Origin of the sequence: Gordonia sp. DT219 (assembly GCF_049847065.1) — a bacterium.
In the GTDB taxonomy this organism is placed as follows: Bacteria; Actinomycetota; Actinomycetes; order Mycobacteriales; family Mycobacteriaceae; genus Gordonia.
Genome location: NZ_JBNCNR010000003.1, coordinates 345525 through 394784 on the forward strand (window position 1 = coordinate 345525; position 49260 = coordinate 394784).

Annotated in this window: 49 protein-coding genes, 1 tRNA gene and 2 pseudogenes (1 of these 52 cut by a window edge); 24 read left to right on the forward strand and 28 right to left on the reverse strand. The window is 65.9% G+C overall.

The genetic code is table 11. The features are described 5' to 3' along the window. Positions 1-821, forward strand: the 3' portion of a protein-coding gene (locus ACPXB3_RS07260; protein ID WP_425704359.1) for a penicillin-binding protein. 1630 nt of this gene lie to the left of the window's left edge; only the last 821 of its 2451 coding nucleotides appear in the window; the start codon falls outside the window, past its left edge; the stop codon is at positions 819-821. A gap of 42 nt (positions 822-863) precedes the next feature. Next, positions 864-1862 carry a metallophosphoesterase gene (locus ACPXB3_RS07265; RefSeq protein ID WP_425704360.1) on the forward strand — a complete coding sequence of 333 codons (999 nt, stop codon included), beginning with the start codon at positions 864-866 and terminating at the stop codon, positions 1860-1862. A 36-nt stretch (positions 1863-1898) separates the two neighbouring features. Here ACPXB3_RS07265 and ACPXB3_RS07270 read toward each other — a convergent pair whose 3' ends face one another. Next, a complete protein-coding gene (locus ACPXB3_RS07270; RefSeq protein WP_425704361.1) occupies positions 1899-4520 on the reverse strand; it encodes a LuxR C-terminal-related transcriptional regulator in 2622 nt (873 codons plus the stop codon). 132 nt (positions 4521-4652) lie between these two features. On the opposite strand from ACPXB3_RS07270, the gene ACPXB3_RS07275 reads away from it, so the two are divergent. Then, positions 4653-4853 carry a hypothetical protein gene (locus ACPXB3_RS07275; RefSeq protein WP_425704362.1) on the forward strand — a complete coding sequence of 67 codons (201 nt, stop codon included), beginning with the start codon at positions 4653-4655 and terminating at the stop codon, positions 4851-4853. Between the two features lie 91 nt (positions 4854-4944). Here the strand turns inward: ACPXB3_RS07275 and ACPXB3_RS07280 are convergent, their stop codons facing one another. Together ACPXB3_RS07280 and ACPXB3_RS07285 are read right to left on the reverse strand one after the other, a co-directional pair. Then, a complete protein-coding gene (locus ACPXB3_RS07280) occupies positions 4945-5436 on the reverse strand; it encodes a DUF1269 domain-containing protein (protein WP_425704363.1) in 492 nt (163 codons plus the stop codon). A 58-nt stretch (positions 5437-5494) separates the two neighbouring features. Next, entirely contained in the window at positions 5495-5905 is a 411-nt protein-coding gene (locus ACPXB3_RS07285) for a DUF7144 family membrane protein (RefSeq protein ID WP_425704364.1), read from the reverse strand. 364 nt (positions 5906-6269) lie between these two features. Here ACPXB3_RS07285 and ACPXB3_RS07290 point away from each other — a divergent pair, with 364 nt between their 5' ends. The 10 genes from ACPXB3_RS07290 to ACPXB3_RS07335 all read left to right on the forward strand — a co-directional run bounded on the left by ACPXB3_RS07290 (position 6270) and on the right by ACPXB3_RS07335 (position 15881). Beyond that, positions 6270-6494: a hypothetical protein gene (locus ACPXB3_RS07290; protein ID WP_425704365.1), complete on the forward strand. Its 225-nt coding sequence runs from the start codon at positions 6270-6272 to the stop codon at positions 6492-6494. A gap of 45 nt (positions 6495-6539) precedes the next feature. Beyond that, positions 6540-7193 carry a GAP family protein gene (locus ACPXB3_RS07295; protein WP_425704366.1) on the forward strand — a complete coding sequence of 218 codons (654 nt, stop codon included), beginning with the start codon at positions 6540-6542 and terminating at the stop codon, positions 7191-7193. Between the two features lie 74 nt (positions 7194-7267). After that, on the forward strand, positions 7268-8896 hold the full coding sequence (locus tag ACPXB3_RS07300) for a SulP family inorganic anion transporter (RefSeq protein WP_425704454.1): 1629 nt from the start codon (positions 7268-7270) through the stop codon (positions 8894-8896). Positions 8897-8998: 102 nt separating this feature from the next. Further along, positions 8999-9712 carry an MBL fold metallo-hydrolase gene (locus ACPXB3_RS07305; RefSeq protein WP_425704367.1) on the forward strand — a complete coding sequence of 238 codons (714 nt, stop codon included), beginning with the start codon at positions 8999-9001 and terminating at the stop codon, positions 9710-9712. A gap of 49 nt (positions 9713-9761) precedes the next feature. Then, positions 9762-9986: a hypothetical protein gene (locus tag ACPXB3_RS07310; protein WP_425704368.1), complete on the forward strand. Its 225-nt coding sequence runs from the start codon at positions 9762-9764 to the stop codon at positions 9984-9986. A 1-nt stretch (position 9987) separates the two neighbouring features. After that, on the forward strand, positions 9988-10845 hold the full coding sequence (locus tag ACPXB3_RS07315) for an alkyl sulfatase dimerization domain-containing protein (RefSeq protein ID WP_425704369.1): 858 nt from the start codon (positions 9988-9990) through the stop codon (positions 10843-10845). Positions 10846-11001: 156 nt separating this feature from the next. Next, positions 11002-12498 (forward strand): APC family permease, encoded by a 1497-nt coding sequence (locus ACPXB3_RS07320; protein WP_425704370.1) that lies wholly within the window; start codon positions 11002-11004, stop codon positions 12496-12498. Next, on the forward strand, positions 12495-12899 hold the full coding sequence (locus ACPXB3_RS07325) for a hypothetical protein (RefSeq protein WP_425704371.1): 405 nt from the start codon (positions 12495-12497) through the stop codon (positions 12897-12899). The genes ACPXB3_RS07320 and ACPXB3_RS07325 overlap by 4 nt, the downstream gene beginning before the upstream one ends. Beyond that, on the forward strand, positions 12896-14536 hold the full coding sequence (locus ACPXB3_RS07330) for an MFS transporter (protein ID WP_425704372.1): 1641 nt from the start codon (positions 12896-12898) through the stop codon (positions 14534-14536). Before ACPXB3_RS07325 ends, ACPXB3_RS07330 begins: the two co-directional genes overlap by 4 nt. Further along, positions 14529-15881 (forward strand): dipeptidase, encoded by a 1353-nt coding sequence (locus tag ACPXB3_RS07335; protein WP_425727216.1) that lies wholly within the window; start codon positions 14529-14531, stop codon positions 15879-15881. Before ACPXB3_RS07330 ends, ACPXB3_RS07335 begins: the two co-directional genes overlap by 8 nt. Positions 15882-15978: 97 nt before the next feature. Here the strand turns inward: ACPXB3_RS07335 and ACPXB3_RS07340 are convergent, their stop codons facing one another. Further along, the gene (locus ACPXB3_RS07340) at positions 15979-16332 is read right to left on the reverse strand and encodes a hypothetical protein (protein ID WP_425727218.1); all 354 of its coding nucleotides are present in this window, start codon (positions 16330-16332) and stop codon (positions 15979-15981) included. A 57-nt stretch (positions 16333-16389) separates the two neighbouring features. Here ACPXB3_RS07340 and ACPXB3_RS07345 point away from each other — a divergent pair, with 57 nt between their 5' ends. After that, positions 16390-16848 carry a MarR family winged helix-turn-helix transcriptional regulator gene (locus tag ACPXB3_RS07345; RefSeq protein WP_425727220.1) on the forward strand — a complete coding sequence of 153 codons (459 nt, stop codon included), beginning with the start codon at positions 16390-16392 and terminating at the stop codon, positions 16846-16848. Positions 16849-17158: 310 nt separating this feature from the next. Here the strand turns inward: ACPXB3_RS07345 and ACPXB3_RS07350 are convergent. Next, a tRNA-Pro gene (locus ACPXB3_RS07350) sits at positions 17159-17232 on the reverse strand. Between the two features lie 178 nt (positions 17233-17410). Here ACPXB3_RS07350 and ACPXB3_RS07355 point away from each other — a divergent pair. Continuing rightward, positions 17411-17836 carry a DUF7144 family membrane protein gene (locus ACPXB3_RS07355; RefSeq protein WP_425727222.1) on the forward strand — a complete coding sequence of 142 codons (426 nt, stop codon included), beginning with the start codon at positions 17411-17413 and terminating at the stop codon, positions 17834-17836. Between the two features lie 32 nt (positions 17837-17868). On the opposite strand, the gene ACPXB3_RS07360 is transcribed toward ACPXB3_RS07355, so the two are convergent. Then, complete coding sequence (locus ACPXB3_RS07360; RefSeq protein ID WP_425727224.1) at positions 17869-19224, reverse strand: dipeptidase; 1356 nt, start codon at positions 19222-19224, stop codon at positions 17869-17871. 235 nt (positions 19225-19459) lie between these two features. On the opposite strand from ACPXB3_RS07360, the pseudogene ACPXB3_RS07365 reads away from it, so the two are divergent. Further along, positions 19460-19819 (forward strand): annotated as a pseudogene (locus ACPXB3_RS07365) (HNH endonuclease); the annotation flags it as partial. Positions 19820-19913: 94 nt separating this feature from the next. Here the strand turns inward: ACPXB3_RS07365 and ACPXB3_RS07370 are convergent. The 10 genes from ACPXB3_RS07370 to ACPXB3_RS07415 all read right to left on the reverse strand — a co-directional run bounded on the left by ACPXB3_RS07370 (position 19914) and on the right by ACPXB3_RS07415 (position 29718). After that, positions 19914-20993, reverse strand: a complete 1080-nt coding sequence (locus ACPXB3_RS07370) for a helix-turn-helix domain-containing protein (protein ID WP_425727226.1) — start codon at positions 20991-20993, stop codon at positions 19914-19916. Beyond that, positions 20990-22057 carry a helix-turn-helix domain-containing protein gene (locus ACPXB3_RS07375; protein ID WP_425727227.1) on the reverse strand — a complete coding sequence of 356 codons (1068 nt, stop codon included), beginning with the start codon at positions 22055-22057 and terminating at the stop codon, positions 20990-20992. Before ACPXB3_RS07375 ends, ACPXB3_RS07370 begins: the two co-directional genes overlap by 4 nt. A gap of 6 nt (positions 22058-22063) precedes the next feature. Then, a complete protein-coding gene (locus tag ACPXB3_RS07380) occupies positions 22064-22753 on the reverse strand; it encodes a hypothetical protein (RefSeq protein WP_425727229.1) in 690 nt (229 codons plus the stop codon). Between the two features lie 92 nt (positions 22754-22845). After that, on the reverse strand, positions 22846-24255 hold the full coding sequence (locus tag ACPXB3_RS07385) for a glutamate decarboxylase (RefSeq protein WP_425727232.1): 1410 nt from the start codon (positions 24253-24255) through the stop codon (positions 22846-22848). Between the two features lie 86 nt (positions 24256-24341). After that, entirely contained in the window at positions 24342-26300 is a 1959-nt protein-coding gene (locus ACPXB3_RS07390; RefSeq protein WP_425727234.1) for a YhgE/Pip family protein, read from the reverse strand. A gap of 3 nt (positions 26301-26303) precedes the next feature. After that, positions 26304-27041 carry an ATP-binding cassette domain-containing protein gene (locus ACPXB3_RS07395; RefSeq protein ID WP_425704455.1) on the reverse strand — a complete coding sequence of 246 codons (738 nt, stop codon included), beginning with the start codon at positions 27039-27041 and terminating at the stop codon, positions 26304-26306. 607 nt (positions 27042-27648) lie between these two features. Further along, positions 27649-28212, reverse strand: coding sequence for a histidine kinase (locus ACPXB3_RS07400; RefSeq protein WP_425727236.1), 564 nt, complete (start codon positions 28210-28212; stop codon positions 27649-27651). A 100-nt stretch (positions 28213-28312) separates the two neighbouring features. Beyond that, positions 28313-28792 (reverse strand): Dps family protein, encoded by a 480-nt coding sequence (locus tag ACPXB3_RS07405; RefSeq protein WP_425704384.1) that lies wholly within the window; start codon positions 28790-28792, stop codon positions 28313-28315. 46 nt (positions 28793-28838) lie between these two features. Then, positions 28839-29270 carry an organic hydroperoxide resistance protein gene (locus tag ACPXB3_RS07410; RefSeq protein ID WP_425704385.1) on the reverse strand — a complete coding sequence of 144 codons (432 nt, stop codon included), beginning with the start codon at positions 29268-29270 and terminating at the stop codon, positions 28839-28841. A gap of 40 nt (positions 29271-29310) precedes the next feature. Next, entirely contained in the window at positions 29311-29718 is a 408-nt protein-coding gene (locus tag ACPXB3_RS07415) for a Fur family transcriptional regulator (RefSeq protein WP_425704456.1), read from the reverse strand. 311 nt (positions 29719-30029) lie between these two features. Here ACPXB3_RS07415 and ACPXB3_RS07420 point away from each other — a divergent pair, with 311 nt between their 5' ends. Beyond that, on the forward strand, positions 30030-31088 hold the full coding sequence (locus ACPXB3_RS07420; RefSeq protein ID WP_425727238.1) for an isopenicillin N synthase family dioxygenase: 1059 nt from the start codon (positions 30030-30032) through the stop codon (positions 31086-31088). A 17-nt stretch (positions 31089-31105) separates the two neighbouring features. On the opposite strand, the gene ACPXB3_RS07425 is transcribed toward ACPXB3_RS07420, so the two are convergent. From ACPXB3_RS07425 to ACPXB3_RS07460, 8 genes are all read right to left on the reverse strand, one after another. Further along, a complete protein-coding gene (locus tag ACPXB3_RS07425; RefSeq protein ID WP_425704387.1) occupies positions 31106-31762 on the reverse strand; it encodes a hypothetical protein in 657 nt (218 codons plus the stop codon). 72 nt (positions 31763-31834) lie between these two features. Further along, positions 31835-33208, reverse strand: coding sequence for a hypothetical protein (locus tag ACPXB3_RS07430; RefSeq protein ID WP_425727279.1), 1374 nt, complete (start codon positions 33206-33208; stop codon positions 31835-31837). Between the two features lie 83 nt (positions 33209-33291). After that, complete coding sequence (locus ACPXB3_RS07435) at positions 33292-34545, reverse strand: lipase family protein (RefSeq protein ID WP_425727240.1); 1254 nt, start codon at positions 34543-34545, stop codon at positions 33292-33294. 46 nt (positions 34546-34591) lie between these two features. Continuing rightward, positions 34592-35101, reverse strand: coding sequence for a gluconokinase (locus ACPXB3_RS07440; RefSeq protein ID WP_425704389.1), 510 nt, complete (start codon positions 35099-35101; stop codon positions 34592-34594). Positions 35102-35139: 38 nt separating this feature from the next. Next, a complete protein-coding gene (locus ACPXB3_RS07445) occupies positions 35140-35835 on the reverse strand; it encodes a DUF6544 family protein (protein ID WP_425727242.1) in 696 nt (231 codons plus the stop codon). Positions 35836-35859: 24 nt separating this feature from the next. Continuing rightward, complete coding sequence (locus tag ACPXB3_RS07450; RefSeq protein ID WP_425704391.1) at positions 35860-36942, reverse strand: fused (3R)-hydroxyacyl-ACP dehydratase subunits HadA/HadB; 1083 nt, start codon at positions 36940-36942, stop codon at positions 35860-35862. A 49-nt stretch (positions 36943-36991) separates the two neighbouring features. Then, complete coding sequence (locus tag ACPXB3_RS07455; protein WP_425704392.1) at positions 36992-38020, reverse strand: aspartate-semialdehyde dehydrogenase; 1029 nt, start codon at positions 38018-38020, stop codon at positions 36992-36994. Position 38021: 1 nt separating this feature from the next. Beyond that, the gene (locus ACPXB3_RS07460) at positions 38022-39287 is read right to left on the reverse strand and encodes an aspartate kinase (protein ID WP_425704393.1); all 1266 of its coding nucleotides are present in this window, start codon (positions 39285-39287) and stop codon (positions 38022-38024) included. Positions 39288-39442: 155 nt separating this feature from the next. On the opposite strand from ACPXB3_RS07460, the gene ACPXB3_RS07465 reads away from it, so the two are divergent. Then, the gene (locus ACPXB3_RS07465; protein WP_425727280.1) at positions 39443-40690 is read left to right on the forward strand and encodes a hypothetical protein; all 1248 of its coding nucleotides are present in this window, start codon (positions 39443-39445) and stop codon (positions 40688-40690) included. Positions 40691-40706: 16 nt separating this feature from the next. On the opposite strand, the gene ACPXB3_RS07470 is transcribed toward ACPXB3_RS07465, so the two are convergent. Further along, positions 40707-41330 (reverse strand): TetR/AcrR family transcriptional regulator, encoded by a 624-nt coding sequence (locus ACPXB3_RS07470; RefSeq protein WP_425727244.1) that lies wholly within the window; start codon positions 41328-41330, stop codon positions 40707-40709. Between the two features lie 187 nt (positions 41331-41517). Here ACPXB3_RS07470 and ACPXB3_RS07475 point away from each other — a divergent pair, with 187 nt between their 5' ends. After that, positions 41518-43005, forward strand: a complete 1488-nt coding sequence (locus tag ACPXB3_RS07475) for an MFS transporter (protein WP_425727246.1) — start codon at positions 41518-41520, stop codon at positions 43003-43005. Between the two features lie 336 nt (positions 43006-43341). Then, on the forward strand, positions 43342-43614 hold the full coding sequence (locus tag ACPXB3_RS07480) for a hypothetical protein (protein WP_425727248.1): 273 nt from the start codon (positions 43342-43344) through the stop codon (positions 43612-43614). 183 nt (positions 43615-43797) lie between these two features. On the opposite strand, the gene ACPXB3_RS07485 is transcribed toward ACPXB3_RS07480, so the two are convergent. Continuing rightward, positions 43798-44271, reverse strand: a complete 474-nt coding sequence (locus ACPXB3_RS07485; RefSeq protein ID WP_425727250.1) for a MaoC/PaaZ C-terminal domain-containing protein — start codon at positions 44269-44271, stop codon at positions 43798-43800. Positions 44272-44301: 30 nt separating this feature from the next. Then, positions 44302-44922 carry a TetR/AcrR family transcriptional regulator gene (locus ACPXB3_RS07490; protein WP_425727252.1) on the reverse strand — a complete coding sequence of 207 codons (621 nt, stop codon included), beginning with the start codon at positions 44920-44922 and terminating at the stop codon, positions 44302-44304. Positions 44923-45096: 174 nt separating this feature from the next. On the opposite strand from ACPXB3_RS07490, the gene ACPXB3_RS07495 reads away from it, so the two are divergent. From ACPXB3_RS07495 to ACPXB3_RS07510, 4 genes are all read left to right on the forward strand, one after another. Further along, positions 45097-45945 carry an alpha/beta fold hydrolase gene (locus tag ACPXB3_RS07495; protein WP_425727281.1) on the forward strand — a complete coding sequence of 283 codons (849 nt, stop codon included), beginning with the start codon at positions 45097-45099 and terminating at the stop codon, positions 45943-45945. Between the two features lie 64 nt (positions 45946-46009). Continuing rightward, positions 46010-46735: an SDR family oxidoreductase gene (locus ACPXB3_RS07500; RefSeq protein WP_425727254.1), complete on the forward strand. Its 726-nt coding sequence runs from the start codon at positions 46010-46012 to the stop codon at positions 46733-46735. Next, positions 46732-47568 (forward strand): alpha/beta fold hydrolase, encoded by an 837-nt coding sequence (locus ACPXB3_RS07505; protein ID WP_425727256.1) that lies wholly within the window; start codon positions 46732-46734, stop codon positions 47566-47568. Before ACPXB3_RS07500 ends, ACPXB3_RS07505 begins: the two co-directional genes overlap by 4 nt. A 49-nt stretch (positions 47569-47617) precedes the next feature. Beyond that, entirely contained in the window at positions 47618-48616 is a 999-nt protein-coding gene (locus ACPXB3_RS07510; RefSeq protein ID WP_425727258.1) for an NADP-dependent oxidoreductase, read from the forward strand. A 456-nt stretch (positions 48617-49072) separates the two neighbouring features. On the opposite strand, the pseudogene ACPXB3_RS07515 reads toward ACPXB3_RS07510, so the two are convergent. Next, positions 49073-49260: pseudogene (locus ACPXB3_RS07515) on the reverse strand (IS701 family transposase); the annotation flags it as partial.

Sequence of the window (49260 nt, forward strand, 5' to 3'; positions counted from 1 at the left end):
TGTCGAATGTGGCCGCCACCTTGGCTTCCGGCGGGGTCTGGTGCCCGCCGAACCCCATCGGGTCGATCAGCACGATCAAACGCGACGAGAACAGCAACGCCATCCCGGGCCCGGACGGCAAGCCGGTGTTGACCGCCGTTCCGTTCAATGCGACGGGGTGTCAGCGTGTCGTCGAAGAGGGTCTGGCCAACACGTTGGCCAACGCCATGAGTCACGACGATCGGGGTGGCGGCACCTCGGCGGCCGCGGCCGGCTCCACCGGCTGGAATCTGCCGGTCTCGGCGAAGACCGGTACCACCGAGGCCCACCGTTCGGCAGCCTTCCTCGGTTTCACGAACAACATCGCCGGCTCGGTGTACTCCTACAGCGACGGCCCCAATCCGGAGGGCATCTGCACCAGCCCGCTGCGTTCCTGCTACGACGGCAACCTCTATGGCGGAATGGAACCCGCCCGCACCTTCTATTCGGCGGTTCTCCCGGTCGCCAACAAGTTCGGTCCCACGGCGCTGCCCCCACAGGATCCGAGATACGTGGCGGGCAACAGCCGTGGCCGAATCCCGAATGTCACCGGCCTGACGGCCAGTGACGCCACCTCGCGGCTTCAGGGCGCAGGTTTCAAGGTCTCCACGCTCGAGATCGACTCACCGCGTCCGCAGGGCACCGTGGTGTTCACCGCACCGTCGGACTCGGCGCTGCCCGGCAGCACCATCACCATCTATGTGAGCAACGGCCGTCACGACCAGGGTCAGGGCAACGGTCCGACGCAGACCACGGTGCAGGTCCCCGGCGTCGGGCCGGTCGTGATCGATCTCCCCGGCTGATCGCCGGAACCGCCGGTGGGCGTCCACGGGTATTCTGAGGCAATGTCCATCCTCGATTCGACCCTGTCCCAGCGTCTCGCAGGTCACCTCCCCACGTCGACGACTGCACGGACACTGGCCGCCGGCGCGGGGCTGGCCACGGCCGGTCTGCTCTATTCGACGGTGATCGAACGTAACGCGTTCACGTTGCGTCACGCCACGATGGCGGTTCTCGAGCCGGGCGCCACCCCGTTGCGGGTGCTGCACATCAGCGACCTGCACATGATGCCCGATCAGCGGCTGAAGCAGGCGTGGGTATCCGAACTCGAGGCGCTCGAACCGGATCTGGTGATCAACACCGGCGACAATCTCGCAGACCCGCGTGCCGTGCCCGCCGTCATCCAATCCCTCGGCGGACTCCTCTCACGCCCAGGGATCTTCGTCTTCGGATCCAACGACTACTTCGGCCCGAAGCCCAAGAACCCGTTCACGTACTTCCAGACCGAACACAAGCGGACGCATGGGGAGCCACTGCCCTGGCAGGATCTGCGGGCCGCCTTCGTCGAACGCGGCTGGCTCGACGCAACCCACACCGTGCGTGAACTCGAGGTCGGCGGAGTGCGGGTGGTGGCCGCCGGCGTCGACGACCCCCACATCGAACGCGATCGGTATGACACCATCGCCGGCCGTCCCAATCCATTGGCGCAGCTGCGTCTGGGTCTGACCCACTCGCCCGAGCCGCGGGTACTCGATCGGTTCGCCGACGACGGCTACGACCTCGTGCTGGCCGGACACACCCACGGCGGACAGTTGTGCCTGCCGTTCGTGGGTGCACTGGTCACCAACTGTCATCTCGACCGATCTCGCGTGAAGGGCCCCTCCAACTGGGGTTCGACGATGAAGCTGCACGTCAGTGCCGGACTGGGGACGTCGCCCTACGCCCCTGCCCGATTCTGCTGCCGCCCGGAGGCGAACCTGCTCACCCTCACGCCGGTCTCACACGGTGACGCCGAGTTCGACGAGGATCACTCGCTCCCGGAGTTGGCCACCGAGGCTCGTTGAGTGCGCTGGTAGTCGGCTCCGAGACCCTTGCGCGGGTCACACCAGCCCGAGCTTGTGCGCCCGGCGCACCGCGTCACGCCGGGACTTGACGTTGAGCTTGCGATAGATGGCCTTGAGTTGGGTACGGATCGTGTTCTCCGAAACCATTCGTGCACTGGCAATTTCGGCGACCGTCAGATCCGACGGGAGATCACGGAGAATCGCCCGCTCGCGGGGCGTCAACTGTTGGATGACGGGGCCCTCGGCATCATCGACCGGTCCCAGTGCGTCGGCGATCGGTGCGGCGAATGCCTCAGAGGTCCCCAGTCGGCCACCCATGGACGTCAACAACGCGCTCACCTCGACGGGCGCCTGGAGAAAAGGACGTCGTGCGTCGATACGCTCGCCGAGTTCGAGTGCGGCGAGCAACTGTTCGACGGCGGCCGGGGTCCTTCTCATCCGTTGCAATGCCACCACGGCCAGCAGATGGGCCCACAGCTGCAGGTAGTCCTGCGAGGTCGACGAATTCTGCACGATGGTCAAGGTGCCCGCCGCATCCCCGCTGATGAGCCGGTGCGCGGCAGCCACGACCTCGACGTCCCCGGCGGTGAGGATGTGTCGTGATCGATCGGCGATCTCGGCCAACCACTCGGCGTCACACGCGTACACGGCCTCGGCGAGTTCGGAGACGACGAACACGACATAGGCCTGCGGAGCAACCATATCGAGGTCGAATTCGTCCCAGACGCGGGCGGTGGCCGCCCGCATCACGCGGTGATCGCCGGTACCGAGATGTGTACGGTAGGCCGCGAGCAATCCCCGGCCGAGCGCCGCGTGGGGCGCAACATCACCACTGATCCGACGTTCCAAGGCCAGGTAGACGTCGAGTTCGGTGTCGTCGGCTGCGCGCCACGCGGCCCACGCGCCGACGCCGTACGTGGCCGCCATCAGGGGTAGCCGCGTCCATCCGCACGTGGCCGCACTTTCCCTGGCGGCGCGCGCATACTCGCGCAGCCGCACGAAGTCTCCACGGCCGCCCGCCGTCAGCACGAGATGCGAGAGACAGTCGAGGGCGAGCAGCCGGTAGCCGCCGGCCTCCGCGAGTCCACGGGCTCGGGTCAGCACCGCATCGGCCCGGTCGTAATGGTCGTTGAACGCCAGGGCCTTTCCGGCGGCGGCGAGCGCGTAGGTGTGTACCGCGAGGCTCACCTCGTGGGAGGCGACCACGACGTCGAGGAGGCGGTCGATGTCCTGCCGGGGACCATGCCCCAGCACCGAACGCATGAGAAGCACGGTCGCGTGCAGGACCCGATGTGTGGAAGTGGACTCGCGCATCGGGTCGTCGCCGATGACCGCGAGCGCGCCGTCGAGAGTGCGGGCCCTTCCCGCGACGGCGGCGAGGGCGGCCGTCAGCAATACGACGTCGCGTCGGGCACCGAAATCGTCCGGCAACTTGGCCATCGCCTGGTCGACGAGATGCCCACTACCCTGCAAGGCCACCTCGAGACCGTGGTCGGTGATCGCACCGACGAGTCCTTCCCAGTCCTGCGCGCGCACCAGGTACTCGATCGCGGACTCAGGATGCTGGTTCTCTTCGGCCCACCGGGCCGCGGTGACAAAGTGGCGGCGCTGGGCGCTGAGGTCGCGGCGTGCGCCATCGGCGAGCAGATAGCCGCGCAGCAGGGCATGGTATCGGTAGGTCAGCGGGTCCGAACTCTCTTGCATGATGAGCAGATTCATCGCGACGAGCTCGTCGAGCACCCGTCCCGCGTCGTCGCGGCCGGCCAGCCGCACTGCCAGGTCGACGGTCACGTGGCCGGCGACAGCCGTCGCCCGCATGACGTCGAGGACATCGGTGGGCACACACGCGAGGATCTCGGCCACCAGATAGTCCGCGACGGGGCGGGCGTCTCCGGCGAACGACGTGAGGTACTCCCCGTAGCTCGTCGGGTCGTCGATACTCCGCAAAGCGATGGTGGCGAGCTGTAGCCCCGCCGCCCAGCCCTCGGTCCGGGTCAGCAGCACCCTCAGCCCGTCGTCGTCGATATCTAACTCGTTGCGTCCCAGCATTTCCCGTGCTTCGTCCGCGTTCAGCGACAGCGCGTCCGCCCGGAGCTGTGTCGCGGCACCCGCGATCACGAGCCGGCTCCAGCGGATCGGCGGATCCCACCGGCCCGCCAGGACCAGCTGCGCTCCCGGTACCGACTCCGTCATCCGGACGAGCGCCTCGGACTCCGGGCCGGACCGCAATTCATGGGCGTCGTCGATCATCAGCGTGAATTCGGACCCCGACGCGACGAGCATCTCCACGACGTCGTCGACCGCCGTCAGGCTTGCGTCGACCTGTATCTTCCCGAGACGCTCGGCCAGCTCCGGTTGGCCGGCCGATCCATAACCGGTCGACAGCGCCGTGACCACCTGCGTCCACAGACCCATCGCGACCCCGTCATGTGCGGCAAGGGTCATCCATGCCACCGGGCGATGACGGGTCACCAGCAGTCGGTGGCGTTGGGCGAGCAGAACGGTCTTCCCGTAGCCCGCCGGAGCCGACACCAACAGGATCTCTCGGCTCCACGCCGCATCGTCGACGAGGCGTGGACGGTCCACCACCGAGGCCGGAACAGTCGGTGGTGCATAGGTGGACATGAATTCGGCACGTCCGGTCGGCACGTAGATCATCGTGGCACATCTGGTGCGGATTCGCCCCGCTCTGGAAACTCGCGGCCAAAAACGCATTCACCCTCGGCGGGTGACGCCGACCCGGGACCGGTCGGGGATTCTGGAAATATCAGGAAAGGCAGGCGAGTACCGGTGTCCGATTATCGAATCACTCTGTGCGGCCGACTTTCCGGTCTCACTCTCGACGCGTTGACGAATGCCGACTACGTCGGTGTCGACGGCCCGAACACCATCGTCCACGCCGATCTGGGCGACAATGACCAGCTGCGCGAATTCCTCGCCACCCTCAATGATCTCGGCCTGACAATGGTCGAGATGCATGCCGGCGAGTGAATACAGTTCGTCGGCGAAGGTCATTCCCCGAAAACGAGGAAGGGACTGCGAACGATCGCAGTCCCTTCTCGCACCTCGTTTGCCGGGGCGATCAGTCGGCGAAGACCTCGCGCAGTTTCGCCTCCTCCTCATGCGAGAGGTTGGTCGACAGCAGCTCGGGTTTCTGCCCCGCGAATTCTTCGTGAACCCGGTCGAGCGTGGCGTCGGAGGTGAGCACGAACAACGCCGAGGTTCCCGGTGTCACCTTTTCGCGCACCGATCGGATGAAGTCGTCGTCGATCCCGACGTCGGTCAACGAGCCGGTGAGCGCACCGAGTCCAGCACCGACGGCGGCACCGAGGAGTGGAACGAAGAAGATCAGACCGAACAACAGTCCCCAGAACGCGCCGCCGAGCGCACCGGCGCCGGTCACGTTGTTCAGCTGAGTGGTCTTCGGCTTCTTCGCTCCCTCCGGCCAACTGATGACCGCCCCGTCGCGGACGGTGATCAGCTGCTGCTTCTGCAGGCTTTCCAACGTCGTGAGCGCTGTCTGCGCCCCGCTTTCGGAGGGAAACTTCCACACTGACAATGTCGCTGCGGTCACGAGATGAGTGTCCTTTCGTTGAGAGGTCCTGGCTCTGACCAGAATTGGCGGCGCACGATCAGGCGGTGCGCCAGGTGGCGACGGCCCAGATGACCACGAGATCCAAGGCGATCACGAGGATCGACCACCAGGGGTAATACGGCAGCCACAGAAAGTTCACGATGATGCTCAGCGCCGCGATGACGATGGCGAGCACCCGGGCCCAGGCGGCACCGGTGAACAGTCCGAGTGCGATCACGATGCCGATGATCGACACGATGATGTGGATCCATCCCCACGCGGTGAGATCCAGTTGGTAGGTGTACTGCGGCCCGGCGACGAACAACTTGTCGGTGGCCACCGCGGAAATGCCTTGAAGCAAGCCAAGTATGGCAGCGGTCAAGAGAAGAATCGCAGCGGCAAAGGAGGTTCCGAACGCAAAGCTGTTCCGTACCGGATGCTCGTCCGGGAGGTTGTGGGTGGTCATCATTCTCCGATCATCAAGGGTTCGGTCGTTGACAGATGCCGGCGGCCAACCGATACCGCCGTCAATGGGTGACTCCGAGAACAGAACGTCACGGCATCACCACGTTGAAGTCGACGTCGGGCGAGTCGGTGACGTCGATGATTCGTTGTCTGGCCGACATCTCGAGGTGGGCACAGCGACCTCCAACAGGTTGTGGCAACAGTTCTCTGCGTTATCGACTCTCCGCAATCGTTCCTCCGTGCGCATCACCCACCGTGGGTGATGATCACCGGATCACCTGCCGCGGGTGACGACAGCACCGCGCGGCCGCTCCCAGACTGTGCATCAGTGGTGCAGGTCCATGGGGGTACCGGCCATGGGTCACAGGGTGTCGACGCAACCGGGAGATGTGGTGCATTGCGAGATCGTGGTCGAGGGACCGGCACCGGAGTCGGCCGCCGCGTCCCCGACCGCGCTGACGATCACCACGCACGGTGATCGCACCATGCTCACGGGCGAGGTACGAGACCACTCCCAGCTGTACGGGGTGCTCGTCCAACTGGCCGAGCTCGGGATGCGGGTACTCGAGGTCACCACCGACCCACAGCGGTGACATCACCACGCCACCAGGACAATCCACGAAGACGAGGAGACACACATGGGTGCAACGATCGGCAGTCTGCTCCCGTTGGCGGTCGGGGTCGCGATCTCACCGATTCCCATCATCGCGGTCATCCTGATGCTGTTGAGCACACACGCGCGGGTCACGAGTATCGGATTCGCCGTCGGCTGGGTCGCCGGGATCGCCGTGGCCACGGTCATCTTCGTGTTCGTCGGCGGCGCGGTGAACGGTTCCACGGGCTCGGCCGCCGGATGGATCACGCTGGCCCTGGGAGTGCTGCTGCTCGCCGAGGGGATCCGCGAATGGCGCCACCGGGAATCCGACGGTTCGGTGCCGAAATGGATGTCGGCGATCGACGAGATGCGCACGGTCAGCGCGGTCGGCATCGGTTTCGCGCTCGCCGCGATCAACCCGAAGAACCTGATGATGTGTGCGGCGGCCGGGGTGGCGGTCGGCTCGGCGTCCCTGTCGGTCACCGACGAGGTGATCGCGGTGGTCGTATTCGTGGTGATCGCCGCGGTCTCCGTCGTGATCCCGGTGGTCGGTTACCAGATCGCCGCGGCGCGCCTCGCCGGACCGCTCGCCGCACTGAAGGCGTGGCTCCAGACCAACAACAAGTCCGTGATGGCCGTGCTGATCCTCGTCATCGGCGTGGTCCTGATCGGCAAGGGAATCGGTGCGGTGAGTTGACCCGTCACCTCGCCCGCCGGCGACCACGATATCGGCGGCCGACCGCCATCTCGCGGCCGACGCCGCGAGATGCGTTGTCGGGCTTCGTGACTGCGCTCTTCTCCATCCCCGAGGGTATGGCGTATGCCGCCATCGGGGGGTTCAACCCGGTCAACGGACTGTATTCGGGCATGGTCTCGACCCTCGTCGGCTCCGTATTCGCCCGCACCGTACTCATGGTCACCACCCTGACCAGTGCCATCGCCTTGTCGTCACAGAGTGTGCTGGCCGGGGCCGGACTCGATCCCCACGATGCCGGGAACATCGCGATGCTCACGATCACCGTCGGGGTCATCATGGCCGTTCTCGGCCTGCTCCGCGTCGGGGCGGCGATGAACTTCGTCTCCGGGGCGGTGATGACGGGTTTCACCGTCGGTATCGCCGTACAGATCGTCAGCGGCGTCCTCAAGGACGTCACCGGGTACTCGCCGCACGCCCACAACACCCTCGTGAAGTTCGTCGACGTATTCGCCCACATCGGCAGTTGGTCGTGGTCCGCGGTAGGGGTGGCTGCCGCCACCGTGGCCGCCTGGGCGGTGTTCCGCGTCATCAAACCGGTGGCGTCGCTGGCGACGCTGCTCGCTCTCGCGGCGGTGACCACGGTCGTGGCGGCCACCGGCATCGACGTCGAGACCGTCGGCGACATCTCCCGGATTCAGCGTCAACTCCCGCCGGTGACGCTGCCCGACGTCTCGCGGCTTCCCGATCTCGCGGTGGGCGCGTTCGCCATCGCGCTCGTCGCGCTGGCCCAGGCCGCCGGGATCTCCGGCTCGGTACCCAATCCGGGCGGATCGCGCCCGAACGCCTCGGGCGACTTCACCGCTCAGGGCATCGCGAACGTGGCCGGTGGATTCTTCGGCTCGTTGCCGACCGGTGGGTCTCTCTCGCGTACCGGTGTGGCCGTCTCGGCCGGTGCCCAGACCCGTTGGGCCGGCATCTTCGCCGGGATCTGGCTGGTCGTCCTCATCCTGATCGCCGGAAGCGCCGCCCAGATCATCCCGATGCCGGTCATCGGTGGGCTCCTCGTTGTCATCGGGGCCGAACTCATCACCGGGCGTGTCGCCGACATCATCCTGATCAGCAGCACCGCACCACTCAGTGCCGTCGCCATGGTGCTCACCTTCGCCGCCACCACCGCGCTCCCTCTGCAGGACGCGATCCTCGGCGGGGCGGCAATCTCGCTGGTGCTCTACTGCGTCCAAGCCGCCCGGGCGTCGCGGCTCGTGGCACTCGACCGCACCGACGACGGCCACTGGCACGTGGTCGATGTCCCGACAACCCTTGCGCCGGAACAGATCACGGTCCTGCACGACTTCGGGGTCGCGTTGTTCGCCGAGGTGCCCCGCATCGAGGAGCAGTGGCCGTCGATCCCGGCCGACGCCCACCGATGCGTACTCATCCTCAGCATGCGCACCCTCCCCGACGTCCCGTCCTCGACACTGCAGAAGATGCTGCGCCGCAAGACCGATCTGCTCCACGAACGGGGCGGGCGCCTCATGATCGCCGGTATCGGGCCGCAATTCCGGCGTGGACTCACCCGCGCCGGGATCGTCGAGACGATCGGCGCGCAGAACCTGTATCCCGCCGGCGGCGAGGTGTTCGACGCACTCGACACCGCGTATGCCGACGCGCAGCGGTGGCTGCGCGAAACCCACGCCCCTTGATCAGCATCATCCCCGGTACCGGGGCGAGAAAAGGAGAAGAACAGATGTGTACCCAACCCAAACCCCCCCACCGACATCACCGCCGAGATCAACCGTGACGCCGTGGCCCATTACGCGATGGACGACACCCGCGACTTCACCGACGCGAGCCGTGGGCTCATCGCCGAACTGCCCGGCGCCGTGCTCGCCGACGCCGACGGTTCGGTGGTGTTCGACCCGCACGACTTCGATTTCATCGACGACCGGGAATCGGCGCCCGACTCGGTCGATCCGAGCCTGTGGCGGCAGTCCCGGTTGATCACGCGCGGTGGCCTGTTCAAGGTCGCCGAGGGCCTGTATCAGGTCCGCAACAACGACATCGCCGATCTCACCATCGTCGAGGGCACGGACGGCCTGATCGCCATCGACTGCATGGCCGGTGTCGAATCGGCAAGGCAGGGCATGGCTCTCATCCGCGAGCACGTCAGCGACAAACCCGTCGTCGCGGTCATCTACACCCATACCCATATCGATCATTACGGCGGCGTGAAAGGCGTTGTCGACGAGGCCGATGTGGCCTCGGGCAAGGTTCCGATCATCGCACCGGGCCACCAGTTCGACAAATACGCCATCGGCGAGAACGTCGTGGCCGGCAACGCGATGACGCGCCGCGCCAGTTACGCATTCGGCAGCCACCTCCCCCACGACCCGCGCGGCCTCATCAGCTGCGGTATCGGCGTCGCCAGCACCAAAGGACCTGCGGTGTCGTATATCTCGCCGACCGACCTCGTCACCGAGACCGGTCAGCGCCGCGAGATCGCGGGCATCGAGTTTTGAGTTCCTCTACGCCCCGGACACCGAGGCACCCGAGGAGATGCACATCTGGATGCCTCACATCAAAACACTGAGCTGCGCGGAGAATGCGAATCATTCGCTGCACAACATCCAGACGCTGCGGGGCGCGCGGACGCGGGACGCACGGAACTTCGCCCGCTACCTCGACGAGACGCTCGAACGGTGGGGCGACGAGGCCGAAATACATTGGGGCCCACACACCTGGCCGGTCTTGGGGCAACGACAACATCGTCGGATTCCTCGAATCGCAGCGTGACGTGTACAAATACATCCACGATCAATCACTTCGGCTCGCCAACAAGGGTTACACCCCGCTGGAGGCGGCCGAGGTCATCGAACTGCCCGAGGAACTGCGCCGGAACTGGGCCAATCGCGGCTATCACGGCACCCTGCATCATGACGTCCGTGCCGTGTTCACCAAGGAACTGGGTATGTGGGACGGCGATCCGGTATCCCTCCACCCGCATCCACCGGTCGAGGCCGCCAAGCGCTACGTCGAACTCCTCGGCGCCGAGAAGATCCTCGCCGAAGGGCGACGGGCCGTCGCCGCCGGCGACTACCGGTGGGCGACCGAGATCCTGCACAAACTGGTCTTCGCCGATCCCGACAACACCGACGCGCGGGAACTACAGGCCGACGCCTATGAGCAGATGGGGTATCAGTCCGAGGGCCCACAGTGGCGCGGTATATTCCTCACCGCCGCAAAAGAACTGCGTGAAGGGCCACTGCCCGCTCCGTTCACCACGGCCAGCCGCGACACGATCCTCGGGATGCCCATCGACATCCTCTTCGACTTCGTCTCGGTGCAGATCGACGGAACCAAGGCCGCCGACGCGGACATCCGCATCGAGTTGTCGTTCACCGACACCGATCAACGATGGACGATGTGGGTGGCCCGCGGTGTCCTCAATGCCCGGCGCGGACCCGCGGCGAATGCCAGGGTCACCGCAACCGGGCCGAAAATCGCACTCACCGGGCTCCTGCTGAAGCCGGCATCGGCGCGTCAGATCGCCGAGTCCGGTGCCGTCGAGATCGACGGGGACGCTGCGGAATTCGATTCCCTGGCCGCTGTCCCCGACACCGCCGATCCGAGCTTCCCCATCGTGACGCCGTGAAGGGATTCGCCCGGGCACCAGCCGCATTCACCCGCCGCGGGTGATGCTGCGGCGGCCCGGGTCGGTAATGATCCATGATGCCCCGCTTTCACCAGGTCACCGTCCGGCACCAGCGCCGCACAGCGCCTGCCGCAGATGCTTCGCCGAGGAGTGTTCATGGCCAACGACAATGAGACCCGCGACGTCGCGCAGGCAACCACGGGGCCGGCAACCACGGGGCACGCACCCACGACGCCCCCGACTCCACGCCCGGCGGGCGGCTACATCACCTGGACCGCACTGGCATTGATGACGGTGTCGTCGGTCGCCAGCCTGCGGCCCGCTCCGACCATGGCAGTGTACGGACTCGCCTGCGTCTTCTTATACGTCCTGCCGGCGATCGTGTTCCTGATCCCGACGGCCCTCGTCTCCGCCGAGTTGGCATCAGGGTGGTCTGGTGGCGTCTATCGCTGGGTCACCGAGGGCATCTCACCCAACATGGGCTTCGCGGCGGCCTGGCATCAGTTCGCGATGACGATCTTCTACTACCCGACGCTCCTTTCGTTCGTGGCGAGCACCCTCGCCTACGTCATCAATCCGGCACTCGCCTCCAACGGCGTATTCACCGCGGTCGTCATCATCGTCGTCTACTGGTCCGGAGTCCTGTTGGCGTTGCGCGGCGGCATCGGGGTGATCGCCAAACTCGCATCGAGCGGGGTGCTCGTGGGCACGCTGATCCCCGGGGCGCTACTCGTCATCCTCGGGATCGTCTATCTGCTGCAAGGCAATCCGTCGGCCGCGCCGATGACCGGCAGCCACCTCTTCCCCGCCTGGACCGGCATCGCGAGCATCGTCCTGATCGTCAGCAACTTCGGTGCATACTCCGGGATGGAGATGAACGCGGTCCACGTGACCGAGCTCAAGGACCCAGGGCGGCAGTTCCCGCGGTCGATGTTGCTGTCCGTGGTGCTCGTCCTCGTCATCTTGATCCTTCCGCCGCTGGCGATCTCGTGGGTCGTCCCGTCCGAGCAGATCAGTCTCACCGCCGGTGTCATGCAGGCGTTCTCCGTGGTGTTCGCCCACTTCGGCCTCGGCTGGCTGGTCCCGATCGTCGGGCTCGCCATCGTGATCGCGTCCCTGGCCGGCTTCATGACGTGGTTGTCCGGCCCGTCCAAGAGCCTGCTGCTGGTGGCCAAGGACGGCGGGTATCTGCCGCCCTATTTCCAGAAGACCAACAAGGTCGGGGTGCAGCAGAACATCCTCGTCGTCCAGGGCTGGGTGACCACCGTTCTCGCGCTGCTGTTCGCGCTCGTGCCTGCGGTGTCCAACGCCTACTGGATCTTCATGACGATCACCACCTCCGTGTACCTCCTGGTGTACCTGTGGTTGTTCATCGCGGCCTACCGGCTGCGCAAGATCGCCCCGGACCACCCCCGCGGCTACCGGGCACCGGCGCTGCCGCTGTTGTGCGCCGTCGGATTCATCGCGTCGGTGGCCGCGATCGTCATCGGTTTCGTGCCCCCGTCACAATTCGGCAGCGGAAGTCCCTGGATCTTCGTCGGCATCGTCGGCGGCGGGATCCTGCTCCTCGGAGCCATCGTGCCCCTGCTGTTGATCTACCTGCGAAAACCCACCTGGCAGATCGCGAACCGCCCGGAGGAGCAGAAGGCATGAGCACCAAGACCATCTACTGGATCGTCGGCGGTGTCATCGCCGTACTGCTCGTGGTGATGGTGGCGAGCTACGACTACAGCCGCGACAACGACCAAGCGCTCGACAAGGCACAAGAACTCATCGACTCCTATCACCGCGCCGGTCTACGGACGGCGATGTCCGCACCGCGGGTGGCACAGGTACTCGGCGATGACGGCGGGATCATCTGCACGGCCACCTCCAGCGAAGCACAGCTCGGCTACCTCAAGACCCAGATCGGCGTCGGCGGCGAGTTCTACGTCCGACCGATCCTGCTGCAGGAGAATGTCTTCCAAGGTCTGCGGCTGATCGTCGACACCTACTGCCCGGAGCACGCCGACACCGTAGAGCGCTTCATCAGCGATCAAACCTACGCATCATGACCGAGCCGGGCGCTCCGGCGGCCGGGAATCGGCGCTGGTTCTCATTGGCTGCGACCTGTACCGCCACCGGATTGGTGTGGTTGGCATTCGCCGACTTCGGCGTGGCCACCCCCACCATCGCCGACGACATGCATGCCGATCTCGACGGGCTGCAGTGGGCGAACAACGCGTTCAGCCTGACGGCGGGTGCGCTCGTCGTGGCGTCGGGCAAGTTCGGCGACCTGTTCGGTCAACGCCGGGTCCTGCAGACCGGCATCGTGGTCTTCGCCTGCTCCTCCGTAGTATCTGCGCTCGCGTCGTCGGTGGGTGTGTTGATCACCGGTCGCGCGCTGATGGGAATCGGTGCGGCACTGATCCTTCCGGCCACCCTCGCTCTCATCCCCGCCCAGTTCTCCGGCCGCACCCAGCTGAGCGCCTTCGGCATCTGGCAGGCGGTGGCATGGGGTGGCCAGGCTTTGGCGCCGGCCATCGGCGGGGTCATCACCGATGGGCTGGGGTGGCCCTGGCTCTTCTGGATCAATATTCCTCTCGCGGCCGCCGCGTTGTTCACGATCCGGGCGGTGACACCGGAGATCGGCGATTCGTCCGCAAGCCGCCGCGTCGACTGGTTCGGCCTGGCAACGATCGGGCTGGCCGTGTTCGCGTTGCTCTATGCCCTGACCGACGGGCCCACCGCCGGATGGTCCGATCCGCTCGTCATCGGCCTGTTCGTGGCGGCGGTGCTGCTCGCCGGCATCTGGGTGATCATCGAGAACCGCATCACCGCACCACTGGTCGATCTCTCGTTGTTCCGGATCCGTTCCTACGACGGCGCCCTGATCGCGAATTCGATGATGAATCTCGGGTATGCCGGGCTGAGTTATCTGCTGGTGCTGTGGTTGCAGAACGCGCGTGGCTTCAGTGCGGTCACCGCGGGCCTGTTGATGCTGCCCGCCATCGTCGGGATCTTTGCGCTGATCCCGCTCGGCGGCCGCCTGGACAGCGGGCGCGGTGGCCGGCTGCCGGTGGTGCTCGGCATGCTCGTCCTCGCCGTCGGATTCGCGATCATCTCTCCGCTGCACGCCGATTCGTCGTTGTGGCTCCCGATCGCCGCGCTCGTGGTGATCGGCTGCGGACTGGGCCTGCTGTCCACACCGGTCTCCAACACGGCCGTCGGTGAGGTTCCGGAGAGTTTGGCGGGGACCGCCGCCGGGGTCTTCAAGATGTCGAGCATGGTCGGTGGCGCCCTGGGGGTGGCATTGCTGACCGCGATCACCCGGGGGCTGACGATCGCCGACTCCCACCACGCGGTCGCAACGTCGGGTATGACGCCCGACGAGGTGGACCAAGCCCATGCGGCGCTGGTGAACTCGAGTTCGTTCACCGATGCCCTCGCACGCCTGCCCGCGGCGTTGCAGAAGACGGTGTCCGACACCGCCGTCGACGCCTTCTCCCGCGGTCTGGGGCTCGCCATGCTGACGACGACCCTCGTACTCGCGGCGGCCACGGTCGTCGTGGCGTTCGTCTGGCCCCGCCCCCACCGCTCCGGCGTCGACGGCCACGCCACGCCATCCGACGACACGCCACGCCATCCGACGACACGGCAACCAGCGACGCAACAGCCGATGACACCACAAGCGAGGAGCGACGATGAGTGAACAGACGTTGGCGGACCGGGTTCGGTCCCAGATGCCCCAAGCCGAGAGCGACCTCCGGGAGATGGTCGCATTTCGATCGGTGCACGATCCGGCGCAGTCACCGCCCGAGGAGTGCGAGAAGATGGTCGACTGGCTACAAGAGTCCTTCTCGGCGTTGGGCTTCGACGACGTCGCCGCCCACGAGACCGCCGACGGGAGCAAGGCTGTCATCGGGCACCTGGCCGGCCCGGACGACGCGCCGACGGTCCTCCTGTACTTCCACCATGATGTCCAGCCCCCGCTCGGCGACGACGAATGGAACTCTCCGGTCTGGGAACTCACCGAGCGCGGCGGTCGCTGGTATGGCCGCGGTGCCGCAGACTGCAAGGGCAACATCGCGATGCACCTCACCGCGCTGCGCGCCCTGGACGGCCGAATCCCCGTGAACGTCACGATCATCGGCGAAGGCTCGGAGGAACAGGGCACCGGCGGACTCGAGGACTTCGTCCCCAAGAACCCCGATCTCCTGCGCGCCGATGCGATACTCGTCTGCGACGCAGGCAATTTCGCGGTCGGGACGCCGGCGCTCACCACCAGCCTGCGCGGACTCGCGAACGTCGTGGTGACGGTCGAGACACTCGGATCGGCCATGCACTCGGGAATGTTCGGCGGTGCCGCACCCGACGCGCTCGCCGCACTGATCGCCATGCTCGCCAGCCTCCGGGACGCCGACGGCAACACCACGATCACCGGGTTGGAATCCTCGGCGCAGTGGCCGGGCGTGGACTATCCGGTCGATGCGTTTCGTGCCGACGCCATGGTCCTCGACGGTGTCGACCTGCTGGGCTCCGGGCGCGTGTCGGACATGGTGTGGGCCCGGCCCGCCGCCACGGTTCTCGGTATCGACTGCCCACCGGTGGTCGGGTCGTCGGCCGCGATCCAACCCCGTGCGCGTGCCCGGATCAATCTGCGCGTACCTCCGGGCATGGACGCCGCACACGCCCGACAGGCCCTCACCGACCACCTACTCGCCGTTGCGCCGTGGCACGCGCGCGTATCGGTCGAACCCGAGGCCGACGGCGCCCCGTTCACCGGCGCCACCACGGGAACGGCCTACGACACCCTCGTCGACGCCATGCAGCAGTCGTACGGCACCGATGTCGTGCTGATGGGGCAAGGTGGTTCGATCCCGCTCTGCACGGTGTTCGCCGACACATTTCCCGACGCCGAGATCATGCTGCTGGGTGTCGAGGAACCGCGGTGCCTGATCCACGCTCCCAACGAGAGCGTCGACCCGACGGAGATCGAAAACATGGCGACCGCCGAAGCCCTGTTCCTCCAGAACTACGGCATGCGACGCCGCTGAGGCCGACAACGCCGAACTGGGCCGGCGGATGGAAGTCGAGCACGACGGGCAGTGGTCGTTCGTCGACGACAGGGAGGGTACCGCCGACTCGTGATGCCTACGTGACCGCGAGATGAACCACCGAGACGAGGTGGATCAGCGCGCAGATGCCTGCGCCGGCAACCATTCCCGCCGTCTTCGTCGCGATTCCGATCACGACGTCACCGACCTGTGAGACTCCGGCAACGGCCAGGATCACGATCACCGCAGCCGTGTTCGGGTTCACGGCCATCGCGACGACGACCGCCGCCGCAATCGGCAGCGACCGAGCGGCGAACATCTGCGAGTAGTACCGAACCGACGCGGTCACCTCGCCGCCGGTGAGCCGCGCAGGCGCAGTCAGGGCGACCATGGCGAATCCGGCGGAGGCCAACGCGGCGAGCACGTTGCCGACAACGATCAAGGCTGGCATGACAGACTCCGTATCGTTCAGTTCTGAATGATTCAGTCTTGATGCTGTCGTGGGATCATGGATGACACCAGAGGTGTTCTCGATTCGCTCAGTTTTCGACTGGGCCTCGTCGGCGCACAGGTGACCCTGGCGTTCGCCGGCCGGGTCGAAGAAGTAGGGGTGGGCCACAAACATGTCGGCACGCTCTCCGTGATCGCCGCGCGCGGGACGTGCTCTCAGCGCGAGATCGCCGATTCGCTCGGTGTTGCCCCCAGCCTCGTCGTCGGACTGATCGACCGACTCATCGAGATGGAAGCAGTCACCCGGACGCGCGACGGGGATGACCGTCGCGTCCACCAGGTGGCCCTGACCGAGACCGGGCGGGCCGTCCTCGAAGAATGCGTTCAGCGCGTGCATGCCCTCGACGCAGGCCTGCTGTCCCTCATCGGTGGCGCTGCACATGAGTCGTTGGCAGCGGGTATCGCCGCTTTCGTCGGCGACGACGGCATGCCTACCCGCATACGGAACGAGCTCTAGCCAACGATCGGCGGTGTGCTCGTCGAGGAGGCCGAACGCGGCATATTCTCGAAGACCGACAGCAGGCTCGCCGGTTTTCAGTCATTTCCGAAGTACTTGAACGCCTGCGACCTGGCGTTTTGCCCGAATGCTACTTCCAGAATGACTGAGAATGGGCGCGCGTCGGCCGCCCGATCCGGTGGCGTTACGAGGTCGACCGAGTCAGCCGAACGTATCTGGCCTTTGTCCCGGTTGTTCGCCTGCGGATACAAGTAAGGCGCTGACCCGGAATCCTCCAGGTCAGCGCCCTGCTGTCGTCTCAACCAACGAGTCGGGGTGGCGGGATTCGAACCCACGACCTCTTCGTCCCGAACGAAGCGCGCTACCAAGCTGCGCCACACCCCGTGTGCAACCTGCGATAGCTTACCCCCGATGCGGTCGCGGCACTAAATCCCCTGGTCGACTCGGATCGATCGGCCCACGACGAGCAAAATGATGCCGTCCTGACCGTTTCTCTCAGGTTTGTCTCAGCTTGTCAGTAGTGTTGTCCGCACCACATTCACTCCCCGGAAGGACCGGCACCATGGGCAACTCATTCGATGGCGCAGCGGCGGGCTCCCCCGTCAAGCGCGGCTTCGTATTCGGCATCTCCATCGTGGCGGCCGCCCTGTTGTTCGTCGCCGGCGTCATCTCGATCTTGGCCGGCATCTCCGCCTTGAACAAGGACACGCTGCTCGTCCTGAACGACGATTACGTGTTCAAACTCGATCTCACCTCGTGGGGCTGGATCCACCTCATCATCGGAATCCTCGCGGTCATCATCGCCGGCGGTCTCGTGGTCGCCGCCGACTGGGCGCGCGTGGCGGCGATCATCATTGCGGCGCTGTCGATCATCACGCAATTCCTGTGGCTGCCCTACTACCCGGCGTGGGCGATCCTGATCATCGCGATCGACGTCATCGTCATCTGGGCCGTCGCCTCGTGGAAGCCGAACGCCCTGGCGGAGTAGTCGGGTCCGAATAGCCTGGGCCGAATAGCCGATCAACGACGACGGGCCGAGGCATAGTCACGCAGGAACAGGGCCTCGGCCAGGGCGAGGTGCTCGATCTCGGTCGGGTCCACACTCTCGTTGGGCGCGTGGATCAGGCAGCGCGGTTCCTCGACGCCGAAGAGCATGATCTCGGCTTCGGGAAAGGTCTCCTGCAGCACCGTGCACAGCGGGATCGATCCACCCTGGCCCTGCTGCACCACCTCGGTGCCGTAGGCCGAGCTCATCGCCGATGAGATCGCCTCGAACGCAGGGCCTTCGGTGGAACCGGAGAACGGGGCGCCGATCGCCTCCCGCTCCACCGAGACCCGCACATGCCAGGGTGCGACATCGTGCAGATGCGCGATCAAGGCATCCTGCGCGGCCTTCGCGTCCATACCCGGCGGCACCCGCAGATTGATCCGGGCCCGCGCACTGGGCACCACCGACGCCGACGAGCCGACGACCGGCGGGCAGTCGATGCCCAGCACGGTGGCCGCCGGGCGCGCCCACACCATCTCGGCGATCGAGCCCGATCCGATCGTGTCGACACCATCGAGAACGGTGGCATCCGTGCGGAATTGATCTTGTGGATAGTCGATACCGGACCACGACTGCTCGGAGTCGAGGCCGCGAATCGTGGTGTTGCCTGCATCGTCGCGCAGTGTTGCCAGCATCGCGATCAGGGCTGCCAACGCGTCCGGTGCCGCTCCCCCGAACATTCCGGAATGCATTGCCGAGGCGAGGGTTTCGACGCTGACGACCACGTTGGCGATACCGCGCAAACTGGTGGTGAGGGTGGGCCGCCCCACCTCGATGTTGCCCGAATCGAGGATGAGGATGGCGTCGGCACGCAGCAGCTCGGTGTTCTTCGGGACGAAGTCCTCGATACCGCCCGACCCCTGCTCCTCCGACCCTTCGCCGACGATCTTGACGTTGACGCCGAGCTCATCCCCGATGGCGCGCAGCGCGGTCAGATGCACGGCGATGTTGCCCTTGCAGTCCGCGGCACCACGCCCGTACCAGCGGCCGTCACGCTCGGTGAAGGTCCACGCGGGTGACTCCCAGGCATCGGCGTCGAGTGGCGGCTGCACGTCATGGTGGAAATAGAGCAGCACCGTGGGCGCGTCCGGCGGCCCCGGAACATGGCCGGTGACCGCCTGCGATCCGTCGGCGGTGACGTGCGACCGCACGTCCGACACCCCGGCCTCGGTGAATGCCTTCTCCAGCCATTCGACCATCCGTGCACAGTCGGGCGGAGCGGGTTGCGTCGGGTCGTAGACGGATTCGAAGGCCACCATCTCCGCCAGATCCGCACGCGCCCTGGGCATCAGTTCCCGTACCCGCGTCCTCATCGCGTCCTCGGTCACGCCGGTCGCCTCCTTCGTCAGCTGTCGCAGCATCTGCCATGACGAGACCATTGCTGCAGGAACCCACCGCACTCGGGCGCTGCCACACGCCACCGACAGAAACGGGCACCCCGCCAGACCTCGAAACATGCTGTCCACAAGTGTCATTCGATGCACTGATGTGACAAGACCGCGCCCCATAGTCCGTGCGTGCGTGTAGGATGGGCACATCGCATCGATCGCCAAGGGGGGCACCATGATCGCCGACGACACCATCGAAAGCACCGATACCGCAGCAATTCTGGCCGGCATTGTCGACCAGCTCACCGAACTCCGCACCAACCCCGACATGAGCGGGCCGCAAGCACACGCCGCGATGCAACAGATTCTGCTGATCCGCAATCTCGCCGACCATCATGCAGCCGCGTTCACCGGTGACCTCGATCGCCTCGGTGTCGCCGATGGCCACGGCCGCCGGTTGCGGGAACTGCTGACGGTGATGGGGTGCGCACCCGCCGTAGCCGCACGGTTCGTGCGCATCGGCGCCGCCACCGACATCGACCCACTCCTGCGCCACGCGGCCGACGGTTCGATCTCGTCGGAGCACGCCGACGCGGACTGACAGTGCTCGCCTGAAACAGGCTTGCTCACACTGACTTTCCGACCCCCGCACCCCGGCCTGCCGGGACCGCAACTGTTCGTTGAGAATTTCATAGGGCCCCGGCCTGGGACTCGTCGGCCACCGGATCGAGCACCGGTCGTGCGGGCGAGCGCGCCGATGGCGGCGCCTCGGTGCGGTCATCGATGGCCGACTGCCGCTGATATTCGGTCGGGGTCATGTCGTGGGTCGCTCGGAAGTGGCTCCGCAACGTTGCGACCGTGCCGAAACCGCTGGCCGAAGCGACCTCGCCGAGTGTGTGTGACTCCTGTGCGTCGAGCAACTCACGAGCGATGACCATGCGTCGCACCGAGATCAGGTCCGACAGCGATTGCGACGAACCCGCGAAGTGACGATAGAGGTGCCGCCGGCTGATGCGCAGCTCACGTGCGATGTCGGCAACACCGAATTCTGGGTCGGTGCAACGACTCTCGATCAAGTCCGCGGCGGCCGCACGCACCATCACCGAGTCATCGCGCACCCTGTTCAGCTCGCTGCCCTCACAGGCGACGACGGCCCGCACCAGCTCGATCGCCGCCTGTTCGACATCGGGGCCGATCGGGTCCTGATGTGCCGCGGCGGCATGCGCGAGTCCCCGGACGAAATGGGAAGCGGCCCGACTCAACAGCGACTGCGGGACGACGAGCCCGCCCCGCGAAAACCGGTCACCACCGAGAACGTCGAGTCCGATCACGAAGCCGGTGGGATCGGCAGGAGCGGAAAAGGCGACGGACAACGGCTGCGCAGAGGACACGATGACAAGCTCGCCCGGCTCGTACACACGCTGTTCGTGCCCACTGCGGACGACGAACCGGCCGGGTAGTCCGGTGAGAAAGACGTAGACGTGCGGCGGCTTCTCGGCGCCGGGCCGGTGGGGCCACCGGAGCTCACTCGGCGGGTACAGATCACACCGCGTGGTCAGATGGGTCAATTTCCGCGAGTAGAGCACACACTCGAACGTCTCCGGGCGCGCGGTGACCACGGTGGCGCATGGATGGGCCGCCACCCCGGCCCGGCCGCGCAGATGCACCGCCGCGGCCGCCGAATCGCCGTCGGCGTTCACCCCGATCCCCCGGCGCCACCGATTCACCAGTTGCGGGTCGAGGCCGCCCCGCACCCCGCGCGGGATCATCGGCGACCCCGATCGTCGAGTTGCTCGTCGACCCCGCCCGTCCGCGACATTCGGTCACCGGCGGCGTGGCGGCGAAACTCATTGGGGGTCATCGCATATTCGGCACGAAATCGGTTGCGCAGCGTGGCCGCCGACGTGAATCCACACGCCAGGGCGATCGAATCCAGGCCGGCATTCTCGCGGTGGATCAGCAGTTCACGGGCCCGTTCGAGCCGGCGCGTCGCGATCATCGTGGCAGGTGTGGCGTCGGTATCGCGGAAATACCGGTACAGGTGGCGCCGACTCATGTGCAGTATCCGCGCGATCGACTCGGCCGTGAACTCCGGATCCCGGAAGTTGTGGTCGATGAGGGATCGCGTGGCCTCGCGGACGTATCCGGGATCGTTGAGGGCCCGGTCATGTGCGCGATCGGGCTGCCCCTGGGTGAGAATCGCCCGAACCAGGTCGATGGCGGCGAGTTCGGTGTCGGGATCGACGTCGGCGCCCCGGGCGGCCACGTCCAGGGCGAAGTTGCGGATGAAGGCCGAGGCCGCGCGGGCCAGCGGGGTCGACGCGCACACAGGTGTGATCCGGCGATCGGCGAACTCGCTGCCCAACAACTCGTTCGGGATCCAGATACCCGCGAGATCGGCCACCTCCCGCGATGTCTGTTGGAACGGCACGTTGTTGTCGAAGACCACCAAACACGCGGGCGCCCGGTAGGAATACGTGTGGCCACCCTGGGTGAACACGCCATCGCCCGGCATCGACTGGGTGCCGACCACAACATGTCGCGACGGATGCTCCTCGATGATCGACGGTGTCCGCGACATCGTGCACGGCGTCCGGATCAGGGCGTACACGAGCATCTCCGTCAACGGCCGCCAGAAGGCGATCTCATCGAACGCATCCGGCTCATCGGTGGTGATCGCAAGTGCCGGAATGTAATTGGCCAGTCCCTGCCGGCCACTGCGGCGGATGTATCGAGTCGGATTGGCCCCCAACGGATCGTCGGCACCGATTCGCGCCAACCACGAGCGCACGAGTTCGGGAGGTAAGCCCCTGCCCACGGTGTCACGCTCCATCACGATTCACCGACCCGCGCTGCGCCACTGCGGCAGCACGATCAACGACGAGACGAAGAAGCACACCGCGCCGATGAAGGTGCAGGTGTTGGCGAGCATGTTGTCGACGGAGGCACCGTCGGGCATGACGTACGCGCCGACCGCGGACACACCGAAGGCGATACATCCGAGCAGGTTGATCAGTCCGGACCACCATCCGGCATCCGTGGGATTCCAGCGGCGGTGCCCATGGAAATAGTCCACCAGCACAAAGATTCCGCTGATCAGGAAGGCGACGGAGCCGCCCGCATCCGGCTTCCAGACGAGATGGTCATCCGCCGACGTCGTGTGCGCGGTGAGCGCCGCGGTGGTGCTGACGTTGAAGAGCAGCGTCCCGAAGAACTGGGTGGACGCGGCGAGCCATTGCGCGCGGAGCATCTGCCCGGGGGCATACTCCACCGGCACGGTGACCGCGCCGCTGGTGAGTAGTTGGATCAGGGCCGCACCGGTGAAGAACCACGCGCCGAGAAAGTAGCAGATGTTCGCGTTGGCGGCCCCCATCCAGATTCCCAGCCACGGTGCCGATCCCGCTGCGAACAGCGCGGATCCGATCATGAATCCGCAGCATTGCTTGGTCGGTGTCGGGATGAGCACGAGTCGCCGGAACGGCGAGATCGCCGGGGTTCCGGTCGTAGGGCCGGCCGCTGCTGAGGTCAATTCTCCAGTCCTGTCATCGATCCGATACCCGGGTGTCGCAAGGCCGGCCGGCAACCCGAGTGGGTTACCGACCGGCCACCTCGACGAGGAGGTCAGTGGTGGAAGTGCGAACCGGTGCCCTCGCGCGGCATCGGCGTCTCGAGAGCGTCGAGGAAGGCCACCTCGCTCTTGAGGTCGGCCAGCAGGGCCGAGGCCAGGTCATGACTCAGACCGGCGCGCACGACCACGCGCTGCAGAGTCCAGTCGGCGAGTCCGTCGGCCATCGGGTAGGCCGGCACCAGCCAGCCCTTGAGCCGCAGTCGATCCGACAGGTCATAGAGATTCCACTTGTCGGTGTATCCGTCTTTGAGCTTCCAGGCGAACACCGGGATGGTGTCACCACGACTCACCAATTCGAACGGTCCCACCTCGGCGATCCCCGCCGACAAGTAGGTCGCCACATCGATCGATCCCTGCTGGATCATCCGATAGCCGTCCCGACCGAGGCGCAGGAAGTTGTAGTACTGCAGGAGAACCTGCGCGCCGGGACGCGAGAAATTCAATGCCAGGGTGGGCATGTCGCCGCCGAGGTAACTGCAATGGAAGACCATGCTTTCCGGCAGTGCCTCGGTGTCCCGCCAGATGATCCAGCCCAGACCGGGATAGACCAGGCCGTATTTGTGGCCGGAGGTGTTGATCGACACGACCCGCGGCACGCGGAAGTCCCATTCGAGTTCGGGTTGGCAGAACGGGGCCACCATGGCACCGGACGCACCGTCGACGTGGATCTTGACGTCGAGGCCGGTCTTCTCCTGGATCTCGTCGAGCTTCTCGGAGATCTGCTTGACCGGCTCATAGAGACCGTTGTAGGTCACCCCGACGATGGCGACCACACCGATGGTGTTCTCGTCGACGTACTTCTCGAGTTCGTGGCCGTCGAAGACGAAGTGCTCCTCGGACACCGGCACCCACCGCGGCTCCACCTCGAAGTAGTTGAGGAACTTCTCCCAGCAGACCTGAACCGCGGTGGACAACACCAGGTTCGGCTTCTCGATCGACTTGCCCTCGGCCTTGCGGCGCGTCTGCCAATGCCGCTTGAGCGCCAGACCGCCGAGCATCGCCGCCTCCGACGAGCCGATCGTCGACGTCCCGATCGCCTTGTCGACGTCGGGCACGTGCCACAGATCGGCGATGATCTTCCAGCACCGGTCCTCGATGGCTGCGGTCTGCGGGTACTCGTCCTTGTCGATCATGTTCTTGTCGTAGGTTTCCGAGTACAGCTTGCGCGCCTCGTCATCCATCCACGTCGAGACGAAGGTGGCCAGGTTGAGCCGGGCGTTCCCGTCGAGCATCGCCTCGTCGTGAACGATCTGGTAGGCCGTCTCGGGCAGACTCATGCCGTCGGGGATGGTGAACTTCGGGTACTCGGTCGATTCACCCGGACGCACGAAGACCGGGTTCAGGATGAGGGAGTCGGTGACGTTGGTGGTGGCGGGCGCATTGGTGTGCTTGACATCGGACATGCTTATGCTCCTGATTCAGACGCTTTGTCGCGCTGGGCTTACGGATGCGGATGATCGAGAGTTGAACTGAGACGCCCGCGGACCTCCTACACTTCCACCGGCGGATAGAGCCGGTCCATGGTGTACTGCCGGTTTCGGCGGGCCGCGAGGGTCGATATCGCCAGGAACACCGCGGTCAGGACGATCACCACGGCCAGTGCGATCCAGAAGGTCTGAGTGACACCGCCGACCGTCAACTGCCGGAGCCCGTTGACCGTGTACGTCATCGGATCCACCCAGTGGATGTACTGGAAGGGTTTGGTGGTCGTGGGCACCGGATAGATCCCGCCCGCCGAGGTCAGCATCACCATCAGGAACGCCAAAGTCACCACGCGTCCCACCGCTGTGCCGAAGACGGCGTTGAACATCTGGATCATCGCCTGGAACATCGCGACCATCAGCAGCATGAAAGCAAATGTCGCCCACGGATATGTCGTACGCAGCCCCACCGCGAACACGACGACGACGTAGAGAATCGCCGCCTGCAATACGCCGACAAAGAACGCCGGGGCATATGAGGCCAGCACCACCCGGAAGGAACTCAGACCCTGCGCAATGGGACGTGCCTGCAAGGGTTTGAACAACATCCAGACGATGATCGACCCGACGAACAGGGCGAGACCGAAGAAGAAGGGCGTGAATCCGGTCCCGAAGGTCTTCGCCTCGTTGAGAGTGACCTGCTTGAGCGCCACCGGATGCCCCAGTGTGTTGGCCAACGCCTTCTTCTGCTCATCGGACCAACTCGGCACGGCCTTGACGCCCTCGTTGACGCCGGTCGCCAGCTTCTGGGTGCCGGCGGTCAGCTGTGTGGTCCCGCCGGCGAGCTGATTGGCGCCGTCACTGAGCTGCACCAGACCGGAACTCAATTGGTTGGCACCCGAACTCAGTTCACCGGCCGCCGACCGCGCCGCTTCGATGTCACTGCGCAGTTGTCCACTCTGGAACAGGGTGAACGCGGTCCGCAACGGGCTCTGCGGGTCGGACATCTGCCCGGCGAGCACATTGGCGTCGGCTCGTACCTGGGTGAGTTGATTGTCGGCGTCCGGGCCCAAACCCTGTGTGCTGACGAAGTTCTGCACCGGTCCCAGCGCGGCGGCGAGTCCACGAATGTTCGGATCCGGGTTGGCACGCAGTGCGGCGGCGACCGAGCCGAGTGCCTGCGAGGCCGCCGATTGCGTCCCGGCGGCGGCGTTGAGTTGCGATGTCACCGTGGTCGTGTTCGTCGCAAGGCGATTGACCGTCGCCCCGAGTTCGGCGGGGCTGATCCCGCCGCCACCGTTGAGCGCATTCAACAACGGTGTGGTCGCCGAGTCGACGGCCGTGTTCAGGGTGTTGAGGCCGCCGGCGAGCTGCCCGGCACCGTCCTTGGCGGTCACCAGATTGGTGGCCAGCTCATGCGAGCCCGAATTCGCCTGCACCATACCGGTGTTGAGCTGATTCACCCCCGCTTGGACTTCTTTGAGCTTGGGCATCAGTGCGGACACCTCGTTGAGCACGACGTCGAAGGTCTGTTGCCCGACCTGCGCCCCGACCTGATTGACGACCTGTTCGGCAGCATCTTGGCCCATCACGGTGGCCAGATAGTTCGTCGCATCGTTGTAGGTGAAGATCAGTTGCGCCGACCGCGGATCCGGTCCGGTGGGCGAGGCGATTGCCTGACTGAAATCCTCGGGGAGCGTGATGGAAAAGTAGTATTTGCCGCTGTTCACCCCGTCGGCGGCTTCTTTCTCGGACACGACGTGCAGATCGAGTTGTTTGGAGTCCACCAACCCGCTGACCACCTGATCGCCGGCCTTGAGCGGCTTACCCGCCACGGTCGCGCCACCATCGGAGTTCACCAATGCCACCGGGACCTTGTTGACCGCGTCGAACGGATTCCAGAACGCCCACAGATAGAGAGCGCCATACATCAACGGCATCAGAATGATGACCAGCAGCGCCAGCCGCGGCATCCGGCCCCGGTAGTAACGCTTGAAGTCGCTGCCCGGCGAGATTGCGGCAAGCATGTCCTAGTTCCGATCTGCTGGTTCGAGCCCGACGAATTCGTTGTCGGTGAGGTGATGAACCTGAATCACGTCGCGCAACGGCAGATCTGGGAAACCGCCGTTGACGTCTGCGGTGATGATGGTCTGCGAACGGCCCAGGTCGACGAGACGTTGCATCAGCTTGTGGCTGCTGTCGACACGGTTGAGCCGATCCACGCCACCGACCACCAGAATCGGCGGACGCCGCGCGTTGGCGACGGCTATCCGGAACAGGGTTGCCGAGAATTCGGGCAGCTCCTCGACGAAGGCGTCGAGGGGCGGTATCGCGTGCGGCCCGAAGACGGGCCGACAGATGCGTTCGAGGTCATCGGTGGTCGACTGCGGTACCCACTTGTACCAGGGCGACATCCATCGGAGCGTCTCGGTGAGCACGTCGCGCACCCGGATCGCCTGCTCGATGCCGTCGATCTCGTCGATGTCGGCTATCGCGGCCCGCGCGAAGAGGTATCTCGCGGCGTTGGTACGCCCGAAGGAGGTGAGCTTTCCCTTCGTCGGCCGCATCCGGCCGGCCAGCGTGAGCAGCAGCGCGGTCCGGCCGCGGCCACCGGACCCGACGAGCACGCTGACTCCGCCCGGCCGCACGGTCAAACTGGTCGGTCCGAAGACATGGCCCCATGAAGCACGTACTTCGATCGCATCGGCGACCAGGACGGGTTCCGTGGCGGCGTGCCGGTGCGCCGTGTCGGGGTCGGGCCGCGCGATCGGAGCGGTCACCTCCGCATCACCGAGGGGGTCCGGGTCTGTCACAGCGCGCTGCCTCTTTCTTGTATGGCGTGCGCGCGAGGCGTCGATCGCCCGCACACCGATCCAAAAATTGACCACCAGTGGCAAACTGATCGAATTGTTTGCAGGGCAAAAAATACCGATCACCGTTCACCGCAATCACCGCCGGACACGAAACAATTTTGTGCCACGACTCGCGCACAGTCTAAGCCGTCGGCCGCTTTTCTTCAGCCGAAACGGACACGCCGCCTGCGCGGTCACCGAGCCCATTCCGAGCGATGTGAAGGACATGAGCCGGACAGTTCGCCACATCGCGTCGACGCGCCAATGCCCAGGTCAGCCGGGCATCGGCGCCAGGTTATGAACGAGAACGGCGACCACATGCCGGTCGGGCACGGGTCACACGCCCCTGACTCGGGGGCGGCTGTCGTCTCACCAATGGACACGATAAAGCGGATTTCGGCGAGAACTCAGAGCGGGCACCGATGGAATATGGCACGAATTGAGCGGATACGACGTCACGATTCTGTGTCCGGTTCGCCCCGGTTGCCGTGCAAAGTCAATGCAACGGAGCGATGCCGATGATTCAGTCGCGCGATTTCTCGGCGACGACACCGCCACCATCATCGAAGCCGGCATCGTCATCGGCGGCCCCAGAAGTCGCCTCGGCGTCGGCTGCCGTCTTGTGCTCTGCCGCCCCGTCACCAGAGGCGTAGGACTCGGCGAAGGAGACGCGTGGGGTGGTGGCCGCGTGCACTGCGGCGTATCCGACGAAGAACAGCACGGACAGCCCGAACACCGCGGCACCGAACACCGCGAGCCAGTGCACAACAGACAGCAACGTGCCATCTCCGCGGGTGGCCAGGGCACCGGCCGCAGCCAGTACCGCCCCCAGTAGTGACCACACCGCGCTGCGCACCCGAGGCGACACCGTCGACACGAAGAACAGCCGCTGATAGATCGAGGTCTCGTATTCGTCGACCGCGGCCAACCGGACGGGGTCGTCGCCGGCCAGCGTCCGCAGCTCGTTCGCGAGTGACGTCCCACGGTGCAACCGCTCGGTTTCGCGCTCGCGATAGCGGACGAAGGCAACGCCCGCGGCGACTGCGGCCAGAAGGCCGATTCCCACCATGAGTCCCCAGTTAGCCACGCCCACACGCTACCGCCGCGCCTCGCGGCGACGTGCGTCAGGTCACAGACGCCGACGGACCCCGCCGGTGCGGCGGGGTCCGTCGGGTCGGATACTGCGGTCAGGCCTCCTGCGCCTGCCACATCCAGTGCAGTTGCTCGAGTTTCGACGCGAAGGCGATCAGCAGGTCCTGGGTCACCGGATCGGCTTCCTCGGTCGCGTCGATGCGCTTGCGCAGGCCGGCGATGACGGCCTTGAGGTTCGCGACGATCGCGGCGACGACGTCGGAGTCCTTGGTCCAGCCCTCGTCGAAGCCCTTGGTGCCCGCGGACTTGGCGACCGTCTCGGCGCGCCCGTCCGGGCTGACCCCGATGGAGGTGGCACGCTCGGCGGCCGAATCGGTGAACTCGCGTGCGACGGCAACCAGTTCGTCGAGTGCCAGATGCACCGACCGGAACTGCTTGCCGACCACGTTCCAGTGCGCCTGCTTGGCGATCAGCGTCAGGTCGATCAGATCGACAAGGGTTTCCTGCAATGCCGTACCGGTGACCTGTTTGTTCTCGTCGCTGAGAGTGCTGGTGATCGGGGTCGTGGGTGCCATGGTATGACTCCTTTTCTCCGGATTCGTGATGGGGTACGTGCGCCGCTCAGACGCGGACCGTGAGGTTGTGGTCGATGTTGCCCTTGGTGGCCTTCGAGTACGGGCAGAAGGCGTGTGCGCCTTCGGTCAGTTCCTTGGCCTTCGCCTCGTCGACACCGGGAAGGTAGGCCTCGATGTCCACGACGAGGCCGAAGCCCCCGTCCGCGGAATCTTTGCCGATCCCGACGGTCACGGTCACCGTCGACTCGTCGGGGACCGGTGACCCGGCCTGCTTGGATGTCGCGCGCAGCGCGCCGAGGAAGCAGGCGGCGTAGCCCGCGGAGAACAGTTCCTCCGGGTTGCTGCCCTCACCGCTGCCGCCCATTTCCTTCGGCGGCCGCAAGTCGAGGTCGATCCGGCCGCTGGCCGACACCACCTCGCCGTCACGACCACCGCCACTGGACTTCGACGAAATGCGGTATGCGGGTTCGATTGCCATCTTCGCTCCTTATGTCGGCCACCGGATTCGGCGACCTGGACTAGATCGGTTGTGCTGTCGAACTTCCCGGCACCGTCTCACGGCACAGCGAGCAGAGGCCCCAGAACATGAGTTCGGCCTCCTCCACCAGATAGCCGTGGTCGTGATCGAGCTCCAGGCACGGACTCGCACCGACGACGCAGTCGACGTCGGTGATGCGTCCGCAGTGGCGACACACCAGGTGGTGATGGTTGTCGCCGGTCCGGGTTTCATAGCGCACGGGCGAGCCTGCGGGCTCGATCCGGCGCAGCAGACCCCGCTCGGTGCACGTGCGCAGGGCGTCGTACACGGTCTGCGTCGAGACGCCACCGAGATGCTCGCGCACCTGTGTGGCGACGAAGTCCGCCGTGGAATGGGGACTGCGGTGCACGATCTCCAGCACCGCGACCCGCGGCGCCGTCACACGCATACCCGCCGACCGCAGCTGCCGATGCAACTCGGCGGCGGTGAGATCACGGGTGTGGTGCACGGCTTCACCCTATATCCCTTTCTGGAGTGAGTCCAGTTTTTGGAGTGGGTCCAGACAACTGGCGGTGGCTTGCTTTTCTGGTTGCCCGGTCCGCTCGAATGGCAAACCTTGCCGACCGGTCGTATCGTGTTCGACACGAGATCGTGTGTAGCAGCCGGCAAGAGCCGGTTGCTCGCGTCCGCGGTTCGCGCCTCTCTCCAGCGTCCCGCGTCGAAAAGCGCACGCGACTCATCACCACGAGAGAGCACGCCATGAACACCACCGCGCCGACGAACACCACACCGACGAACACCACCGCGGCGACAGCCGAGACCGCAACCACCCCCATGGCCGAGTTGGCCCGGGAATCCCGGATGGGCGGTGCGGGCACCGAGACCACCGAGCGAGAGATCCGCGCCATCTCCCTGGCCGACTTCGCCGAACGCCGGGCCGAGATCAGCGACCAACTCTGGTCGGCGGCAACCGATATCGGCTTCTTTCAGGTCATCGACCATGGCATCGACATGGCCGAGGTGAATCACGCCTTTGCCATGTCCGAGCGCTTCTTCGCATTGCCGCGCGAGATCAAGGAGCGGTATCCCCTCAAGAATGGCCGCAACGCCGGGTACGAGTTCACCAGCCAGGTCCGTCCGTCGGTCGGCACGCCGGATCGCAAGGAGTCCTACCAGTTCACGCGCCCGCGCATGGAAGGTCTGTGGCCCGCCGATGACGAACTCGCCGGATTCCGCGCGACCCTCGAGGATTTCGAGCACAAGTGCCGGCTGCTCGCCATGGACATCCTCGGCTGCTTCGCCGACAAGCTGGGCCGCGACCCCGACTTCTTCACCCGCGCACACGATCCCGAGTCTGCCGACTACCAGAGCACCCTTCGGCTGTTGCACTATTACCCGTTTCCCGACGAGCTGCTCGAGGACCCGAACGTCTGGCGTGCCGGCGCGCACACCGACTTCGACGTGCTCACCCTGCTGTTCCAGCGGACCGGCCAACGCGGACTACAGGTGCTTCCCGGGGCGGAAACCGGCGGCGAGGCATGGACTCCCGTCGAGCCCTCCGACGAGGCGATCACCTGCAACATCGGCGACATGTTGATGCGCTGGTCCGACGACGTCCTCGCGTCGAACTTCCACCGGGTGCGCCCACCGCGGCGCGGCGAGGACCTCGGGTCGCGCTACACCATCGCCTACTTCGCGCAGGCCGACACCGACGTGCTCATCGAGAGCGCGGGCGGGACCTACCCGCCGATCACCGCGGGCGACTATATCGCCCAACGGATTTCGGCAAATTTTGATGACGCGAAGGTTCGCCGATAACCATCGGGTGCCGGCGCTCAGCGGGCTCGCATCATCTTGCTCGGGCGCATCCGGGTCGACTCCGGCAGCCACCGGTCGACGGCGCGGCGCAGGGTCATCACCGCGGCGACGAGTAGCAGTCCGAACTGAATCCAGCCGAGGACCACCGTCCCCGACCACAGGCTCGGGTATCGGAAGAACAGATCCAGCCCGACCGGGATGCACATCAGGTTCAACACGACCAGTGCCAGGAAGAAGTTCCGGCAGTTGCGGCTGTGGTGGTTGGCCGCCGCGATCAGGAAGAGGTACTCCCCGATCAGGAACAGCACGGTGATCACCAGCCCGGCGACCGGCAGCACCGACGCGAACGTGTCGATCTGTGAGGTGCTCGGCTGACCCTTCGGCGTGGTGACCGTGTCGGCCAGCATGCGATCGCGCAGCAGGTCGCCGATGGTGCCGAGGTTGATCGCCCCGTAGACGACGCACGCCAGCCCGGCCGCGGCCGCGGCCCAGAACGTGACACGCGCGTGCAGCGCCAGCACGGGCGGCGGCGGTCCGGCCGCACCGGCCGGCTTCGGATACAGGTTGGCCCGGTCCCGGTCGGCGGAGGTCCGCTGCAGTTCCGCGAGGTCTTCCGCGTCGAGCTCGGCCTGCGACGGCGTGCGGTCGGGCTCCTCGGGAGTGGAATCGGTCATGATCGCATTGTGACACCCATCGCAACGGGCAGACCACGTGCCCGGCGCTCGGCATCGTTCGGCGAACGCGCGTCAGCGTCCGATCTTGAGCATGTGCCCCACTGTCGCCTGCCACAGCGAACCGTCGGCGGCGATGGTGCCCGTCAGTTCGAGGGGCTCGTCGACGGGGGCGGTACCGACCTGACGCGTCACCACGCGCCGGCCGGTGGCGAAGTCGGTCGCGACGTAGTCGACCGGCCCCGTCTGCTGGATCGCACCGGGTACATAGGGCCCGTAGCCCAGCCCGTGGATGAGGCCGTCGGCACGCGAGAGCTTCGGCAGCGACGCCAGCCGGTCGCCGTTCTCCCAGACCCGGCGGCATCCCTGCGTCGATACGTCGATGCGGGTCGAGCCGCCGACGAAGCCCGCGGTCGCCGGAATCGAGGGGCCGGTCACCGCCATCGGCGGATATTGGTAGCCGTATGTGCTGGGGATGACCAACGAGTCGCCCCACGCGATCGGTGAGTTCTCGGTGCCCGGCCCGGACGCGGCGAACGCCGGCATCCGACAGATGAGGCGGCCCGAGTCGGCGGCCCGCACGATCAGCGCCGGCCGGTCGGCTTCGTTGTCGACGATGGCCACCCAGCCGTCGCCGCCGGGGCCGAAATAGGTTGGGGTCGTTCCCGATCCCCACGTCAGCTGGCCGGGTTTGCGGGCCGGCCCACGATCATAGGGCTGCCGCCACACCGGGTGCGGAGCCCCACCCGGATCGGCCCACATCTCATACAGCGCGTGTGTCGTGAGGACCGAGACGCCATTGCGACGGACGCTGAGCCCGTTGCCGAGTTCCTCGCCGGCCGGCAGGTGCACGGTGCGCACCTGCCGGGCGGCGTCGACCGTGCCGATCACGCCGTGTGTGGTCGCAAACCAGATGCGGCCCAGACGGTCCGGCGCGAGACCGGTGACCGCGTCGCCGGCCGGGATGGATCGCGACAGATCGATCCGGTCGTCGACGAACACTCGCCAGCCGGCGGCCGTACGCCGATGGGCGACAAAGAGAATCGCATTCGATCCGTCGGCGACGACGACCCGGTCCCGGCCGTCGAGATACCCGTAGACACCGCCGAGGAGCCCGCCCTTGCGGAGTTCGACGTCGGCCAGCGGTGCGGCGGTCGCCGGGTCGAAGAGCACCACCGACGGCACCGCGTAGCCACCGGCTGACGGGCCCCCGAGGTAGCGGGTACACAACGAGACCGGCATGGCGTCACCGCCGACGAAGGTCGCCGCACACGCGCCGCCGGGCGACGAGGACGCGAGCAGCCGCGCACCGCGCCCGGGACCGGGGTTGCCCGTCGAGTCGGTGGAGGCGAGATCCCCGTGCATCAGCGACGTCCCGGCCGGGCCGAGGATCGGCGGACCCGGGTCGGGCGGCGGTGCGGCCGCGGCGCGCCCCGCACCGAGAACCATGGTCGCGAACAACACGGCGATCAGCGACACCGTGCGCACCGAGATGACGCGCACCGCCCGTGTCCGCTGTGTCGGTCGCATCGTCACCGATTGAGTTGGGTGAGTAGGAAATTCGTGGCGGGCAACAGTGTGGTGACCATGGGCAGCGCGTGATTGACGACCAGTCCCGGGAAGATCGGCGGGATCGTGTTGGTCACCAACGCGACGTCGGCGCCCTGTGCTCGCCAGTCGCGATAGAGCTGATCGACCTGGCCGTACGGGATGACGTCGTCGTTGATGCCGCCCTCGAGCAGTACCGGCGCGTTGGGCTTGAGCCGGCCGATGCGCTGCTCGTCGATGACCTGCTTGGCATCCGGGTAACGCGCGACGATCGCCGACAACGGCTCACCCGTGCGCGTCCAGGCACTGGTGTGCTGGAAGCCGAAGGTCAGGCCGGTGTCGCCGATGCACTGCGTCGAGAGCCGGCGCAGCGCGGCGCGGCCGTTCGGGTTGGTCTCGCGGTCGACGATGGTCTTGAGCTTCGGATAACGCGCCTCGAGTCCGTTGATCGCGTAACCGATGCCGCCGGCGATGAAACTGCCGTCGATCTTGTCGATCACCTTCGACAGGTCGGCCGGCGGCGCTCCGGCGTAGGTGGCCCGCACGTTGAGGTTCGGTGCGTAGGTCGAGGCCAGCTCGGCCGCCGAGGCCGCGGCGCCACCACCCTGCGAGTAACCGGAGAACGCCACCGGCGCATCGGCCGGCGCGCCCGCAACCTTCAGCGCGGCACGTGCGGCGTCGAGCATGGCGTGTCCGGATTCGGCCCGGTTCACGTAGGTGTGGACACCCGGTGTGCCCATGCCGATGTAGTCGGTGATCGCCACCCGCACCCCGTTGATGAGCAGCAGGTACATGTCCGGGGCGGTGTAGTTCACCGCGATGCTCGGCTTGGCCGGGTCGATCGCCAGTGGGAAGTTCATCAGCTTCGACCCGGCGCACTGATCGCCCTGACCGACGGTGCCCGGTCCGAGGACCACCGTCGGGCGCGGCCCCTTGCCACGCCACGGAGCGGTGGGTTCGACGACGGTGCCGGTGACCGGCGCCGGCGAACCATCCTGGTAGGTCGAGGTGTACATGATCCGCTTGGCGGTGCCCGGCCATTGGTTCGGGATGCCCGGGACCTGCAGCAGCAGCGGCGACGGCTCGCTGCGGATGATCGAACCCGGCGCGCTCGCGAAGTGCGCCGGTGGTGTGTAGAAGTCGGCGGCCTGTGCCGACGGCGCCGTCAGGCCCAGGCCGGTACCGGCCAACGCGCCCACGGTCACGGTTACTGAAATGAATCCCCAAATTCGTCTCATGGTTTCGTAAGCTACCTCACAGACGAGTCATGGCATGGCCCAGGGCTCATGACCGGTCGGTGTTCTCGCCGGTGGACTTCGCGACGAACTCGTCGACGATGGCGTCGACACTCTGATCGACGTCGATGATCATTCCGCGTTCATCAGAACCAAGGGGCTCGAGTGCCTCGAACTGCGATCGCAGCAGCGACGCAGGCATGAAGTGGCCCGGCCGCGATGCCTGCCGCCGGGCGATCACCTCGAATGGCCCGTCGAGATGGAGGAACAGTGCGCCGGGGGCGGCCCGGCGCAGCCGGTCGCGGTAGGCCCGTTTGAGCGCCGAGCAACTCATCACCCCGCCTGCGGGATGCGCGGCGAGCCACGCCCCGAGGTCGTCGAGCCACGGCATGCGATCAGCGTCGGTCAACGGATGCCCGGCAGCCATCTTCTCGATGTTCGCGCGGGAATGGAGGTCGTCGGCGTCGACGAAAGGTACTCGCAGCCGCTGCGCCAATGCCCTTCCCACCGTGGACTTCCCGGAACCCGAGACCCCCATCACCACGATCGGCACGCCCACCGCAATCCCTCCCCTCGCCGGTGTCGGCTCCACACTCATCACAGGTCGGCACCCGGTGACACCTGCGCGAACCGGGCGATATAGAACGGCTCGAACCGGTCGTCGGTGACCCAGCCGGCAATGATTTTCTCCGGCACCGTGATTCCGGCGAAGGCGCGCTCGCCGGAGAGCGTGGCGCGGAAGGGCACGAGACGTCCGGGACGATTCTTGTCCGCACGCCAGCGCAAGGCCTCGACGCGGCCCGGACGCCCGAGGGCGTCGATACTCACCGTGACCGGCTCGGCGTCCCCGACCTCGGGACGACGAAATCGGATAGCGTTCTCCGACAATACTTCCCACCGCACCCCGGTATGCGGGAGCAACGTGGCCGGCACCATGGTCGATTCCATGACGGCGCGCGTGGCCGCCGACCTGGTGACGTCCGGACCGGTATCGGCAAAGAGTTGCCGACCCAGGAGCCGGCCACTCGTCCCGCCCGTACCGCCGCGATAGAAGTCGGTGACCTCCAAGGGCCGCAACCGGTTCGAGGGCACCCGCGCCCGCCACGTGAACGAGGCGCCGTCGAGAACCTGCCGCGCGGCAAACCGGAGCCGCGCGCGGACCCGAATCGATCCGGTCATGGTCAGCGTCCACGACGCCGAGAGCTGCGCCCCCGGCGCCACCACATGTGCGAGGTAGCGCCGTACCGGCTCCTCGACCCCGTCGAGCATTGCGAGTTCGAAGGCGGCGGCCATGGCCGTCAGTTTAGAACAGGCGCCTCAGGCGAAGCGGACGTTCATCGTGGCAAGCCCGAAGATCTTGCGCCCGGCGGACTTGGCGACGATGATCACGACGCCGGTCCGGGTCTCGGGATCGAGCGACTTGATCCGGCCACTGAACTCGATGTCGCCGCCCTGCGCCGACACCACCGCAACCTGCGACAACCGCACCGAATAGCGAGTGACCGCACCCGGATCGCCCGACCACGCGGAGACGAAACCGGCGCCGAGCCCCATGGTCAGCATGCCGTGCGCGATCACGTCGGGCAGCCCCGCCAGCTTGGCGATCGACTCGTCCCAGTGGATCGGGTTGCTGTCGCCGGACACCCCGGCATAGTTGACCAGGTCGCCACGGGAGAGGCGCGCGTGCCGGGTCGGCAGTTCCTCACCGACCGAGAGGTCGTCGAAGTTCAGCGATCCCGGTGTGCGTGCGATCGTCCCGGTCGAGATCCGCGGCTCGCCGTCCGGGCGCACCGTCTTGTGGTATTCGGTGTCCGCCTCATGCGCGGCGGTCAGGTTCACGTCGTGCACGAGGATGCTGCGCACGGCCGTCGCGATGGACGGGTCCACCTCTTCGGCGGTCACCCCGACGACCGTGGTGTGCATGGTGTGCACGACCTCGCCGCTCGTATCGGTGAAGGTGTTGGTGACCGTGACGAGGTCGCGGCCGGCGACCCGCCGGACCGACGAGAGCTCGACATCGGTGCGCAGTTCGTCGCCGGCGACGATGGGTCGATGCTGTTCGAAGACCTGCTCGGTCTGCACGTAGGTCTCGTAACCGACGACAACGGACTCGAAGAGCTCCTGGTTGGCGACCATCGCCGGGATGGAGGTGAACGTCAACGGTGCCACCAGCCCCGAATAACCCAGCGCCGCAGCCGCATTCACGTCGCGATGTGCGGGCTGGTAGTCCTGCACCGCGCGCGCATATTCGCGTACCTTCTCGCGTCCGACGAGATAGGGCGCATCGAGTCGGTAGTAGTGCCCCACCCGAGAATCGAGCGACGGAGCACCGCCGGGCCCGGTCGGCGTGGCATCCGGTGTCACGGAATCGGTTGCGGTTGCCGGGGAGTCGGTTGTCATCGTCACATCACCAATCAGGGGGTTGTACGGGTATCGCTGGACTATGAGCTCACCGAACGAGCAGTTCGGCGATCTGAATCGTGTTGAGCGCCGCGCCTTTACGGAGGTTGTCACCGGAGACGAACAGCGCCAGACCGCGACCTTCCGGAACGCCCTGGTCCTGGCGGATACGACCGACAAGTGAATTGTCCTTGCCCGCTGCAGCCAGCGGGGTCGGCACGTCGACGACCTCCACTCCGATGGCACGAGAAAGGATTTCGTAAGCCTGCTGCGGCGAGATCGGCCGCTCGAACTCGGCGTTGATCGACAGCGAGTGCCCGGTGAACACCGGCACCCGTACGCAGGTACCGCTCACCAGCAGCTCGGGTAACCCGAGGATCTTGCGGGATTCGTTGCGCAGCTTCTGGTCCTCGTCGGTTTCACCCGAACCGTCGTCGACGATCGCACCGGCCAGCGGCAGCACGTCGAAGGCGATGGGCGCCACGTACTGCTTCGGGGCCGGAAAGTTCACCGACGAGCCGTCGTAGACCAACTTCTCGACATCATCGATGACCGCGCGGGACTGCGTGGCCAACTCGTCGACGCCGGCCAGACCACTGCCCGACACCGCCTGATACGACGAGACGATCAGACGCTGCAGGCCGGCCGCGTCGTGCAACGGCTTGAGCACGGGCATCGCGGCCATCGTGGTGCAGTTGGGATTGGCGATGATGCCCTTGGGCGGGTTGCCCGCAAGTTCACCGTTGACTTCCGAAACCACCAGCGGCACATCGGGGTCTTTGCGCCACGCAGAGCTGTTGTCGATCACCGTCACCCCGGCGGCGGCAAAGCGCGGCGCCTGCTCGCGTGACATGGTCGCCCCGGCCGAGAACAGTGCGACGTCGAGCCCGGCCGGGTCTGCGGTCGCGGCGTCCTCGACGACGATCTCCCCGTCACCCCACGGCAGCTTCTTGCCCGCCGATCGTGACGAGGCGAAGAACCGCACCGAATCGGCGGGGAACTTACGCTGCGCCAACAGGTTTCGCATGACACCGCCGACCTGCCCGGTGGCGCCGACCACTCCGATGTTCAGTCCCATGTCAGCGCCCCGTCCCCGCGTAGACGACGGCTTCCTCGTCGCCGCCGAGGTCGAAGGCCTGATGCAGCGCGCGTACCGCGTCGTCGAGTTCGGTGTCGCGGCACAGCACCGAGATCCGGATCTCCGAGGTGGAGATGAGTTCGATGTTGACGCCGGCGTTGCTCAGCGCCTCACAGAAGGTGGCGGTGACACCGGGATGACTCTTCATACCCGCGCCTACCAGTGACACCTTGCCGATGTGATCGTCGTAGAGCACCTCGGCGAACCCGATCTCCGGCCGCAGCTTGGAGAGCTTCTCCACCCCGAGCGGACCGAGTTCACGCGGCAGGGTGAAGGTGATGTCGGTCTTGCCTGTGTCGACCTTCGAGACGTTCTGCAGCACCATATCGATGTTGATCTCGGCGTCGGCGACCGCGCGGAACACCTTGGCGGCGTAGCCCGGTCGGTCCTCGAGTCCGACGACGGTGATCTTGGCCTCGCTGCGATCGTGTGCGACGCCGGTGAGAATCGCTTCTTCCACGGGAATGTCCTCCATCGAACCGGCGACCATGGTGCCGGGTTTAGTCGAGTACGACGAGCGCACGTGAACGGGAACGTTGTAACGGCGGGCGTATTCCACGCACCGCAGCATCAGCACCTTGGCGCCGCACGCGGCCATCTCCAGCATCTCCTCGAAGGAGACCGTCTGCAGCCGGCGCGCGTCGGCCACGATCCGCGGGTCGGCGGTGTAGACGCCGTCGACGTCGGTGTAGATCTCGCAGACGTCGGCGTGCAGCGCCGCGGCAAGGGCGACGGCAGTGGTGTCCGAGCCGCCCCGACCCAGCGTGGTGATGTCCTTGGTGTCCTGCGAGACCCCCTGGAAGCCGGCGACGAGGACGATCTTGCCGTCGTCGAGCGCCGCACGGACCCGACCGGGGGTCACGTCGATGATCTTGGCCGAGCCGTGGCTGCTGGTGGTGATCACACCGGCCTGCGAGCCGGTGAACGACTGCGCCTGCGCGCCCAGCGAGCTGATGGCCATCGCGACCAGGGCGTTGGAGATGCGCTCACCCGAGGTGAGCAGCATGTCCATCTCGCGCGCCGGTGGCGCCGGATTCACCTGTTGGGCGAGGTCGAGCAGCTCGTCGGTGGTGTCTCCCATCGCCGACACGACGACGACGACGTCGTTGCCCTGCTTCTTGGTCTCGACGATGCGCTCGGCGACACGACGGATACGCTCGGCCGTGCCGACCGAGGATCCGCCATACTTCTGCACCACGAGTGCCACGTCGGTTTCCTCCTGCAAAGGTCGGCGATTGCGGGTGTTTGCCGCAACAACCTTACCGACGACGCTTCGCGGCGCCCGTCGACACCCATTCCACAGGTCGCTGACCTACCATCCTTGGCGTGTCCACCACGCGTGCGCCCGATCGCGCCGAGCAGATCAGCGGCACCGGTGAATCGTCGCAGGAGCCGGCTCGTCGGAGCTTGGTGGCACCCGACTGGCGGTCGTGGCTCGCACCCGTCGGCATCTTCCTGCTGATCCGGGCCATCGGTATCGCACTGCTCGCCCGATTCGACGTCGTGCGCGGGATGGCGCTGCGGGATTCGCTGTCGGCCTGGGACGGCAAGTGGATGCTCGCGATCGCCGAATACGGCTACGGTGGCGTGCCCGAATCCCTCACCGACGCCCGGGGCATCCACACCGGCGACACCGCCTACGCGTTTTTCCCTGGTTACCCCTACGCCGTCGGGGCCATCGCCCACCTGCCGTTCATCTCGCCGTTCGGCGCGGCGATCCTGCTGAACGTGCTGCTCGGATGTGTCGCCGCGGTCGGCACCGCACGTCTGGGCGCGCTGTGCGTGCGCCACATGACGCGGCGATCACCACTGCTGGCCGGTGACCCCGAACGGCCCGTCGACCCGCGCCGCACCGGGCTCTACCTGGTGGCGCTCTTCGCGGCGACCCCGATGTCGGTGGTCCTGACCATGGCCTACACCGAGACCCTGTTCTGCGCCCTGAGTATCTGGGCGCTGATCGGCGTGCTCGAGAAACGCTGGCTGCTCGCGGGGGTGTGTGCCTGCCTGGTCGGTACCGTGCGTCCGACCGCGATCGTCGTGATCGGGGTGGTCATGCTCGCCGCGCTCATCGATCTCTTCGGTTCCGGGTCCTCGCCGTGGTCGGGCCGGCGCGCGGTGCGCGCGTGGGCGGCGGTCGTGCTGAGCCCGCTCGGTTTTCTCGGCTATCTCGCGGTCGTGTGGGCGCACACGGGCTCGCCCACCGGCTGGTTCACCATCCAGACGCAGGGCTGGGACACCCGATTCGACTGGGGGGTGGCCGCATTCGACTTCGTCAACGACCAACTCCTCAACTCCGAGGAGATGGCGCCGGTGGCGACGTCATGGATCATCGTCATCACCTTGGTGGTCGTGTGCGTGGCGATCTGGGCACGACTGCCGTGGCCGGTACTGACCTATGGAGTCCTCGTCACCGCGTCGATCGTGCTCTCCAGCGGCCTGATGATGAGCCGGCCGCGTCTGCTGCTGCCCGCGTTCGTCCTGCTCGTCCCCCTGGCGATCGCACTCGCTCGCGCCCGCACGGCCGGCGGCGTCGCAGTGATGGCGCCGATCGTCATCGGCAGCGCCTGGTTCGGGGCGCACATGCTGACGGTGTATCCGCACGCGATGTAGCCGGGTCGCCACTTCTTCAGGTGCGCGGACGTAGTCCGTCGAGAACCAGTCCGACCATTCGGCGCCGCGTCTCCTCGGTGTCCTGGGCGACGCAGGTCATCGACAGGCCGCCGACCAGCCGTGAGAGGTCGGCGGGTTCGATGTCGTCGCGGAAGACGCCGTCGCGCTGCCCGGCGGCGAGAATTGCGGTCATGAGATCGCGGGACTGCTCGCGCGCCTCGCCGAAGACAGGTGCTTCGTCGCCGACGGCGGCGAGGATCGCCTCCTTCATCCCGCGCTTGGTGCTCGCGGTCGCCATGTAGGCCTCGAACACCCCGGTCAGTGCCGCATCCGCGGGACCGGACTCCAGGGCGCGCCACCCGTCGGTGATGATCTGGTCCGAATAGTTGCGGAAGGTCGCCTCGACGAGGGCGGCGCGGTTCGGGAAATGCCGGTACAGCGTGCCGATGCCGACCCCCGCCTCGGCCGCCACCTTGTCCAGTGCGACCTCGACACCATCGGTGTGGAACAGTTCGGCGGCCGCGACGACGAGCTTGTCGTAGTTCCGGGCCGCGTCGGCCCGGACCGGGCGGCGCGAGAGTGTTCTGCGGCCCTCGGCAGCACCGGCATCGGGATCAGGGGCATCGGGCACGGCAGCCACTTGTCCACTCCTCACGAAGGTTCCCGAGCGTGCCGGATCCACAGACCGGCACCATCGACTGTTGCTAAGCGGAGGAATCCTCCGTATATTAATCGGAGGAAGCTTCCGTTTCATCGCCGAGTGTACTCCCACCCGATGTGGAGTCCACCGTTTCGCTCACCCTGCCAACCTCGGAAAAGAGTGGCTCATGTCCATTTCGACATCCTCGACACGCGACCGGGCCGACGGCCCGTCACTGCGCACCCGAGCACGTTCACGACTCGGCCGATCACGGATCAACACCGACGTCCTGGTACTCATCGCCGTCCTCGGATGCCAGCTGATGGTGGTGGTCGACGCCACCATCGTCAACGTCGCCCTCCCCGATATCCAACGCTCACTGGACTTTTCGACGTCGAACCTGTCTTGGGTGCTCAACGCGTACACCTTGACGTTCGGTGGTCTGCTGCTGCTCGGAGCGCGCCTGGGCGACATCCTCGGACGGCGCAGCACCTTCCTCGGCGGCCTCGGCGTGTTCGTCGCGGCGTCGGCCATCGGCGGATTGGCCACCGATTCGACGATGCTGCTGGTGGCGCGCACTCTGCAGGGCGTCGGCGCCGCGGTCGCGGCCCCGGCCGCACTCGCATTGCTGATGACGCGGTTCTCCGAGGGCCGGCAGCGCACCCGGGCATTGGCGCTGTTCACCGCGGTCTCCATCGGCGGATTCTCGCTGGGGCTGGTGTCCGGCGGCGCACTCGTGCAGTGGCTGGACTGGCGGTGGGTCTTCTTCGTCAACCTCCCCATCGGGGTCGTCGTGGCCATTGCCGGCGCGGTGTCGTTGCCCCGCACCGACCGTGAGCGTGGCTCCTTCGACTTCCCCGGGGCGCTGTTGTCCACCGCCGGCGTCGGCGCCGTCGTCTACGGCCTGGTCAGCGCCGCCGAACACGGCTGGACGGGCACCATGGCCATCACCTCCCTGGTCCTCGGCGCGCTTCTGATCGTCGGCTTCGTATACGCCGAACGCAATGCGGCGCAACCCATCACGCCACTACGTCTGTTCGCGTCGCTACCCCGCAGCGCCGCCTTCGCCGGACGGCTGGTCATGGTCGCGGGCTTCATGGGCATGATGTTCTTCCTCACCCAGTACATGCAGGAGGTGCTGCACTACGGCCCGCTGGAGACCGGACTGGCATACCTGCCGATGACCGCCGCCACCTTCGGCGCCTCCCAGCTGAGCGCGCGTTACCTCGTGACGCGTCTGAGCACCCGCACACTGTTGCTCATCGCGTTCGGGGCTGCGGCCGGCGGACTGTTCTGGCTCAGCACGCTCGACGCACATTCGGCGTATCTCTCGTTGCTCGGACCGTTCATCCTCGTCGGCGCGGGCGGCGGCATGGCGTTCCTCTCCTTGACCACCGCCTCGCTGCGTGGAGTACATCCCGACGACGCGGGCGCCGCATCCGGATTAGTGAACACCGCCCAGCAGCTCGGCGGCACCGTGGGTCTCGCGATCATGGTCGCCGTATTCGGCGCCGCGACAAGAGGTTTGCGTCCGTCGGACGCCACGTTCGCCCACGGCATGACGGTCACCGTGCTCACCGCCGCGATCCTGCTCACCGCGGGCGGCGTCCTCATGGCCCTCACCCAAGGCGAACGCAAAGCGGCCGTCGACGCGGCGTCGGTCGAGGTGGCGTAGTTGGCAGTACATTCTTCCGTCATAGACCGATTGGAGACTACCGAACGACCAGAATAGTGCCTTCACATCGACTTTTCCGGAGCCCCGATGGGTCCTGTTGATGTCCGGCTGGTGGTGTAGGAGCTTTCATCCTCACGCCACAGGGCCCGCCTCGTATACGCCACAGAGAAACACCCATTCCATAAGATTCCTCGCTGACTTCGACATCGAATTTGTAGTTAGGGAATGCAGATTCCGCGGAATTCTTCCATCCGACTCGGTCCGCTGACCGCCGACCGACCACAACTATCGGTCGCGCGACCCTGTATCGCAATACCGAAATACGGGCCGTCATCGATGAACACCGGACCCGACAAATCGAAGTCCGCTGACAGTCAGGCTGCCGAGCCCGTGACGTTGACCGCGGGCCAAAGCGCGTTCGCGTTCCCCGCCGTCGAACAGCAACGGGCACAACGCGACGCGATCGTGGAGCTCGGATCGTATGGCGGTGAGGCGAGTGCGGTCGGCGACGTTGCGCCCGAGGCCGCGGGTCGACCCGGCGGCCCCAACCTGATCATTCTCGACGAAGAGATCGCTGACTGTCGCAGGGTTGACCGCTTCCAGCACTGACCCGGGCGCTTCGTGAGCACGACCGAAGCGGGCTGAGTGTTCTCGAGTATCTGATCCTGCAGCGCCGTTCGTTCGAGACCTTCGGCGATCACCGCTTCGAGGACTACACCGCCACCCCGAGCGGATGGACCTGGCTTCCAGCGTCCACCTCAGGCGCCCTACACGCGATGGCCTACTCGGCGGTCAGCCGATCGGTCGGTCCCACATGAGAATTCGTGGTCGTGTGATTTGGCGTACCTCGTCGTGCTGGTTGACGGTGTGCTGTGTCAGGTTCACCCAGGCACGTGACGGTTGCGATGTGGACCGTTTGATCGAATCGATGGTGGCAGTCACACGCAGGACGTCGCCGGGGCGGGTGGCGCTGGGCCAGGTAAGTTCGGCTCCGCCGCCGACAATGCCGGTCGCGACCGGTAGGCCCGTGGTCACGACCAATGACATGGTGATCGCAGCGACATGCCAGCCGCTCGCTGCGAGCCCATCGAAGAATGTTCCCGATGCGCTGTCTGGATCGGTGTGAAAGATCTGCGGGTCATAACGCCGCGCGAACTCGAGGATCTCCGCGGTCTCGACGGTATGGGTGTCGGTGACGAAGGTGGCACCTTCGGCGATGTCGTCGAGCCACAGTCCGTGCGGTGCGATCGGTCGTGGGGTCTTCATGAGGCGTTCCTATCCGTGCATGTGTGTTGGTCAGCGGTCACGTGCGGTGGCGGTGAGTGAAGTAGACCTGGTGTCGGGTCGCGCACATTCGAGCAGCATCTCGACGGTGGTTCGCGCGCACACCCAGGACGCGACGTCGTTGAGCGATGTCGACAGCGCGGCAGCACCCTCGTAGAGGAGGGCGATCTGGTGGCCCAGTAGGTCCGGATCGCGCGCTCCATATTCCCGGCACAGGTCGACGATGGCGTCGGCGAAGGCACGCTTCTGTGTGTGGACGACCTCGGTGACCTCTGGCATCGCCGAGGCGGCCTCTACGGCAGCGTTGTGAAACGGGCATCCGCGTAGCCGCCCGTCGCCGGAGCGCGAAACTGCGAACAGCTGCATCAACCGTTCGCGCGGCCCGTCACCCTGTGCGTCACGGGGATCCACAACCATCTCGCGCAGATGGGTCAGATACTGCTCGACCAATGCCACCTTGCTCGGAAAGTACTTGTACAGCGTCCTCTTGGACACGTGCGCCTCGGACGCGATCGTCTCGACGCCTGTGGCGTTGATCCCCTCGACATAGAACAGCCCCGTGGCCGCCGCCAGAATGCGGTCCCGGGGGGCGGGTCGATGCATCGCCGCGTCGACGGGGCGTGTCGTCGTCATGGTCTCTTTGTCACGGATCGCGTGGTGTGCATGGGATCTCCGAACAATTTACACCGATCGGTTTACAGCTGTTGAGCCACCGCCTACGGTGGTTGGTACACCGATCAGTTTACACCGACCTCTGGAGGGAATCCCTTGAGCAGTCGTGATCAGGGCAACAATCGCGAGAGTTCGATAGTCGGCCGACCGGCGGTTTCGTGGGCTACGGTCCCGACTCGCACCATTTCGGTTGCGGACACCGAATTCGCCTACCGTGCTTACGGTCCGACGGGCGGCGTGCCGGTGGTGTTTCTGCACCACCTCGCGGCCAACCTCGACAACTGGGACCCACGGGTGGCCGACGGTATTGCGGGCGGCCACCACGTGATCGCGTTCGACAACCGAGGTGTCGGCGCGTCCGGTGGCACCACCCCCGACACCATCGAGGCGATGGCGGCCGACGCCATTGCGTTCATAGATGCGATGGGCTTTGCGAAGGTCGACCTGCTCGGGTTCTCGATGGGCGGCTTTATTGCTCAGGTTATCGTCGCGTTGCGGCCCGAGCTGGTCGGCAAGGTCATCCTCGCCGGTACCGGGCCCGCGGGCGGCGAGGGCATCGACAAGGTGACGCGGGTGACGTATGCCGACTCGATCAAGGCGGTGCTGACAGGCAAGGATCCGAAGCAGAACCTCTTTTTCACCCGCACCGCACACGGCAAGGCGCAGTCGCGGGAGTTCATCGCGCGACTGCGGGAACGTACCGACAACCGCGATGATGGAGTGTCGCTGAAGGTGTTTCGTACCGAGCTGCGGGCAATCCACAAGTGGGCCACACACGCGCCGGCCGATCTGAGCACGATTACCCAACCGGTGCTGGTGGTCAACGGCGAGGACGACCGCATGGTGCCCACGAGTAACTCCCACGATCTCGCCGGCCGGCTCCCCAACGCGACGCTGCGGATCTACCACGACGCCGGACACGGCGGGATCTTCCAGGAACATCGCCGATTCGTCGCGACGTCGCTGGAGTTCCTCGCGGCCTGAGCGCCACCACCACACCGCCCCGTCGGCGCCACGCATGCCGACCCGCCTACAGGAAGCCACCCTCATGCCCACTCTCCAAGACTCCGTGGTACTCGTCACCGGCGCCAACGGCGGCATAGGACAAGAACTCGTCACCCAGGCGCTCGAACGCGGCGCGGCAAAGGTGTACGCCGCAGCGCGGTCACCGCGTCGATCCGACGATGAACGAATCGTCGCGTTACGTCTGGATGTCACCGACGCCGAGTCCATCGCCGCCGCCGTCACCGCCGCGCCAGATGTCTCGGTACTCATCAACAACGCGGGCGCGTCGCCATCGGTCTCCAGTCTCATCGACCTGCCCGAAGTCGACCTGCGCGCGAACATGGAGACCAACTTCTTCGGCCCGGTCCTACTGGCACGAGCGTTCGCCCCGACCCTGCTGGCTGCCGATAATCCGGTTCTCATCGACATCCACTCGGTGCTCAGTTGGTTCGCCTCCGGAGGTGTTTACAGTGCGTCGAAGGCAGCACTGTGGGCGGCGACCAACGCGCTGCGTCTTGAGCTCGCACCGAAGGGTGTGCACGTTGTCGGTGTCCACATGGGTTACGTGGACACCGCAATGGCTACCCATGCTCAGGGCCCGAAACTGGCGCCTGCGGACCTGGTCGCACAGATCTACGACACCGTCGCCGCTGACGGGTACGAGGTGATCGGCGACGACCTCACCAGAGCCGCCAAAGCCGGACTCAGCAGGTCCATCGACGACATGTACCCGGGCCTGCGCACGAACTCGGGAGGAGCAACATCGTGACCACATGGAAAGACGTGCCAACCAAGAGCATCGATGTCGACGGAGTCCGGTTCGTCTACCGCGAACTAGGACGCAGAGATGCTGTGCCGGTGGTGTTCCTACACCATTTCACCGCCACCCTCGATGACTGGGATCCGCGGGTCATCGATGGGGTCGCTGCCCAGCATCGGGTGATCGCGTTCGACAACCGCGGCGTCGGAGGTACCGGCTCCAAGGTTCCGACCACCATCGATCAGATGGCCTCTGATGCAATCGCGTTCATACAGACGCTGGGTTTGACGAAGGTCGACCTATTCGGCTTCTCACTCGGCGGGGGTGTGGCCCAGGTAGTGACTCTCAAGGCGCCCGAACTCGTCCGGCGAATCGTGTTGACCGGTACCGGACCTCGCGGCGGCGGTGGCATCGACAAGATGGCTCGCATCGTCGGCGCCGGATACCTCAAAGCGGCACTCAGCCGTCAGGACCCCCGTCACTTTCTCTTCTTTCCCCGAACTCCCGGGGGAAAGAAGGCTGCCGCAGCCTACTTCGATCGCCTCGCCGAACGCCGCGGCGATCGCGACAAGAAGATCTCGATGCAGGCCCGTCTGGCACAGTTGCGAGCCATCGTCGCCGGCGGCAAGGCGACACCAGACGACCTGTCGGTGATCACCCAGCCCGCGTTGGTGGCGAACGGAGACAAGGACGTGATGGTTGCCAGCAAGCACTCGATCGAACTCGCCGACCGCATCCGCGATGCGCGAGTCATCATCTACCCCGATTCTGGTCACGCGGGCGTCTTCCAGTACCACCACGAGTTCGTTCCCGAGATTCTTGAATTCCTTGGCGCGCCTTGATAATCCGCCTCGCCGGAACCAACCGTCCGACACGAGAGGATAGGACTCCGTGAAAGCGTTCGTCATCGACAACTACAAAAGCCCCGTCCACGCCGCCGAGATGCCCGTCCCGGTGGCAGGACCGCACGATGTACTGGTCAAAGTCGTTGCCGCGAGTGTCAACCCGCTCGACACACTCGTGCGCAACGGCCAGTTCAAGCAAGTACTCAGGTACCGGTTCCCGCTGATCCTGGGCCACGACGTCGCAGGGATCGTGACCGAGGTCGGCAGTGCGGTAACCGAATTCGCCATCGGTGACGAGGTCTACTCTCGTCCGAGAGATCTGCGCATCGGTACCTTCGCCGAGTTCATCGCCATCGACGCGAGCGACGTGGCACACAAGCCCTCGAACCTGACGTTCGAGGAAGCGGCGGCAGTCCCCCTGGTAGCACTCGCCGCATGGCAGATCCTGGTCGAGAAAGGCCACGTCGGACCAGGATCGAAGGTACTCGTCCACGCCGGTGCCGGCGGACTCGGTTCGACGGTCATCCAGCTCGCCAAATACCTCGGCGCGCATGTGGCCACGACTGCCGGAACCCATTCCACCGAACTCGTCACGTCCCTCGGCGCCGACGTCGTGGTCGATTACACCACAACCGACTTCACCGACGTGCTCTCCGACTACGACCTGGCCATCGACGCCGTCGGCGGCGACAACCTCCTCAAGACCCTGACCGTACTCAAACCCGGCGGACTGGCCCTCGGGGTCACCGGACCACCCGATGCCGGTTTCGCCAAACAACTCGGCGCTCCCGCACTGTTCGCGATCGTGTTCTCGCTGCTCAGCCGAAAAGTACGCAAGCAAGCAAAGAAGCACGGCGTCGACTACTCGTTCTTCTTCATGCAAGCCGATGGTCCTCAGCTGTGCAACCTGGCCCGCCTCTATGAAAACGGGAACCTACGGCCGGTGATCGACACCACCTACCCCTTCGCCCAAACCGTCGAGGCGATCAACTACGTCGACGCAGGCAAAACATCCGGCGGCAAAGTCGTCATCGCCCACAACTGACGCCGAACAAGGCCCAATGATCCCGGTGCGAGCGTGTAAGACATAGCGGGCGATCCACGAAGACTCTCGTGGCGTTACGGATCACCGCGGATCACCGCCGAACTGCGTGCCCGCGGTACTTTGTGTGACAGAAAAGATCGTCGCCAGAATCATTCCCGAGCACGGCTTGGCCGGCATCAGTCCGCGCACGTTCTCACCGCCGACCACTATCGCGGATCTATCTGACCTGCAGTGAACGCGCCATGAACGGTCAGACAATAGGCGTGAACATGCACTCGCACAGAGGATCTCACTACAACGCGCCGCCGATGACGGAGGCCTGTGAGCAATACAGCCTGCTGCGCTCGATGGGGCGGACGGACCGGGTGTGCTGGGCAACGCAGGAGGCGAATCACTGCGAATGGCCATGAGAAAGTCCCCACTAACCTCCACTAGTACTACAGCCGTAGTTTGCGGTCATTGTGGTGATGACCTGCGTTTTTGGTGGCATTGGCGGGCTCGTTGTTGATGTTTGCGTCTCCATAGTGACCAGGTCAGGATGCTGTTGGCGCTGGTGTGGAGTGGGGTGAGGATGAGCGTGATGAACAGTCGACGGAATTCGTTGACGCTCAAGCGGATTAGTTGAGGATTGCGGTGCTCGAGGG

What these genes read in the sequence shown, in the direction of transcription:
- ACPXB3_RS07295 (WP_425704366.1), top strand. Translation starts at nt 6,540, where the DNA reads ATGGGTGCAACGATCGGCAGTCTGCTCCCGTTGGCGGTCGGGGTCGCG.
- ACPXB3_RS07340 (WP_425727218.1), bottom strand. Translation starts at nt 16,332, where the DNA reads ATGCCAGCCTTGATCGTTGTCGGCAACGTGCTCGCCGCGTTGGCCTCC.
- ACPXB3_RS07355 (WP_425727222.1), top strand. Translation starts at nt 17,411, where the DNA reads ATGGGCAACTCATTCGATGGCGCAGCGGCGGGCTCCCCCGTCAAGCGC.
- ACPXB3_RS07435 (WP_425727240.1), bottom strand. Translation starts at nt 34,545, where the DNA reads ATGAGACGAATTTGGGGATTCATTTCAGTAACCGTGACCGTGGGCGCG.
- ACPXB3_RS07455 (WP_425704392.1), bottom strand. Translation starts at nt 38,020, where the DNA reads ATGGGACTGAACATCGGAGTGGTCGGCGCCACCGGGCAGGTCGGCGGT.
- ACPXB3_RS07410 (WP_425704385.1), bottom strand. Translation starts at nt 29,270, where the DNA reads ATGGCAATCGAACCCGCATACCGCATTTCGTCGAAGTCCAGTGGCGGT.
- ACPXB3_RS07325 (WP_425704371.1), top strand. Translation starts at nt 12,495, where the DNA reads ATGAGCACCAAGACCATCTACTGGATCGTCGGCGGTGTCATCGCCGTA.
- ACPXB3_RS07485 (WP_425727250.1), bottom strand. Translation starts at nt 44,271, where the DNA reads ATGAAGACCCCACGACCGATCGCACCGCACGGACTGTGGCTCGACGAC.
- ACPXB3_RS07490 (WP_425727252.1), bottom strand. Translation starts at nt 44,922, where the DNA reads ATGACGACGACACGCCCCGTCGACGCGGCGATGCATCGACCCGCCCCC.
- ACPXB3_RS07430 (WP_425727279.1), bottom strand. Translation starts at nt 33,208, where the DNA reads ATGGTTCTCGGTGCGGGGCGCGCCGCGGCCGCACCGCCGCCCGACCCG.
- ACPXB3_RS07450 (WP_425704391.1), bottom strand. Translation starts at nt 36,942, where the DNA reads ATGACAACCGACTCCCCGGCAACCGCAACCGATTCCGTGACACCGGAT.
- ACPXB3_RS07390 (WP_425727234.1), bottom strand. Translation starts at nt 26,300, where the DNA reads ATGCTTGCCGCAATCTCGCCGGGCAGCGACTTCAAGCGTTACTACCGG.
- ACPXB3_RS07370 (WP_425727226.1), bottom strand. Translation starts at nt 20,993, where the DNA reads ATGATCCCGCGCGGGGTGCGGGGCGGCCTCGACCCGCAACTGGTGAAT.
- ACPXB3_RS07445 (WP_425727242.1), bottom strand. Translation starts at nt 35,835, where the DNA reads ATGGCCGCCGCCTTCGAACTCGCAATGCTCGACGGGGTCGAGGAGCCG.
- ACPXB3_RS07285 (WP_425704364.1), bottom strand. Translation starts at nt 5,905, where the DNA reads ATGATGACCACCCACAACCTCCCGGACGAGCATCCGGTACGGAACAGC.
- ACPXB3_RS07480 (WP_425727248.1), top strand. Translation starts at nt 43,342, where the DNA reads ATGAACACCGGACCCGACAAATCGAAGTCCGCTGACAGTCAGGCTGCC.
- ACPXB3_RS07375 (WP_425727227.1), bottom strand. Translation starts at nt 22,057, where the DNA reads ATGGAGCGTGACACCGTGGGCAGGGGCTTACCTCCCGAACTCGTGCGC.
- ACPXB3_RS07425 (WP_425704387.1), bottom strand. Translation starts at nt 31,762, where the DNA reads ATGACCGATTCCACTCCCGAGGAGCCCGACCGCACGCCGTCGCAGGCC.
- ACPXB3_RS07335 (WP_425727216.1), top strand. Translation starts at nt 14,529, where the DNA reads ATGAGTGAACAGACGTTGGCGGACCGGGTTCGGTCCCAGATGCCCCAA.
- ACPXB3_RS07265 (WP_425704360.1), top strand. Translation starts at nt 864, where the DNA reads ATGTCCATCCTCGATTCGACCCTGTCCCAGCGTCTCGCAGGTCACCTC.
- ACPXB3_RS07385 (WP_425727232.1), bottom strand. Translation starts at nt 24,255, where the DNA reads ATGTCCGATGTCAAGCACACCAATGCGCCCGCCACCACCAACGTCACC.
- ACPXB3_RS07420 (WP_425727238.1), top strand. Translation starts at nt 30,030, where the DNA reads ATGAACACCACCGCGCCGACGAACACCACACCGACGAACACCACCGCG.
- ACPXB3_RS07330 (WP_425704372.1), top strand. Translation starts at nt 12,896, where the DNA reads ATGACCGAGCCGGGCGCTCCGGCGGCCGGGAATCGGCGCTGGTTCTCA.
- ACPXB3_RS07415 (WP_425704456.1), bottom strand. Translation starts at nt 29,718, where the DNA reads ATGCGTGTGACGGCGCCGCGGGTCGCGGTGCTGGAGATCGTGCACCGC.
- ACPXB3_RS07270 (WP_425704361.1), bottom strand. Translation starts at nt 4,520, where the DNA reads ATGATCTACGTGCCGACCGGACGTGCCGAATTCATGTCCACCTATGCA.
- ACPXB3_RS07320 (WP_425704370.1), top strand. Translation starts at nt 11,002, where the DNA reads ATGGCCAACGACAATGAGACCCGCGACGTCGCGCAGGCAACCACGGGG.
- ACPXB3_RS07475 (WP_425727246.1), top strand. Translation starts at nt 41,518, where the DNA reads ATGTCCATTTCGACATCCTCGACACGCGACCGGGCCGACGGCCCGTCA.
- ACPXB3_RS07405 (WP_425704384.1), bottom strand. Translation starts at nt 28,792, where the DNA reads ATGGCACCCACGACCCCGATCACCAGCACTCTCAGCGACGAGAACAAA.
- ACPXB3_RS07500 (WP_425727254.1), top strand. Translation starts at nt 46,010, where the DNA reads ATGCCCACTCTCCAAGACTCCGTGGTACTCGTCACCGGCGCCAACGGC.
- ACPXB3_RS07345 (WP_425727220.1), top strand. Translation starts at nt 16,390, where the DNA reads ATGGATGACACCAGAGGTGTTCTCGATTCGCTCAGTTTTCGACTGGGC.
- ACPXB3_RS07310 (WP_425704368.1), top strand. Translation starts at nt 9,762, where the DNA reads ATGCCTCACATCAAAACACTGAGCTGCGCGGAGAATGCGAATCATTCG.